At 49.6% G+C, this 55028-nt stretch carries 49 protein-coding genes; 22 read left to right on the plus strand and 27 right to left on the minus strand.

From position 1 onward, the window contains the following. From F566_RS0109625 to F566_RS0109645, 5 genes are all read right to left on the minus strand, one after another. On the minus strand, positions 1–206 hold a 206-nt coding region (locus F566_RS0109625), incomplete at its 3' end, for an IS5/IS1182 family transposase (protein WP_020406775.1). Between the two features lie 169 nt (positions 207–375). Further along, positions 376–696, minus strand: coding sequence for a DUF3301 domain-containing protein (locus F566_RS0109630; RefSeq protein ID WP_020406776.1), 321 nt, complete (start codon positions 694–696; stop codon positions 376–378). A 66-nt stretch (positions 697–762) separates the two neighbouring features. Continuing rightward, entirely contained in the window at positions 763–2328 is a 1566-nt protein-coding gene (locus F566_RS0109635) for a cryptochrome/photolyase family protein (RefSeq protein WP_020406777.1), read from the minus strand. A gap of 173 nt (positions 2329–2501) precedes the next feature. Continuing rightward, complete coding sequence (locus F566_RS0109640) at positions 2502–3065, minus strand: NADPH-dependent FMN reductase (RefSeq protein WP_020406778.1); 564 nt, start codon at positions 3063–3065, stop codon at positions 2502–2504. Positions 3066–3096: 31 nt separating this feature from the next. Continuing rightward, positions 3097–3519, minus strand: coding sequence for a VOC family protein (locus F566_RS0109645; protein WP_020406779.1), 423 nt, complete (start codon positions 3517–3519; stop codon positions 3097–3099). Between the two features lie 221 nt (positions 3520–3740). On the opposite strand from F566_RS0109645, the gene F566_RS0109650 reads away from it, so the two are divergent. Then, positions 3741–4373, plus strand: a complete 633-nt coding sequence (locus tag F566_RS0109650; RefSeq protein WP_026179893.1) for a helix-turn-helix transcriptional regulator — start codon at positions 3741–3743, stop codon at positions 4371–4373. A 5-nt stretch (positions 4374–4378) separates the two neighbouring features. Here F566_RS0109650 and F566_RS0109655 read toward each other — a convergent pair whose 3' ends face one another. After that, positions 4379–5926: a Na/Pi cotransporter family protein gene (locus F566_RS0109655; RefSeq protein ID WP_020406782.1), complete on the minus strand. Its 1548-nt coding sequence runs from the start codon at positions 5924–5926 to the stop codon at positions 4379–4381. Between the two features lie 275 nt (positions 5927–6201). On the opposite strand from F566_RS0109655, the gene F566_RS0109660 reads away from it, so the two are divergent. After that, positions 6202–6939 carry an AraC family transcriptional regulator gene (locus tag F566_RS0109660; protein WP_020406783.1) on the plus strand — a complete coding sequence of 246 codons (738 nt, stop codon included), beginning with the start codon at positions 6202–6204 and terminating at the stop codon, positions 6937–6939. A gap of 72 nt (positions 6940–7011) precedes the next feature. Further along, a complete protein-coding gene (gene yddG, locus F566_RS0109665; RefSeq protein ID WP_020406784.1) occupies positions 7012–7938 on the plus strand; it encodes an aromatic amino acid exporter YddG in 927 nt (308 codons plus the stop codon). Positions 7939–7962: 24 nt separating this feature from the next. Here yddG and F566_RS0109670 read toward each other — a convergent pair whose 3' ends face one another. From F566_RS0109670 to F566_RS0109695, 6 genes are all read right to left on the minus strand, one after another. Further along, complete coding sequence (locus F566_RS0109670) at positions 7963–8895, minus strand: phytanoyl-CoA dioxygenase family protein (RefSeq protein ID WP_020406785.1); 933 nt, start codon at positions 8893–8895, stop codon at positions 7963–7965. 74 nt (positions 8896–8969) lie between these two features. Next, positions 8970–9368, minus strand: a complete 399-nt coding sequence (locus tag F566_RS0109675) for an ectoine synthase (RefSeq protein ID WP_020406786.1) — start codon at positions 9366–9368, stop codon at positions 8970–8972. A gap of 70 nt (positions 9369–9438) precedes the next feature. Next, positions 9439–10713, minus strand: a complete 1275-nt coding sequence (ectB, locus tag F566_RS0109680; protein ID WP_020406787.1) for a diaminobutyrate--2-oxoglutarate transaminase — start codon at positions 10711–10713, stop codon at positions 9439–9441. An 80-nt stretch (positions 10714–10793) separates the two neighbouring features. After that, positions 10794–10931 (minus strand): hypothetical protein, encoded by a 138-nt coding sequence (locus tag F566_RS36865; protein WP_020406788.1) that lies wholly within the window; start codon positions 10929–10931, stop codon positions 10794–10796. 19 nt (positions 10932–10950) lie between these two features. Further along, positions 10951–11454 carry a diaminobutyrate acetyltransferase gene (ectA, locus tag F566_RS0109690; protein ID WP_020406789.1) on the minus strand — a complete coding sequence of 168 codons (504 nt, stop codon included), beginning with the start codon at positions 11452–11454 and terminating at the stop codon, positions 10951–10953. Between the two features lie 557 nt (positions 11455–12011). Beyond that, positions 12012–12959 (minus strand): LysR family transcriptional regulator, encoded by a 948-nt coding sequence (locus F566_RS0109695; RefSeq protein WP_020406790.1) that lies wholly within the window; start codon positions 12957–12959, stop codon positions 12012–12014. 285 nt (positions 12960–13244) lie between these two features. On the opposite strand from F566_RS0109695, the gene F566_RS0109700 reads away from it, so the two are divergent. The 3 genes from F566_RS0109700 (at position 13245) to F566_RS0109710 (ending at position 16410) form a co-directional block, all read left to right on the plus strand. Beyond that, a complete protein-coding gene (locus tag F566_RS0109700) occupies positions 13245–14636 on the plus strand; it encodes an amidohydrolase family protein (RefSeq protein ID WP_020406791.1) in 1392 nt (463 codons plus the stop codon). 144 nt (positions 14637–14780) lie between these two features. Further along, positions 14781–15179, plus strand: coding sequence for a thioredoxin (gene trxA / locus F566_RS0109705; protein WP_020406792.1), 399 nt, complete (start codon positions 14781–14783; stop codon positions 15177–15179). A gap of 244 nt (positions 15180–15423) precedes the next feature. After that, positions 15424–16410, plus strand: a complete 987-nt coding sequence (locus F566_RS0109710) for an ABC transporter substrate-binding protein (RefSeq protein WP_020406793.1) — start codon at positions 15424–15426, stop codon at positions 16408–16410. A gap of 25 nt (positions 16411–16435) precedes the next feature. Here F566_RS0109710 and F566_RS0109715 read toward each other — a convergent pair whose 3' ends face one another. Then, on the minus strand, positions 16436–17422 hold the full coding sequence (locus F566_RS0109715; RefSeq protein WP_020406794.1) for a LysR family transcriptional regulator: 987 nt from the start codon (positions 17420–17422) through the stop codon (positions 16436–16438). 263 nt (positions 17423–17685) lie between these two features. On the opposite strand from F566_RS0109715, the gene F566_RS0109720 reads away from it, so the two are divergent. The 6 genes from F566_RS0109720 (at position 17686) to F566_RS0109745 (ending at position 29294) form a co-directional block, all read left to right on the plus strand. Next, a complete protein-coding gene (locus F566_RS0109720; RefSeq protein ID WP_020406795.1) occupies positions 17686–19002 on the plus strand; it encodes an efflux RND transporter periplasmic adaptor subunit in 1317 nt (438 codons plus the stop codon). A gap of 23 nt (positions 19003–19025) precedes the next feature. After that, positions 19026–22178: an efflux RND transporter permease subunit gene (locus tag F566_RS0109725; RefSeq protein ID WP_020406796.1), complete on the plus strand. Its 3153-nt coding sequence runs from the start codon at positions 19026–19028 to the stop codon at positions 22176–22178. Then, positions 22171–23703 carry an efflux transporter outer membrane subunit gene (locus tag F566_RS32445; protein WP_020406797.1) on the plus strand — a complete coding sequence of 511 codons (1533 nt, stop codon included), beginning with the start codon at positions 22171–22173 and terminating at the stop codon, positions 23701–23703. The genes F566_RS0109725 and F566_RS32445 overlap by 8 nt, the downstream gene beginning before the upstream one ends. Before the next feature lie 355 nt (positions 23704–24058). After that, on the plus strand, positions 24059–25231 hold the full coding sequence (locus F566_RS32450; protein WP_245555213.1) for an efflux RND transporter periplasmic adaptor subunit: 1173 nt from the start codon (positions 24059–24061) through the stop codon (positions 25229–25231). Between the two features lie 6 nt (positions 25232–25237). Further along, positions 25238–28420, plus strand: coding sequence for an efflux RND transporter permease subunit (locus tag F566_RS0109740; RefSeq protein ID WP_020406799.1), 3183 nt, complete (start codon positions 25238–25240; stop codon positions 28418–28420). 10 nt (positions 28421–28430) lie between these two features. Next, complete coding sequence (locus F566_RS0109745) at positions 28431–29294, plus strand: pirin family protein (protein WP_020406800.1); 864 nt, start codon at positions 28431–28433, stop codon at positions 29292–29294. 47 nt (positions 29295–29341) lie between these two features. On the opposite strand, the gene F566_RS35365 is transcribed toward F566_RS0109745, so the two are convergent. Together F566_RS35365 and F566_RS32460 are read right to left on the minus strand one after the other, a co-directional pair. Beyond that, positions 29342–30418 (minus strand): sensor domain-containing diguanylate cyclase, encoded by a 1077-nt coding sequence (locus F566_RS35365; RefSeq protein ID WP_020406801.1) that lies wholly within the window; start codon positions 30416–30418, stop codon positions 29342–29344. A gap of 278 nt (positions 30419–30696) precedes the next feature. Beyond that, positions 30697–31566 carry a helix-turn-helix transcriptional regulator gene (locus F566_RS32460; protein ID WP_020406802.1) on the minus strand — a complete coding sequence of 290 codons (870 nt, stop codon included), beginning with the start codon at positions 31564–31566 and terminating at the stop codon, positions 30697–30699. Positions 31567–31734: 168 nt separating this feature from the next. Between F566_RS32460 and F566_RS0109760 the strand changes: the two genes are divergently transcribed. Both F566_RS0109760 and F566_RS0109765 read left to right on the plus strand, forming a co-directional pair. Further along, complete coding sequence (locus F566_RS0109760; protein ID WP_020406803.1) at positions 31735–32649, plus strand: DMT family transporter; 915 nt, start codon at positions 31735–31737, stop codon at positions 32647–32649. Between the two features lie 250 nt (positions 32650–32899). Beyond that, on the plus strand, positions 32900–34444 hold the full coding sequence (locus F566_RS0109765; RefSeq protein WP_020406804.1) for a long-chain-fatty-acid--CoA ligase: 1545 nt from the start codon (positions 32900–32902) through the stop codon (positions 34442–34444). Positions 34445–34522: 78 nt separating this feature from the next. On the opposite strand, the gene F566_RS0109770 is transcribed toward F566_RS0109765, so the two are convergent. The 8 genes from F566_RS0109770 to F566_RS0109805 form a co-directional block, all read right to left on the minus strand. Then, positions 34523–35956 (minus strand): hypothetical protein, encoded by a 1434-nt coding sequence (locus F566_RS0109770; protein WP_020406805.1) that lies wholly within the window; start codon positions 35954–35956, stop codon positions 34523–34525. A 167-nt stretch (positions 35957–36123) separates the two neighbouring features. After that, positions 36124–36678 carry a DUF4136 domain-containing protein gene (locus F566_RS0109775; protein WP_020406806.1) on the minus strand — a complete coding sequence of 185 codons (555 nt, stop codon included), beginning with the start codon at positions 36676–36678 and terminating at the stop codon, positions 36124–36126. Between the two features lie 46 nt (positions 36679–36724). Next, complete coding sequence (locus F566_RS0109780; protein ID WP_020406807.1) at positions 36725–37285, minus strand: DUF4136 domain-containing protein; 561 nt, start codon at positions 37283–37285, stop codon at positions 36725–36727. 73 nt (positions 37286–37358) lie between these two features. After that, on the minus strand, positions 37359–38291 hold the full coding sequence (locus F566_RS0109785) for a hypothetical protein (RefSeq protein ID WP_020406808.1): 933 nt from the start codon (positions 38289–38291) through the stop codon (positions 37359–37361). Positions 38292–38394: 103 nt separating this feature from the next. Beyond that, positions 38395–38784 carry a DUF2721 domain-containing protein gene (locus tag F566_RS0109790; protein ID WP_020406809.1) on the minus strand — a complete coding sequence of 130 codons (390 nt, stop codon included), beginning with the start codon at positions 38782–38784 and terminating at the stop codon, positions 38395–38397. 211 nt (positions 38785–38995) lie between these two features. Next, complete coding sequence (locus F566_RS0109795; protein ID WP_020406810.1) at positions 38996–40363, minus strand: sigma 54-interacting transcriptional regulator; 1368 nt, start codon at positions 40361–40363, stop codon at positions 38996–38998. Next, complete coding sequence (locus F566_RS0109800) at positions 40360–40887, minus strand: hypothetical protein (protein WP_020406811.1); 528 nt, start codon at positions 40885–40887, stop codon at positions 40360–40362. Before F566_RS0109800 ends, F566_RS0109795 begins: the two co-directional genes overlap by 4 nt. A 137-nt stretch (positions 40888–41024) precedes the next feature. Beyond that, the gene (locus tag F566_RS0109805) at positions 41025–42446 is read right to left on the minus strand and encodes a sensor histidine kinase (RefSeq protein ID WP_157496721.1); all 1422 of its coding nucleotides are present in this window, start codon (positions 42444–42446) and stop codon (positions 41025–41027) included. Positions 42447–42768: 322 nt separating this feature from the next. Between F566_RS0109805 and F566_RS36870 the strand changes: the two genes are divergently transcribed. The 5 genes from F566_RS36870 to F566_RS32475 all read left to right on the plus strand — a co-directional run bounded on the left by F566_RS36870 (position 42769) and on the right by F566_RS32475 (position 45910). After that, on the plus strand, positions 42769–42936 hold the full coding sequence (locus tag F566_RS36870) for a hypothetical protein (protein WP_157496722.1): 168 nt from the start codon (positions 42769–42771) through the stop codon (positions 42934–42936). 51 nt (positions 42937–42987) lie between these two features. Continuing rightward, positions 42988–43650, plus strand: a complete 663-nt coding sequence (locus tag F566_RS32465) for a BON domain-containing protein (protein ID WP_020406814.1) — start codon at positions 42988–42990, stop codon at positions 43648–43650. 54 nt (positions 43651–43704) lie between these two features. Continuing rightward, entirely contained in the window at positions 43705–44268 is a 564-nt protein-coding gene (locus F566_RS32470; RefSeq protein WP_020406815.1) for an OmpA family protein, read from the plus strand. A 207-nt stretch (positions 44269–44475) separates the two neighbouring features. Continuing rightward, a complete protein-coding gene (locus F566_RS0109825; protein ID WP_020406816.1) occupies positions 44476–44877 on the plus strand; it encodes a PA2779 family protein in 402 nt (133 codons plus the stop codon). Between the two features lie 49 nt (positions 44878–44926). After that, positions 44927–45910, plus strand: a complete 984-nt coding sequence (locus F566_RS32475) for a PA2778 family cysteine peptidase (protein ID WP_157496723.1) — start codon at positions 44927–44929, stop codon at positions 45908–45910. Between the two features lie 51 nt (positions 45911–45961). Here F566_RS32475 and F566_RS0109835 read toward each other — a convergent pair whose 3' ends face one another. After that, on the minus strand, positions 45962–46891 hold the full coding sequence (locus F566_RS0109835) for a LysR family transcriptional regulator (protein ID WP_020406818.1): 930 nt from the start codon (positions 46889–46891) through the stop codon (positions 45962–45964). Positions 46892–47044: 153 nt separating this feature from the next. On the opposite strand from F566_RS0109835, the gene F566_RS0109840 reads away from it, so the two are divergent. Further along, complete coding sequence (locus tag F566_RS0109840; protein ID WP_020406819.1) at positions 47045–47902, plus strand: DMT family transporter; 858 nt, start codon at positions 47045–47047, stop codon at positions 47900–47902. A gap of 111 nt (positions 47903–48013) precedes the next feature. Here F566_RS0109840 and F566_RS0109845 read toward each other — a convergent pair whose 3' ends face one another. Further along, positions 48014–50611: an autotransporter domain-containing protein gene (locus F566_RS0109845; RefSeq protein ID WP_020406820.1), complete on the minus strand. Its 2598-nt coding sequence runs from the start codon at positions 50609–50611 to the stop codon at positions 48014–48016. Between the two features lie 173 nt (positions 50612–50784). After that, positions 50785–51411 (minus strand): glycine-rich domain-containing protein, encoded by a 627-nt coding sequence (locus tag F566_RS0109850; protein ID WP_020406821.1) that lies wholly within the window; start codon positions 51409–51411, stop codon positions 50785–50787. A gap of 187 nt (positions 51412–51598) precedes the next feature. Here F566_RS0109850 and F566_RS0109855 point away from each other — a divergent pair, with 187 nt between their 5' ends. Further along, on the plus strand, positions 51599–52123 hold the full coding sequence (locus F566_RS0109855) for an aminoacyl-tRNA deacylase (protein WP_020406822.1): 525 nt from the start codon (positions 51599–51601) through the stop codon (positions 52121–52123). A gap of 56 nt (positions 52124–52179) precedes the next feature. Here F566_RS0109855 and F566_RS0109860 read toward each other — a convergent pair whose 3' ends face one another. Then, a complete protein-coding gene (locus F566_RS0109860; RefSeq protein WP_020406823.1) occupies positions 52180–53772 on the minus strand; it encodes an autotransporter outer membrane beta-barrel domain-containing protein in 1593 nt (530 codons plus the stop codon). Positions 53773–54227: 455 nt separating this feature from the next. On the opposite strand from F566_RS0109860, the gene F566_RS0109865 reads away from it, so the two are divergent. After that, on the plus strand, positions 54228–54968 hold the full coding sequence (locus F566_RS0109865; RefSeq protein WP_020406824.1) for a substrate-binding periplasmic protein: 741 nt from the start codon (positions 54228–54230) through the stop codon (positions 54966–54968). Positions 54969–55028 lie beyond the last annotated feature (60 nt).

Genomic DNA, 55028 nt, shown 5'->3' on the forward strand with positions numbered 1-55028 from the left:
TAAAATAGCTGCATGCAGTGGACACGAAGCATGGTGGATAACGGATACGGAGGGCGGCCGTTCTCGCCCTTGGGGTAATAGCGGGCGATCTTCTTTTCCATGCGTTTCCATGGGATCAGCTTATCCATTCGCTCCAGAAAGATTTCCCGGCGGGTCTTACGCTTCTTATTCTGGTATTCAGCTTCGGAGAAAGTCATCTGATCCATGGATAGTATTCCTGATGAGTGAAGTTGGCCGTATTATGACTGATTTGGGGAGTTATTCAGAGCCTCCCTAGTATTAAATTAATCGATGATAGCCACGTAGCCACGACAGCCACAGCATCTAACGTAATTAACCGGGATTGAGGAAATTTCTTCATAAATATCGGACGGACTAATGCAACCTGTGCGGCTCAATCATAATTTCCTCCACTTGCATACCAAGCAGAGTGATGTATCCACGGTAGCGCTCATCACCGGTCGATGAAAACTCGAAACCATACACCCGGCATATCCGGGCCTGGCCAGTGTCATTGCGTTTGATTTTGATAGACCGAAGGGCCACATTTTGATCCAGGAATTGCAGGTCCAGTTCCTGGCAGCGCTTGCGTACGGCAGACAGTGCCCGTTCCCTGACTTTAAAACCATGCCACCAGATCGCACCAATCGTTGCGACCACAGTAAGCCAGACCACATCCATTAAATCGATATTCATATTCCGCCGACGACTTCTACCACCTTCTTTTTGGCTGGCTACTGTAGCAGAATATCCACAGCCAGGTCATGCGAACCGTTTACGCAGGGAATCAGCCTGTTCTCGAATCGCCAACAGTTCCTCATCAGATTTGCGGACCAGATTGGCGTACTGAAATTTCATGCGATGATTGTGACCGATCGTTTCTTTATTTCGGTCCAGGAAATCCCAATACAATGTCGTGATGGGGCAGGCTTTTTCTCCCACGGCCTGCTTCGGATTGTAGCGACATTGCCGGCAATAGTTGCTCATCTTCTGTATATAGTTACCCGAGGCTGCATAGGGTTTGGTGGCAAGAAAACCACCGTCCGCGTACTGACTCATTCCCAACACATTCGGCACCGATACCCAATCCACCGCATCGGCATACATGGACATATGCCATTCATGCACTTTCCACGGATTTACACCCAACAGCAAAGAAAACAATCCCAATACCATCAACCGTTGAATGTGATGGGCATAGGCATGATCCACCAATTGCTGCAGGCAATCCTGCAGGCAACGCATATCTGTATTGGCTGTCCACATAAATCCAGGCATTTCCAGATTCGCATTCAAAGCATTCTGATGTTCATATTCCGGCATCTTCAGCCAATAAACGCCTCTGACATATTCACGCCAGCCCAGTATCTGACGAACAAATCCTTCAACAGAGTTTAGCGGCGCTTTCCCCGCATAATACGCCTCAACTGCCGCATCAATGGCTTCCCTGGGATCCAGCAGGTGCAGGTTCAACACACAGGTTAGTCGGCTGTGATAAAGATAGGGCTGCCCCGTCACCATCGCGTCCTGGTAACGGCCGAATTCGGATAAACGATGTTCGATGAAATCCTGCAAAGCTTCCAGGGCCTGTTCGCGAGTGACAGGATAATCGAAAAAGTCTAACTGGCCTGGGCTATCCGGATAACGCCTTTCAACAAGGTCCATGACTTTCCGGGTCAAGTTGTCGGGTGCAAATGATTTAACTTTGGGGACTTTCAGGGTTTCGTTATTCCCAAATGATTCACGATTATCCTTGTCATAATTCCAGTGACCACCCTCCGGTTCGTCCCCTTGCATCAGGACGCCATACCGACGCCTCATTTGCCGGTAAAAGCTCTCCAGTAACAGTGACTTTTGACCTTCAGCGAATCGTTGAAAGTCATGACGACTACATAAAAAATGTTGATCGGGCACAATGTCCAATGGAACTTCCAAACTGTTCATTACCACCTGCAGGCTATTCATTACCCGATAATCTCCAGGCTCAGCAGCAAGAACCTGTTCAGGTTTATAGTTCTGGACAAAACGCTTAATTTCACCGGCAAAAGAATGTGTATTTTCACCATCCTCCAGTTCTGTGTAAAAAACTCTGTATCCCTTTTTCTTTAGGGCTTCCCGAAAGTGGCGCATGGCAGAAAAAAACAGCACCAGCCGGATTTTATGCTGGGGTATGTAGGTTGCCTCATCATCCACCTCCATCATGAGAATGGCATCCTGTTGCTTATCCAGATGGGCAAGCTGTGCGGCGTCAATCGATAGTTGATCACCAAAAACGATTAACAGCTTACGGATGGAACCAGAGTCTGTTTCAGCTTGGGGTTGTTTCATTATCACTCCTGCGTCTGTGGTTGATAGATTACGCAGGCGTTTTGATAATGGTTTTTTCGGGCAGTTGCCGTTTGCAGAGAACCTGCCAATGGTGACTTGAGCAGGGAGGGAAGTTCCATACCAAGTCATGAACATCGGCAGATGATGGTTTCTCTACGGGGATTCAGAGAGCCCTAAAAGGGATAGGGTTCAACGGACCTCGACTCTTTTAAATGCCTTCCCCACCAGTTAATCTGAGTCAGCATACGTGTCATGGCACTCCTGGCCCGATCCGGATTCTTCAGTCTTCCCTCGTCATCAAATTGCTCCCAGGCTGAAGCAAAACTCACAGAATCCCGAACACTCAGGCCATGAAGCTCGGCAATCACTTGACGAAGGTGCTCAACGGCCCGCAATCCACCAGAAATGCCACCATAGCTGACGAATCCAACCGGCTTACCCTTCCATACACCATAGGCTTCATCGATCACCGTTTTGACCGCCGCCGGATAGCTGTGATTGTACTCGGGCACCACAATGATCATGGCATCCGCATGCCCGAGCTTCTGTTGAAATCGCTCCTTGGCTTGGGATGTTTCCGCTAGCGAAAGGCCTTCCTGTTCGCGCGGATCTACCACTCTCGGTGCTACTTTAAAGAATTTTTCCACTTCAGCTGCAGCCCAGGAGGCGACAGTGTCACAAAAACGGTGCTCCCTGGCACTGCCCATTATCATGGCAATATCTAAAGTCTGATCCATTACATTTCTCCTATCTAACATTCAGGTCAGACTAACTTGCCTGCTCTTCGTATAAGTTCCTTTCCTCTGGCCGAGTACTTAGATACTGAACAAACTCCCACTCAATTCCATTGGGGTCATAAAAATAAATACGTCTGCGAAACGGATGCCTGTCTGTTTCATACCCGGAGTACCCCCGCTCTTCGAGTCGACTTCTAACACCACTCACATCTTCTACCACCATTCCGACATGATTGATCCCATCATTTAGATACCTGGTACCCACATGACTGAGATGCTCATCACACTGCTGCAGCGCAAAGTAAAAATTGTCGTTTCCGAAATGGAACCATCTACCTGACTGATTTTGCAATTCTCCCTCTCCCCGCAAAGCAAAATCAGGGAAGGCAGTTTTAAGAAAATCCATCGTTTTTTCAGCGTTTTCTACGGTGATATTCGCATGTTCAAGATACATGACTATGTCCTCTTTAGTTTTTATAGTGCTCTGATAGATCCTGATTTGGAGTCATCCAATTAGTAAAGTGATTGCTTTACTAATTAAAACCATACTGCGAAACACCATAATTAGTAAAGCTATCGCTTTCTTAAATTTTTACTATCAGGCTATACTGGACGAACTGGAGACAAATGAAGTCAATGGAAATGAATTAGAGACCAATAAGAGAGGTAACGGTATTGAGTACTCAGGAGGACAGCGGCGAGCGCATTCTGTACATGATTAAATCCCGCGGGCCAACCAGTGCCAAGATACTGGGACAATGGCTGGGTATGACGACCATGGGCGCACGCCAGCATATTGCCCGCTTGGAAGAGGAGCAGTTGATTTATAGCCGGGAGGAGAAGCAGCCACGAGGTCGGCCTTTGGCAAAATGGCACCTGACAGAAAAAGCTCAGGCACGATTTCCGGACAGTCACGCAAACCTGACCGTTGAACTGATTGCATCAACCAGAGAAGTGTTTGGTGAAGAAGGTCTGGACAGACTCATCGAAGTACGTAACAAGAAGCAGCTGGAACACTACCTGTCAACTCTGGCAGACTTTCATGAAGTATTCGAAAGACTTCAAAAACTGGCAGAACTCCGCAGCGATGAAGGATACATGGCCGAAGCCAGGCAGGAAGGCGACCATTTCCTGCTAATTGAAAATCACTGCCCTATCTGTGTCGCGGCCCAGCAATGCCAGGGCCTGTGTCGCACCGAGCTGGAGAATTTCCAACGCTGTTTTGATGGCCTGGCCAAAGTTGAGCGCACAGACCATATCATCGCCGGTGCACGGCGGTGTTGCTACCTCATTGACCCTCTCCGATAAACAAACTAGCTGTCCAGGTCCATTGACAACCTAACAGCTTTGATTTGTTGTTCCTGCAGTCGCTTGTATTGACTCAGACGCTGCAGGAGCTGGTTCATTTTCGATAATCCAAACTTTCCTTCCATCGCGCTATCCAGCAGTTTTTGTTTCAGGCGTAGATAAGAGTTATCTGCATCACCGCTCTGTGCCAGCATTTCAGCAGGCTCAATTGCCGAAGGAAAGGCATTGTTGACCAACCAGTCATTTAACTGAGTGAGTAACTCTGCTTCAACAATCGGTTCTTTTTTCAATGAATCCATGGTTTCCAGCAGGTTATACGCATACTGTACAACCTGTAGCGTCCTCGGAATCTGATTGGCCATGGCAGGTGACAGCGGTTGCTGCAGCAGATTGCTGATGTATTGATTAATCTCATAAAGCAGTTCTCGAAGATCTCGTCGTGTCTCCACGGTCACTTTATCCAGGGGATTCAACAGAGAGGCGCGGATGTGCGCTGACAGAAGTCCTTGAAAACGCTCTAGCTCCATGCGAACCGCCCGAAACGCCACGTTTGGAACAATCGCCGCATTGCGATCAATATGTTTTAGGGCAAGGACTTTGCCGCCCCGCTGAAACCGGGTTTTCAGCCATCGGGTCATTGGCGGACCAATCACCCACATCAATGCCACTCCCAATACATTGAACAATGTGTGAAAAGCTGCCAGAAACACTGCTGGGTTATCCTCCATACGACTTCCACCGGGCAGCGACACCATCAGCCACATGAACATTGGCAGCATAAACAGAGCAACCAGACCGGTCACAAGGTTGAACAGCACATGCGCCACAGACAGACGCTTTGCACTGGGCGTGGCCCCAAATGAGGCCAGTATTGCGGTGGAGGTGGTCCCAATATTGGCACCAATAACCGCAGCTGCTCCCGCATCCATAGGTAACAGGTGGCCGGCAATGGCCGTCAGAATAATGGCGATAGCCGCACTGGAGGATTGCATCAGCACCGTCAACGTCATGCCGACCACCACCATCCAAAGCAGGTAGAAATTCCCGTCTGCCGTCAAACCACCACTAAAGTCATTACCCAATCCGGCAAAAGCGGTTTTCATGAATTCAATACCCAGAAATAACAAACCGAAGCCCGCAATTGCCGTCCCCAGAGCTCGATATCGGGGGGAGCTCATCATTAAATGTATAAAGGCCCCAGCCCCGATTAAGGGCATAGCATAGGCATCAATCTTGATACTGAATCCAAGAATGGCAACCAGCCAAGCGGTCAACGTGGTCCCGACATTACTGCCAAAAATGACCCAGACGGCATGTTCGAAAGCCAGTAAGCCGGCATTCACAAACCCCAAAGCCGCAACCGTCACAGCGCTGGATGACTGAACCAGGGCGGTAATGGAGATACCGCTCAATAATGCTCTGCTCCGGGTAGAGGTCCAGCGTCCCAGCATGATTTCCAGTGCGGGACCAGCCGCCAGTTTCAAGCCATCGGTAAGCAACGTCATTCCCAGCAGGAACAACCCGATACCACCAATAAAATAACCTATTGCCATATCACATCCGTCAAGTCTTTGATCATCCGCTGGCCAAATCAATTTCCATTGCGGCCGAAACAGGATGATCCCTTAAAGTTGGACCATAATTTATCCAGATCGTACAAAGAAACAACGAGTGTATGCATCATCCAAATCGATATCAGCGATTTGACCCGGAACTAAAGGTTCTTATTGATGGACCTGTATCCCAGGTAGTGAAGGTACATGATCAATAATCAGGCTGATTACTAAGCCTCTGTTCGTCAGGTATCACTGACCGCTATACTAACCGGATGAGTACTCATAATCCTGAACTGGATCTTCGCAGCTACGAGCGGGAAATCCACCGACATCAACACGAATACCATCAACTGGTCCTGCCCGTTACCGGTCAATTGGCCATGACAGTAGGGACTGCCGGCGGAGAAGTATCGGGCCATCAGGCTGCCTTTATTGCGGCTGGCGAAAGCCACAGCTTTTCCTCAGAAGAGGGAAACTGTTTCCTGGTAGCAGATGTTCCCGCTGCAATCACACCAAACATTGAACGTCTACCGGCTTTTCTGCTCCTTGATACAGCACTGTCACGATATATTGGTTTTCTGCACCAGCAGCTCCTGCATCAGTCATACAATGGCTACGCGGAGAGTCACCGCACGATGCTCCTCCTGCTTGTCCAACTGCTGATGGAGCGACACGGCTGCGAACCAAATATAGACAAACGAATCAATGCCGCCAGGGAATGGATGGATCAGCACTTCCGGCAAGATGTATCACTGGCCGGACTTGCAGAGGTAGCCCATCTCAGCCAGCGACAACTGGTCGATCTGTTCAAACAGTATTTTGGTCGAACCCCCCACCATTACCTGCTGGATTTGCGAATGCAGCATGCCCGAAAGCAGCTAGAGTTTACCGATAACAGCATCCAACAGATTGCTGAAGATTCAGGCTATTCCAACCTGTCCGCCTTCAGTCACCGGTTCCGCCAATACTTCGGATTATCCCCCCGGCACTTTCGCTATCGCACCAAATAGATTCGCTTTTTCAACAAAGTATATTGCATCTCTCCTGCTTACACTTCCCAGGGTAATCTGGGGGGAATACCTATGTCGCTACACCAATCACCGCAACACCGATCAGCCACCTGCATTGGTTTCATCTCGATATTCTTATGGGGAACTCTGGCTCTCTTTACCAAAATGACCGGCGGTAACATCCCACCATTCCAGTTAATGTCCATGTGTTTTGGACTGGCGTTTCTGTTAATGGCTTGCCGCTGGTGGAAACAAAGAACGACAGGTCTGCGCTATCTGCGTCAGCCTCCACTGGCATGGATACTTGGGGTCGGCGGATACTTTGGCTATCATCTGTGTTACTTCCTGGCGATGGGTCTTGCTCCGGCCGTGGAAGTCAGCCTTCTGGCGTATCTCTGGCCACTGCTTATCGTGTTGATGGCCTCTTTTCTACCCGGCGAAATTTTATTAGCTCGACATCTGGTGGGCGCTTTGCTGGCTCTGATCGGATGCTGGTTATTGATAGGCAAAGGCGCAACCGGATTTGCCTGGGAATACTTACCCGGATACCTGCTGGCCCTTGCCTGCGCAATCATCTGGTCCTCTTACTCCGTTGCCAGCCGATTGGTTAAGCAGGTCACCACAGATGCTGTTGGCTGGTTTTGTGCCGTTACAGCGATTCTGGCATTACTATGCCATCTGTTATGGGAAGCTACTGTGTGGCCGAATTCTGTCTGGGAATGGGCGGGCGTCGTCGGCCTCGGGCTCGGGCCGGTGGGTATTGCCTTCTTCACCTGGGACTACGGAATTAAACACGGCAATATCCAGCTACTGGGGGTGCTGGCTTACGCTGCGCCCTTAATTTCGACAATTCTACTGGTGACAACCAACCTGGCAGAGGCCAGTTGGTCACTGGTCCTGGCATGTCTGACAATTGTCGGGGGATCATTAATAGCAGGATGGAAAAGCCGACCCAAAGGCCGGCTTTCTATGGACAGTGCAGTCACCGCCAATCAATGAGCAGAAGTTTACACCGGTGGAGTGCTACGCCAGTGGTGAGCCAGGTTTTCTGGCCGCCACATACTCAGGACGCGGCTCACGCTCGCAATTCGGTGTCTCCAGCTGGTTAGACCAGGCGTTATAAGCAACAAACAGGTTGGCTCTCGGATCTGGAGTGATATTACCGTTATTCCCGTGCAGAGTATTGCAGTCCATGATCACGATAGACCCCGGCTTACCGCAGGCAGACTGAATGCCTCCTTCGTACATCAAAGTGCTGAGTACGGCGGTATCTGGCAAGCCATGCTCCTGTTGTTTAAGAGCCTGTTTGTAATGGTCTTTTGGTGTATCTCCATTACAACGGATATAAAACTCATGAGACCCCGGAATCATCATCAGCGGTCCATTGTGTTCATGACTTTCCGTCAGCGCAATTGAAATACTCAACGCCCTCATCCGTGGCATACCATCTTCCACATGCCAGGTCTCAAAGTCTGAATGCCAGAAAAATTTCTCCGACGTGAAACCGGGTTTGTAGCACAAACGGGACTGGTGGATGTAAATATCATCCGCCAGTATCTGCCGGGCAATAGATGTTAACCGAGTGTCCTTCGCCACATTCCCAAACAATGGATTGAGCTTATGCACACCAAAAACGGAGTGCAGTTCATCATCCACATAATTGAAACTTTCCGGACGACGACGCAGCAACGGATCTGTGCGCATCTGATTCAGTTCGCGACGCAGCGGACTGATCTCTTCCTCAGTAAATACATTATCCAGCATCAAAAAGCCGTTCTTACGATAGCTTTCCAGCTGTTCCGACGTCAGTGCCACATCCTGGTCTGCACTGGTGTCACTGTTCTCCTCAACAAACACGACCGGATCCTGACGTTTCTGTATCAGGGTCTCATCTCCAGTACGTGAAGCATAAGGTTTGTCGCCAGCAATCATGCTGATTTCGCTGACATGTTTCATAGTGTTCCTCCTTGTTTGATCGACAGAGGTGAATGAGCAGTTTTTAAGAAGCCGGAAGTGTTCCGGTCCCCTGCTCAGTCAGCCACTGCTTCGGCTTCCAGCGGATAAACGCCATTCTCATCATGCGTTTCCTTGCCGTTCAAAGGTGGATTGAATACACAAGCCATCGTCATGTCAGTAAACCCGCGCAGCAAGTGCTTATCGTTTTTGTCCAGGATATATACCGTGCCTGGTTTAATAGGATAAACCTTGCCGTCAGCGACGGTTTCCACTTCACCTTCACCGGAGATGCAATACACGGTTTCCAGATGGTTCTGGTAGTGGATCGGCGTTTCGGTGTTCGCGTAGATCGTTGTGATATGGAAGGAAAAACCCATTTGGTCATCCTTCAGCGACAGGCGCACACTCTCCCAGTTTTCTGCGCTTACCCGTCGGTCGGATTTTCTGGCTTCTTCCAGTGTTCTGACAATCATTCTCGTGCTCCAAAATTATATTCTGTGGTTGATTTCAATCATTTGTACAGCGGGCATCCGGGCAACGGGATTAGCCCGCCGCACGCCATTCTTCACTGGCAACCACTTCTTTAATGCTTTCTTCAATAATAGACAGGCCTTTATCCAGATCTTCCATGGAAATCACCAGAGGACACAGGCACTTCACCACTTCGGAATCAGCACCACTAGTCTCAACAATCAGGCCTTTTTCGAAACTCTTCTCACAAATGGCTGCTGCCAGTTCACCGTCCACACAGCTCAGGCCGCGCATCATTCCACGTCCTTTCACTTTGAACAGTGAATGCCCAAAACGATCAGCCATTTTGGAAAAACGCTTTTCAACCAGTTCCCCTTTTTCGCGAACTTCGGTAATGAATTGATCGTCTTTCCAGTAGTTTTCCAGTGCGGCGGAGGCAGTAACAAACGCATGGTTATTACCACGGAATGTGCCGTTGTGTTCGCCCGGCTTCCAGATGTCCATCTCCGGTTTGATCAGGGTCAGGGCAAACGGTAAACCGAATCCACTTAAAGATTTGGACAAAGTCACAATATCCGGCTTGATCCCCGATGCTTCAAAGCTGAAGAAACTACCGGTACGACCACAACCAGCCTGAATGTCATCAACAATCAGTACAATTTTGTGCTCACGGCAAATTTTCTCCAGGCGGCGCAACCAACGGTCACTGGCGACATTCAATCCACCTTCGCCCTGAACCACTTCTACAATTACTGCAGCGGGCAAATCCAATCCACTGCTGCCATCAAGAATCATTTTTTCCAGCAGCTTCGTGGTATCAAAATCTTTCCCCAGATAGCCATCGTAGGGCAGACGAGTGACATCATTCAGCGATACCCCAGCACCGTCACGGTGATGGCTGTTACCGGTCAGTGCCACTGACCCCAGAGTGCAACCATGGAAACCATTGGTGAATGCCACCACATTGGTACGACCAGTCACTTTCCGCGCTACCTTCAAAGCGGCTTCTACAGCATTGGTTCCTGTAGGGCCAGTGAACTGCAGTCGATACTGCAGATTTCTGGGCTTCAGAATCAATGACTGAAAGTTTTCCAGAAAGCGGGCTTTGGCATCAGTATGCATATCCAGCCCGTGAGCAATACCGTCTTCAGCGATATAGTCCAGTAACGGCTGTTTCAATTTCGGGTTGTTATGCCCATAGTTGAGCGTTCCCGCTCCTGCCAGGAAGTCGATATAGCTATTGCCATCGACATCCTCGATACGGGCACCCGAGGCACGCTTAAACACTTTGGGAAAAGAACGTGCATAACTCTGAACGGCGGATTCAACATTTTCAAAAATATTCATGACGTTACCTGTTTTCTTTCTTAATTCCGTAATTTTTTAAACTCTGACTTCGTGCGTTATTTACCTGACTGATACTGCGATTATTCTGCATCTGCTGCGCTAGCGGAGCCTGTACTGCCGGTATCATATTTTCCGGGATTGGCCAGTAGCTTCCTGCCACCCGAATTTTGGTTATACGTCACCACGTCCTGCACCTTGTTATGTTTTTGTGCAGGCATTCCCATCAATCCAAAACGCTTAAAAAGGGCCGATTGTCAGCATGATTTCGTCATCATGCCGGCCACCAAAATGAGTTTCCCGACCAAACAGACATTCCCGCTTGGTGGAAGCATTGAGTTCTGCTGCCAGACTTTCGAAAAGTGCCCAGGAAGCTTGATTATCCGGATTGATCGTCGTTTGCATGAAACGAATATCTTCACTCCCGGGCCTTCTGATCAATTCACGCAGCATCCGTCCCGCCAAACCCTTACCTCGGGCTTCTGCGTCCACGGCAACCTGCCAAACGAATAGATGATCAGGCTTATCAGGAACCCGGTAACCCGAGATAAATCCCATGACCTGGTTATCGATTTCGGCACAGACGCTGGTTCCGCTCCAATGGGAGCACTGCAGCAAGTTGCAATAGACGGAATTAGTGTCCAGAGGTGGGCATCTGCCGATCAGTTGATTGACGGTCAAGCCGTCTGTAGATGTAGGGTGGCGAAACTTAATGTCGGACTCATCCGACTTAGTTTTCGTCATTTTTTAATGCTCTCGTCGCTAAAGAGCGCATTATTCTATAACGATTCTTCATTAGAGTTCAAACCAATATAAGGTTAAATATTTATTAAACACAATTTAACTATATGATTTATATAGAAAATAAAATACTTTGAATTCTATTTTTAGATATTAACAGAAAGTAGTTTTCAAAAAATTTTCCACAAGCACTGAAGGCGGCGGTTCATAGAAGTTTCAAGGGATTTCACAGCCTGATCGGATACGTTCATAGCTGTTTCACATCATTAGAATTTATAACAAAAAATCACTTCATCAATCTGGATGATTACGAAAATTCCCGCCAGAGATCAACACCAGGTATTTGTTAGAAATGCAATGCAAGGTCACAGAGGACGGTCACAGGAATTAGGCGGTACGGTCGAGAGGTCGAGAGGTCGAGAGGTCGAGAGGTCGAGAGGTCGAGAGGTCGAGAGGTCGAGAGGTCGAGAGGCTGTATAGGATCGAGTGAACCGTCAAAGGGTTGAACCAGTTCACTGGAAATCACTTTCTTATTACCGGTTTATTTATACAAGCGCCCGTTACAAACCGACAACAGCACTACCTTTTCCTGTGCAATGTGCACAACCCTTCCATTTCATTTTGGTGATTTCCTCAACCATCTGACGCATCCAGATCAGTCCGGGATCACGGTCATGACGGGTATGCCAGATCAGGTAAATGCTGGTCGGGTCCATTTCAAAAGGCAACTCGGCAAACTGGATTCCGTCCTGGTAACCCGCACCACCAGTAGCGATTTTCGGTACGACGGCGATCATATCTGATTCTTTCAACAGTTGAGGAACCACGGCGAAGTGGTTAACTGTCACTGCGACACGACGTTTTAACCCGCGCTGGGATAAAGCAAGATCGATGATGCCGGTTGTATCTCCCGATAGGGACACCATCAAATGCTTTGCCTCCAGAAACTGTTCCATGGTAATGCCATTTTTGGCGAGGGGGTGGTCATTACGCATAGCCAGAGTATATTCGCTGTCAAACAGCCAAATACTACGCAAGCTGCTGTCGTGCCCTGTCAGCATACCAATGGCAAGATCGACATGGGCTTCTCTGAGTTGGTTGAAGGCCGTTGCCTGTGTATAGGGAACAGCATATAGATCAATGCCCGGCGCCGTGCGCTGCAGAGTGCAGGCCAGAGGCTGCCAGATCAGGTCCACCAGTACATCGGTCACGGCAATCCGAAACTTACGCTTGGATTCCTTCGGCTCAAACGCACTGGCATCCACAGCATTGGATAGTTCATGCATAGGCGCACGCACCTGATCCCAAAGGCTCAGTGCAAACGAGGTGGGTTCAATCGCCCTGCCCTTTTTAATAAATAAGGGATCTTTCCACACATGACGCATCCGGGACACCGCATTGGAAACAGCTGGCTGAGTCATAGCAAGCCGTTCCGCTGCGCGGGTGACAGAGCCCTCCGTCATAATTGCATCAAAAACATAGAGTAAAGTGAGTTCCTGGTTCTTCATTCGTGTCCCGCTTTTTGGATTTACATCACCTATGATGATGTTACTGCACTCAAATTTATTCCGTTTTTTATTAATCAGCAACTAAAATCTACAGCAACAGCCTTTCATGAGGGTTGACCAGACGGGATGTGCAGAAGATCCCACTTTGATCCAGCCCATCTGATAAAGTCTTACATCTGATTCGCCCTCCCTTTCCTTTTGGGCACCATCTACCAGCAGATAGATAAACCAGACCCAGGGTCCCTACTCATGACACAAATAATAAGAGTTTTTCTAAGCACTTTTATGATTCTGATATTCCTATCAGGTACAACCGGCTGCTTCCATTACGCTTCATTACCTCCCATGGTAAAGACAGATAACAAAGGCAGTCTGTTAATCACTAAAGCCCGGATCTTTGATGGCAATGCAGATCATCCAATTCAGGAAAATATGGATGTTCTTGTCACAGACGGGCAAATATCCCGTATCGCGCCGCATCCACTGGGCGTTAAGGCTGATACTGAAATTAACGCTGAAGGGATGTTGATTATGCCGGGATTGATCGATTTCCACACTCACGTAGGGGGTACTGATGCCCCTCCCTGGCGTAAGACATTTTATCCTCCCGAGAGAACTCTCTCCGCTTTTCTCGCCTTCGGAGTGACTTCCATTGTGGATCTCGGTGGTATTGCCGGTCAGTTGCAGGGCCTGCACGAGGAGCTGGAGTCCGGTGAGATTACCGGCCCCCGTCTGGCCTATGCTGGACCTCAGGTAACCGTCGCAGAAAGTCATCCCGGACCCTTAATCGAGGAAACGGTGAACTGGCCGGTTTCCAGCCTGGTAAAACACCTCATGATAGAAGAGATCGATGAAAATACTGATTTCGCAGAAATGGCACAAAATCGTATCGAAGAAGGAGCCTCACTGGTCAAAATCATGATTGACCGTATCCCCCTCGATACACCGTCCATGCCTCCGGAGCTGGCGAAACGAACTGTCGAGGCCGCCCATAAAGCGGGACTTCCTGTCGCAGCGCATATTGGCACCTCAAAAGATCTGGAAACCGCCCTGAACGCCGGCGTTGATCTGTTTGCCCACAGTGTCAACAGTTCTCAACTGAGTACCGCCAGTCTTGAAAGACTCAAAAGCTCCGGGACGCCTGTCATCAGTACGATGAGAATATTCCAGAACGTTGCCATGGTCAGTGAAGGCAAAAACCCGGTCACTGCAGCAGATGCTACAGTCATGGACAGCGGTGCATTTGAGGCTTTTAAAGAAAGCGCTGAAGTATCGCCCTCAATGCAGGAGTATGGAGAGAACATAGCCCGCCATACCAATGACAGGCTCGACGGATGCATCAAAATGCGAGAAGCAGACATTCCCATACTGATAGGAACCGATACGCCTTTACTGGGAGCTTCAGCAGGTGCATCGACTCATGAAGAGATCTTCCTTCTGGTCGAACGCTGTGGTTATTCCCCTGCAAAAACTCTGGCCATGGCCACCAGTCAACCTGGCGCTATTCTTGGTAACTGGTTGAATCTGCGAGGGCTGGGGACCATTTCAGAGGGCGCCCCGGCAGACCTTCTGATCATTGCCGGTGATCCGACAACAGACATCGGTGACTTGACTAAAATAGATCAGATCATCAGTCGCGGAAACCTGATTGAACCAGCTATCCCCGCCCAGGACTAGCCCACCTACACAACTTCCTCCCGGCGGTGATGAAATCAACAGGCTTCATCACCGCATCTTATTACACGATATATTGTTACATCATTTTATGTGATATTGACTATATCAACGCTCAATTAGTGTACAGCCTCATGCACAGGCAACATGACCTCAACAAAACATGTGGCTCAGGGCCATCCCCTCACAGCCGCAACAGATACAGAGTTGAGGTTTACCATGAGCGAATTTATCCAGCATATTTCCGAAGGCGAATTTGGCGACACCGTTATTAAGTCTGACAAACCTGTGTTAGTGGATTTCTGGGCGGACTGGTGTGGCCCCTGCCATGCCATTGCCCCGCTACTGGACGAGCTGGCAGAGGAAATGGCCGATGACATCAAGGTGGTCAAAGTCAATGTAGACGAGAACCGTGATATAGCTGGTGCTATGGGTATTCGCAGCATCCCGACACTGATTGTATTCAAAGACGGTAAAGCCGTTGCCAACCAAAGCGGTGTTTCCGGCTTTGCTCAACTGAAAAATTTTGTGGCTAAAGCGATCTAAAGCCCCCCGTTGGGAGCAGCACCCTGCTGCTCCATTTTTTTACCTGGAAAACTTTGCCATTTCATCTATTCGAGACGTTCAACAGATAGTTTCGGGGATATGCAGGTGTGGATGTAATCTCAGAAGCTATACTTCCTAACAGTGCCCCCGAATATTTATGGCAGAGAAGAATGCATAAAATATCACACGCATAGTTCTCAGCCACTTCATTTCATAAACCGGGCACCTGGAGTCGGTGGATGATATGAGATACGCGCTGCTAATTGTCATTCTGGTCAGTACATTCCATTCCGCCAAAGCATGGCCGGAACCAAAAGCGGTTTTGCTGGTCTCCAGCTACCACCAGGAATTCCCTTGGACCTATCAATGTGAGGTCGGTATCCGTGAATCCGTGTCTGCGATTGCCAATGTCGAGACGTTCTATATGGACACCAAAAGATTACCCGACAATGAGTTTCAGACCCGCGCAGATCTGGCATGGAAGAAAATCGAGGAATCAAACGCTGATCTTATTTTGCTCGGCGACGATAACGCGCTGAGATTTCTTGGCCCCAGGCTCGCCAGAAAAGATACCCCTGTTGTTTTTCTGGGGATCAATCACAACCCGAGAGTTTATTTTTCAGATGGTTTACTGCCACCTAACATGACTGGTGTTCTGGAAAGGACACCAATTTTCGGCACTATCAGATTTATCTCAAAGATTATGCCGGAGGCTAAGCGGGTGCTGGTCATTACAGGAGACAGTCAGACCTCCCGAGCAGAGTTGAAAAATACCCTGCTTGACCAAAAGACTCTCGCCACAACAGGCATCGTAGCTGATGTTAAAGTCGCGTCCAATTGGGCAGATTGGCTGCGGACACTCCACTCAGCCCATGAAACCTATGACGCTATAATTCCGATTGCTTACTTCAACATTAAGGACGAACACGGCAAATATCTGTCAGCCGAGGAAGCTATCACCGGTATGTCAGAAACCAGTCAGATTCCGATTTTCGCCAACCAGGATTATACCGTCAGTGATGCGGGCGCAATGGGAGCCCTGGTCATACATGGCCAGACACATGGCAAAAGAGCCGGCGCCATTGCTCTCAAAATTCTGGAGGGCACCTCCCCATTGGCCATTGCTCCAGAGATAGACCAATCAGGTGTTTTTTATTTCAACCGGAAACAGTTACAGCGATTCGATATTTCATTACCTGAACAAATAGAGAAAAAAGTCATTTTTAACTAGGGACTTCTGACCAACTCCTTCTTCATCAATGCAATTCCTTCCCCGATTTATCAGAATGCATTGCAGAGGCCTTACAAGCCAAGGTTTGCAAACAACAGGCCGGCCCATATTTCGCCCATTCCTGCCGCGCAAAATGGACGATATTTTCACGAAGCCAGTGCAGGCCGGCATCCCGGTCATGACGTGCGTGCCAGGAGACGGCCACCTGAGTGCTGGGGATTGCGACAGGAGGGACGGTGATATGTAGCTTTCCTGCCAGGGCTTCTTTCGCCACGACAGTATTGGCCACAACACCGATCAGGTCGGTTCCCAGCAGCATGGCCGGTACAGAAGCAAAGTGATTTACCGTCATCGCCACACGACGGGATTCACCCATCTGTTTCAATGCAGTATCAACAAATCCTTCCGGATCACCGGACAAAGACACCAATAAATGATCCGCCTGCAGGTATTTTTCCAGTGACAACTCCTGACCAGCCAATGGATGATCCTTCCGCATGGCACAGACATATTCTCCCTGAAATAACAGCTCTTTACGGTCTGAAGTACGCATATCCTCCAACACACCAATGACAAGATCAGCTTCAGCATTGGCCAGAATTGTCTGCGAATTCAGCCGTGAATAAGGCACCGCATGCAGATCAATATGTGGTGCTTCACGCTCAATCAGCCGACGCATGGGAAGCCACACCAGGTCCACCATAATATCGGCGCAGGCAACCCGGAAACGACGTTTTGCGGTCGCTGGGTCAAACTCCTGGGGATTCACCGCATCCTTGATCATTGTCAGGGGGCCGTTGGTTTGATTCCACAGACTCAGCGCAAAAGTAGTGGGTTTGATTCCCCTGCCATCTTTGATGAAAAGAGGGTCGTTCCACACCTGCCTCATTCGCGCCACAGCATTCGACACCGCCGGTTGTGTCATCGATAAGCGCTCAGCCGCCCCACTGATAGAACTTTCAGTCATCACAGCATCGAAGATCATCAGTAGGTTCAAGTCTATGTTTTTCATAAAATTTTCCAGATTGCGATCGACCATTCATTTTTATTTATGATGTGTTAAATACGAAATATAAATTAGACGATATACATACTCAAGTTCAAAATGGCACTTGTAATCGAACCGGTTTCTGACAGCCCTACTGACAGGTTGTTGTCAGTAGGTCAGTAGCACAATAGAGCTATCCATTTCGTTTTTTACCAGTGGTTAAAGTTATGCCGTCTCCTCCCATCCCCATTTCGGGGCACGATGACGGTCAATCCAAGGAGCTTGTAATGAAAACAGTCGAAGCTGATACCAGCCAGAGACTCAGTGGCAGATTCACCCTTGCCAGAAATACGTTTATTGGTCTGACAGGATTATTAATGCTATCCGCCTGCAGCGTTCCCGCAGAACCGCAGCAGACTTCACAGCCACCATTACCGGTCGTGGATGTGGCACCCGTCATCAACGAGACCATTACAGAATGGGATGAGTTCACCGGACGTCTGGAAGCCACCGAAACAGTCACCCTTCGCCCAAGAGTTTCCGGATATGTCGAGCATGTGGCTTTTGAAGAGGGTGCCTTGGTCAAGAAAGGCGATTTGTTGTTTGAAATTGACGCCCGTCCATATCAAGCAGAAGTTTCCCGCCTTCGTGCAGAACTGAAATCAGCACAATCGCGCCTGGCATTGGCCACGAATGATCTGGAAAGAGCCCAGTCGCTAGAAAGCCAGAATGCCATTTCCATCGAGCAGGTGGATAACCGAGCAGCAGACAAAGACCAGGCCGGTGCTCAAGTGGAAGCAACGGCTGCCGCTTTGGAATCAGCCCTGTTGAATCTCAGCTATACCAAGGTAAAAGCGCCCATCTCTGGCCGGGTTTCTCAGGCAGTAATCACAGAGGGCAACTATGTACAGGCAGGTCAGTCAGAACTGACCTCTCTGGTTTCCACTGACAAAGTACATGCCTACTTCGATGCTGACGAGCAGACCTATCTGGAATATCGCAGCATGCGTCAGGCACAGTCGGATTCCGGCGTAGAGACCAGTAAAACCCCGGTTTTCATGCGTCTTGCCAATGAAGATTCATATCCTCACCTGGGACATGTGGATTTCATCGATAACCAGATCAACCCCCAGACCGGCACTATTCGGGCACGAGCGGTTTTCGATAATACCGATAACCAATTCACCCCGGGTCTGTTTGTGAGGGTTAAGCTGGCCGCCAGTCCACAGTATGAAGCTGTGCTGATCAATGATCGTGCCGTTGGAACAGATCTTAATAACAAGTACGTTCTGGTGTTGACCGAAGATAACCGGGTGAACTACCGGGGCATTCAGTTAGGCCCGAAAATAGACGATATGAGAATCGTCCGTGCAGGCCTTAACGGCGATGAGAAAATCGTGGTAAACGGATTGCAACGGGTTCGCCCGGGAGCACAGGTTCAGACGGAAACCGTCTCCATGTTCTCTGATGAGTCACTGCAACACCTGTACAGCCAGCAAAAAATTATTGAGGCAAGCCTGCAACGACTGGATCCGCCTCTAACCGCTGAGCGTTCTCAGCCTGCTGATCAAACAGAAACGGATATCACTAAGCCGCGCGGTTAAGTGTCGATATCTGGAGATTTCGAATGAACTTTTCACAATACTTTATACAGCGCCCCATTTTAGCCGGAGTGCTGTCAATACTGATCTTTATTGCGGGTGCCATATCGGTATTTGAACTACCGATCACTGAATACCCAGAAGTAGTACCACCTACAGTTGTCGTTAGTGCGAATTATCCCGGGGCAAACCCCAAGGTTATCGCTCAGACGGTCGCCTCGCCACTTGAGCAGGCCATTAACGGAGTGGAGGATATGCTTTATATGTCCTCTCAATCCACTTCGGATGGCAGACTCAGTCTCACCGTCACGTTTGCCCTGGGCACGGATCTGGACAAAGCCCAGGTGCAGGTACAAAACCGCGTGGATCGTGCGTTGCCGCGTCTGCCTGAAGAAGTGCAGCGACTTGGTGTCGTGACCGAAAAGTCTTCACCTGACCTAACCATGGTGGTGCATATCACATCACCGGATAATCGCTACGACATGCTCTATCTGTCCAACTATGCCGTGCTGAACGTCAAAGATGAGCTGGCCAGGATCGAAGGAGTCGGAGATGTCAGGGTCTTTGGTGCGGGAGACTATTCTCTGCGTATTTGGCTTGATCCGGAAAAAGTTGCCAGCCTTAACCTGACAACGACCGATGTTATTCGGGCCATTCGTGAGCAGAACCGTCAGGCGGCTGCAGGTGCGATTGGTTCACCACCGGCAGCTGGTAACAGTGAATTTCAGCTACTGATCAACGTCAAAGGCCGACTACAGTCCGTAGATGAGTTTGCCAATATTATCGTCCGTGTCGGCGAGAAGGGTGAAATTACCCGACTGGAAGACATTGCCCGCATCGAGTTGGGTGCCAACTCATACGCCCTGCGTTCGCTGTTGAACAATCAACCGGCGGCGGCTCTTCCCATATTCCAGCGTCCGGGCTCCAATGCCATTGAGATCTCCGATAATGTCAGAGCCACCATGGCAGAGCTGAAAAAGACCTTCCCGGAAGGTGTCGATTACTCCATCGTTTATGACCCGACAGTGTTCGTCAAAGGTTCGATCAAGGCCGTTGTCAAAACGCTTCTGGAAGCAGTATTGCTAGTTGTGATTGTTGTGGTGTTGTTCCTTCAGACATGGCGTGCTTCGATCATTCCCCTGGTTGCCGTTCCGGTATCCCTGGTGGGCACCTTTGCTGTCATGCATCTATTCGGTTTCTCGCTCAACGCCCTGTCCCTGTTTGGTCTGGTACTGGCCATAGGAATCGTGGTGGATGACGCCATCGTGGTCGTGGAAAACGTTGAACGTAACATCGAGATGGGCAAGTCCCCGGTTGAAGCCACCAAGCAGGCCATGAAGGAGGTAACCGGCCCAATCATTGCCACATCGCTGGTTTTGAGCGCCGTATTCATTCCGACTGCATTTATCTCAGGCCTGACGGGACAGTTCTACAAACAGTTTGCCCTGACCATTGCCATTTCAACGATCATATCGACCTTTAACTCGTTGACACTGAGCCCTGCTCTGGCTGCGGTTCTGCTCAAAGGCCACAGCAGCAAGAAAGACCTGCTCACCCGGATCATCGATAAACTGTTCGGACGTTGGTTATTCGCACCTTTCAACCGCTTTTTCAATGGTCTTTCGAACACCTATACCATCGGTGTGAGACGTTTGATTCGCGGCAGTGCGATCGTGGTTGTGGTTTATGGAGGATTGCTGGCACTGACTTATGAACAGTTTTCCACCACTCCTACCGGTTTTGTTCCCGGACAGGACAAACAGTATCTGGTCTCTTTTGCCCAGTTACCGGATGCCGCCAACCTGGACAGAACGGAAGCGGTGATTCGCGAGATGTCACGCATCGCTATGGAGCACCCAGGGGTGGACTCTGCCGTTGCGTTTCCGGGTCTGTCTATTAACGGTTTCACCAACAGCCCGAATGCCGGTATCGTTTTTGTCACTCTGAAGCCATTCGAGGAGCGGCGGGACCCAAGTCTGTCAGCAGGCGCTATTGCAGGGCAGCTTAACCAGCAATTCGGCAGTATCAAGGAATCCTTTGTGGCAATATTCCCACCACCACCTGTACAGGGGCTTGGCACCATTGGAGGCTTTAAACTTCAAGTAGAGGATCGGGGTAGTCTCGGCTACGAAGAACTGTTTAGCCAGACCCAAAAGGTCATTCAAAAAGCCTGGGCAACGCCTGAACTAACCGGCATTTTCTCCAGCTTCCAGGTAAACGTGCCACAGATCGATGTGGATGTTGATCGGGAAAAAGCGAAAACCCATGGCATCCCGCTGAACGACATTTTTGACACCATGCAGGTATATCTGGGCTCGCTGTACGTTAACGACTTCAACATGTTCGGGCGGACCTATCAGGTCAACGTCCAGGCGGAACAGAACTTCCGCGAGGATGCCGATCAGATTGACAAGCTTAAAGTGCGTAACCAGTTTGGCGACATGGTGCCACTTGCATCATTTGTTGACGTCAGCCATACCGCAGGACCCGACAGGGTGATGCACTACAACGGTTATCCAACCGCGGAAATTAATGGTGCACCAGCTCCCGGATACAGTTCCGGTCAGGCCGAGGCTGCCATTACCAAAATACTGGAAAGTGAGTTGCCCAACGGAATGACCTTTGACTGGACAGACCTGACTTATCAGCAGATTCTGGCAGGAAATACCGCTGCCTACGTGGCCGCCCAGTACGAAAGCTGGTCGCTGCCGCTGGCCATTATCCTCATTGTGCCCATGACCCTGCTGTCAGCGATGACAGGCGTCATTCTCAAAGGAGGGGACAATAATATCTTTACCCAGATCGGGCTGATCGTTCTGGTGGGGCTTGCCACTAAAAACGCCATTCTGATTGTTGAGTTTGCCAAGGAGAAAGAAGACGAAGGTTTGCCTCTACTGGAAGCCATCATAGAGGCCAGTAAATTGCGTCTGAGACCGATCCTGATGACATCACTGGCCTTCATTATGGGAGTTGTGCCTTTGGTCGTGTCCACCGGTGCCGGTGCGGAAATGCGTCAGGCCATGGGGATCGCAGTATTCTCAGGTATGATCGGCGTCACTTTGTTCGGTCTGCTTCTGACGCCCGTATTTTACTATCTTGTGCGTCGTTTCCTGGCCAAGCGCAGTATGTCGCCCCAAACACCGTGGGAAAACATACAGGGGGAGGTCGTACATGGCTAGAAATAAATCGCTGAAAACAACCCAGACTTCAGGACGTATGAAGAACATCAAGTTAGCAATGACGTTTACTCTGGCCTCTACACTGGTTGGATGTATCACCGTGGGGCCTGACTATCAGGCTCCCTCAACCGGTGACCTGAGTATGGACGCTTCCCTGTTAACAACGGTGGACACGCAGCAACTGGAGGTAAACTGGTGGCGGCAGTTTAACGACCCGGACCTGGATAAACTGGTCCAGGCAGCACTGACCGGAAGCCCCAGCATCGCTGCCGCCCAGGCCAGAGTCACCGCCGCCAGAGCTGTCTTTGACGATACCCGGGACGATCTGTATCCAAAGGGGTCTGTGGGTTTGGGCTATGAAGCGGCCGAAGCTCCCGCTGCACCGGATTATGATCGCAGAGTAAAGTCAGATCACTTCAACACCGGCCTCAATGCGGGTTGGACACTGGATCTTTTTGGCCGTGTACAACGCTCTATTGAAGCGGCGGAAGCCAATGCCCAAAGCCAGGAAGCAGCGCTACGCAATGTTCAGGTGGAAATCGTTGCAGCAGTCGTGAAGTCCTATGGAGAGCTCAGAGCTGCTCAACATCGGGTACAGGTGGCTGAAGCTAATCTGGAAAACCTGCACGAAGTGCTCAAGCTGACCCAATTACGATTTGAAACCGGCGTAGGGTCTGAACTTGATGTGGCAAGAACCCAGGCAGAATATGCCGGTAACCAGGCCAGTATTCCGCCATTGCGTGCGCAGATCCAAAGAGCGATTCACCGTCTACAGGCATTAACCGGGCAAACTCCGCAACAACTCGATGGCTTGACCACGCCAAAACAGATTCCTGCCATTAATGTGGCATTACCGATTGGGAATCCCGCAGATCTGCTGCAGCGTCGCCCGGCTATCCAACAAGCAGAACGGGAACTGGCAAGTGCGACGGCGGAAATCGGTGTAGCCACTTCGGATCTGTTTCCTCAGGTGGAGGTGAGTGGCTTTCTGGGCTTTATCTCTGCTTCCGGTGCAGATCTGGGCACCTCGGCCTCCAAAGCCTGGTCAATCGCCCCTACCCTGAAATGGCAGGTACTCGATCTGGCTTCTCTCAAAGCCCGGGTACGGATATCGGAAGCCAGTGCCAAAGGCGCGCTGGCCAACTACCATCAGCAGGTTCTGACAGCATTAGAGGAAACCCGTAACGCACTGGTGACCTACGACCAGGACCAGCAGCGCTTCCGTTATCTACTGGCTAGAGAGAAAAGCAGCGCACGAGCCCAGGCATTGGCTCAGGCCCGATACAAAGCGGGCGTCATCGATCTGCTGGATGTGCTGGATACAGAACGGACACGACTGTCCGCTGAAGACGACGTTGCGCAGGCCGAGCTAAAAGTTTTCCAGGGAATAGCTGAAATATACCGTAGCCTGGGCGGAGGATGGAATCTCTCCCCGACTTTTGCCACTTTGGGAAATTCGGCAGTCAGCCGTTCTCACGCCCCTGAACAGGGGGCCAGTCCTACTGGAGCAGTCAATGAAAGCTAGATAGTGGTGTCATGATAGCCCTGCAGTCAACTCCTCGCCGACGTACCCATACAAGCTCCCGTTGGTGTCTGCAGAGTTGCAGGGCTATCACCCTTTTCCTAGCAGATTATACCGGGGGCTATTCCGGCTCCTCACCACCTGTTCAACAGGCTTTTCACCGGTATCAACACCACTTGGTTGCGCCACCTATTTCTGCCGTCATAGACCTATCTGCTAGCTCTTCCATGACAGATAAAATAGTAACTGTCACTGGTATCTATAGCCTGAGAGCCTTATCCTTAAAGCCCCCCGCAAATCCAAGCACAGTGATAGGTTTTTTATGTATAGCAAAGGATTGAAAGGAGCTTTGTTCCTCTTGGCTCTATCGTTGCTCACCGCTTGTAACGAATCAGTACCTCCCGCACAACAGCAGGGCGGACAAATGCCTGCGATGCCGGTCACCGTAGCCAAGGTTCTGCACGAACCCATCAGTGAATGGGACGAGTACACCGGGCGACTGGAAGCTCCCCAGACTGTGGAACTAAGACCCAGAGTTTCAGGCTACATCAACAAGGTTTTGTTCACTGAAGGCTCAATTGTGAAGCAGGGGGATCTGCTGTTTGAAATTGATGCTCGACAATATCAGGCTGAGGTCAATCGTTTGAAGGCAGACCTGAAAAGCGCTGAAGCCCGACTCAAACTGGCGAACAGCGATCTTAACCGCGCCCAGAGTCTGCGTAAGCAAAGTGCGATTGCCATTGAACAGGTAGAGTCCAGAAGTGCGGATCTGGATCAGGCACAGGCTAACGTCGAATCTATTAAGGCAGCCCTGGATGTGGCACAGCTTAATTTGAGTTTCACCCGTGTCACCGCGCCGATTAGCGGCAAGGTTTCCCGTGCCCAGGTGACCGCAGGAAACTATGTTTCTGACGGCGACACAGTATTGACCTCATTGGTTTCCATGGACAAGGTATACGCTTATTTCGACATCGATGAGCAGGCATATCTGCGCTTCCGAAGCCAGAACGGCAAAGCCAACCGCTCTGTCCAGATGCAGCTGACCAATGAACAGGGTTACCCTCATACAGGTACGCTCAACTTTGTAGACAATCAGGTCAATCCGCAAACCGGCACAATTCGGGTCCGGGCAGTATTCGATAACCCCGACAATCATTTTACGCCAGGATTATTCGCCCGGTTGAGGCTGGTCAGCAGCGAACAGTATCAGGCCATTCTGATCAATGATCGCGCCGTTGGAACCGACCTCAACAATAAATTCGTCCTGGTTCTTGGCGGCGACAATACCCTGGAATACAGAGCCATCCAGCTTGGTCCAAAAGTGAGTGGTTTGCGGGTGGTACGCTCAGGCCTTGCTCCTGAGGACAAAATTGTGATCAAGGGTCTGCAACGGGTGTATCCAGGCAGCCAGGTACAACCAGAGGAGGCGCCAATGGCAGAACCCGAAGTGCTAGAGGCTCTAAGGGCTGATAGTCATCTGGCCGAGTCTCCAGTGGCAGGACAGGGAACCGCAGAAGCAACCGAGAGTTAACGGATTATGAACTTCTCACAATTTTTTATCCAAAGGCCGATCTTTGCCAGCGTTTTATCATTCCTGATTCTGATCGCCGGTCTGATCTCCATGTTCCAACTACCCATCACCGAATATCCGGAGGTGGTACCACCAACTGTCGTGGTTCGTGCCAACTATCCCGGCGCCAGCCCTGAGGTCATTGCCGAGACGGTTGCCTCGCCACTGGAACAGGCGATCAATGGCGTTGAGAACATGCTCTATATGTCCTCGCAGTCGACCTCGGACGGTGCTTTGGGCATTACAGTGACCTTTGCTCTGGGCACAAACCTCGATGACGCCCAGGTATCCGTTCAGAACAGGGTCAGCCGCGCATTACCGCGACTTCCCGAGGAAGTACAGCGATTGGGAGTGGTGACCGAAAAGTCCTCACCCAACCTGTCAATGGTGGTCCACCTGTTGGCACCGGAAAATCGCTACGACATGCTCTACCTGTCCAACTATGCAGAACTTTACGTCAAGGATGAATTGGCCAGGGTCGAAGGAGTTGGTCAGGCTCGGGTATTCGGCGCCGGAGAGTACGCACTCCGTATCTGGCTTGACCCTGAAAAAGTCGCCGCTCTCAATCTGACAACAACAGATGTCATTTCGGCAATCCAGGAGCAGAACAGACAAGTAGCTGCAGGGACTATTGGTGCACCTCCCGCCACGACGGCCAGTGACTTTACACTGACGGTCAGCGTTAAAGGCAGGCTGGACAGCGTGGAGGAATTCGAGAATATCGTGATCCGAGTCAGCAATGACGGCGCGGTTACCCGCCTTAAGGATATCGCCCGCGTGGAACTGGGATCCAGCAGCTATGCGATGCGGTCACTACTGGATAACAAACCGGCGGCTGCCATTGCGATCTTCCAGAGCCCCGGCTCCAACGCCATCGAAATATCCGATAACATCCGGGCCAAGATGGAAGAACTGAAAGCCACCTTCCCTGAAGGAGTGGATTACAACATCGTCTATGACCCCACCATCTTCGTCCGGGGCTCAATTGAAGCCGTAGTGAAAACATTGCTGGAAGCGGTTCTGTTGGTGGTCATTGTCGTGGTCCTGTTCCTGCAGACCTGGCGCGCATCGATCATTCCTCTGGTCGCAGTACCCGTGTCATTGATCGGTACCTTTGCAGTCATGCAGCTATTCGGTTTTTCGCTGAACGCCTTATCATTATTCGGGCTTGTACTGGCAATCGGAATCGTCGTGGATGATGCCATCGTTGTAGTGGAGAACGTCGAACGAAATATCCAACTGGGCAAGCCGCCTATTGAGGCAACCAAACAGGCAATGCGGGAAGTTACCGGACCGATTATTGCGACTTCGCTGGTATTGAGTGCCGTGTTTATTCCCACCGCATTCATCTCTGGGCTAACAGGGCAATTCTATAAACAGTTCGCTCTGACCATTGCGATATCAACCATCATTTCAACGATCAATTCCTTAACGTTGAGCCCCGCACTGTCAGCTCTGCTTCTGAAACCACATGATTCGAAGAAGGACCTGCTGACCCGTGCACTCGATGGCCTGTTCGGATTCTGGCTGTTTCGTCCCTTTAACCGCTTTTTCAGCAAGCTTTCCCATGGCTACACCTGGTCTGTGCATAAGGTCATAAGGGGCAGCGCGATCATTCTGGTGATCTACGGTGGCTTGATCTACCTGGGTTATCATCAATTCACCACGACACCCACGGGCTTTGTGCCTCAGCAGGACAAGCAATATCTGATCTCCTTTGCCCAGTTGCCGGATGCCGCGACCCTCGACCGGACGGAAGAGGTCATCCGCCGAATGTCATCCACTATTCTGGAACATCCTGGCGTAGAATCTGCCGTCGCATTCCCCGGGCTGTCTATCAATGGCTTCGTTGCCGCCCCCAATGCAGGCATCGTGTTTGTCACACTGAAGCCATTCGATCAGCGTACCACCCCGGAACTATCCGCAGGGGCTATCGCGGGGGCTTTGAATCAACAGTTATTCGGAATACAGGAAGCCTTCGTTGCGATCTTCCCTCCTCCACCGGTGCTGGGCCTGGGAACCATTGGCGGATTCAAACTACAGATAGAAGATCGGGCAAACCAGGGTTATGAAGCCCTTTATGCTCAAACCCAGCGTGTGCTGCAGCGGGCCTGGCAAAGCCCGGAACTGGCTCAGGTATTTTCCGGGTATCAGGTGAAAGTCCCTCAGATTGAGGTCGATGTGGACCGGGAGAAAGCCAAGTCCCACGGGGTTTCACTAAATGATGCTTTTGCCACCATGCAGGTCTATCTTGGTTCCCTGTATGTTAATGACTTCAATGAATTCGGCCGGACCTATCAGGTAAAAATTCAGGCCGAAGCCCGCTTCCGGGAGGAAGCAGACCAGATCACCCGGCTGAAGGTGCGCAATGCTGATGGAGAAATGATTCCCCTGGGCAGCTTTGTCACCATTCGTTATACCGCCGGTCCCGACATGGTGCAGCACTATAACGGCTACACAGCTGCCGATATCAATGGCGGCCCGGCACCCGGCTACAGCTCCGGTCAGGCTGAAGCGGTTATTACCAAAATTCTGGATGAAGAATTGGGGAATGGCTTCGCCTTCGAGTGGACAGATCTGACTTATCAACAGATTCTGGCTGGCAATACCGCCATCTATATTTTCCCACTGGTGGTACTGCTGGTGTTCCTGGTCCTGGCCGCTCAATATGAAAGCTGGACATTGCCTCTGTCGATCATACTGATTGTACCGATGACTCTGATGTCAGCCATGACGGGTGTTATCCTGTGGGGCGGCGATAACAATATCTTTACTCAGATAGGGCTCATTGTTCTGGTCGGTTTGGCTACGAAGAACGCGATTCTGATCGTAGAGTTTGCCAAAGACAAAGAAGAGGAAGGCATGAGCCTGATTGAAGCGGTGAAGGAAGCCTGTCACCTCCGGCTACGCCCGATATTGATGACCTCTCTGGCCTTTATTATGGGCGTGGTTCCTCTGGTGTTATCCACAGGCGCAGGTGCGGAGATGCGTCAGGCTATGGGGATCGCGGTGTTCTCCGGTATGATCGGAGTCACTTTTTTCGGTCTGTTGCTGACACCGGTATTCTATTATCTGGTCCGTCACTTCATCGATCGTAAATCCACACGGCCGGAACCTCTAGAAGATGAGGTGCCCAGCCCTAACCTCTAAGGAGGCGAAAATGGCCACACGATTAAAAGCCAAAGAAGCTGATCTTGGTGAATTCTCGGTTCAACGAATATTGCCACATACTGAGAAAAAGATGGTGGGGCCGTTTATCTTTGTGGACTACATAGGTCCGGCGGACTTTCCCGCCGGCCATGGAGTGAACGTCAGACCGCATCCCCACATTGGTCTGGCGACCATCACCTACTTGTTTGAAGGGAGTATTCTGCACCGGGACAGCCTGGGTAACGTCCAGGAAATTTTTCCAGGTGATGTAAACTGGATGACTGCCGGTAAAGGGATTGTTCACTCCGAACGCGAAACACTGGAAGTTCGTGCCACCAACCACCAGCTTAACGGTCTACAATGCTGGGTCGCTCTGCCGGAAGACAAGACCGAGATTGAACCAAGCTTTACCCACATTAAAAAGGAAATCCTTCCCCATATCATTCGCGAAGGCCTTGTAATGAGGCTGATTGCAGGCAGTGCCTACGGCCAGAGTGCCCCGGTCAAAACCTATTCCAAAATGTTCTATTTGGATATTCTTGCTGACAAGGGATCTATATTTGAAATTCCAGACCCGGAGATGGAGACCGCTATCTATGTACAGCAGGGTGAAGTCAACATTGCAGGCGACTCATACTCTCCCGGAGATTTTATTCTGCTGGGGAATGAAACACGGGTTGAAGCTCTCAACTGCAGTCGCCTGATCATGTTAGGTGGGGAGAAGTTTGAAAGAACACCCTATATCCATTGGAATTTTGTCGCCTACAGCAGGGACGAAATCAATGATGCCAGACAACGCTGGGAAAACGGCGAATTTCCCGCGATTCCCGGAGATAACCTGGAATTCATCCCCTTGCCTTCACGCAAGCTGTAAACAGGATCTTCCGAGTCTTACGGGATAAAAAAGGAAACACCGAAGCTTCAGCTTTCCATCAATGTGTAGGTGTTGCGCCCTCGTTGCTTCGCCAGATAAAGATGTTGGTCTGCAAGATCGAGCAACTCCAGAGGCGATTCCAGGTGATGTGGATAACCGACAATGCCGCCGATACTGATCGTCACAACCGGATGATAAGCAGATTTGGCATGAGGGATCTTTTCTTTCTGAACCGCCGCCAGGCAACGTTTGGCGACCTCAGCCAGGTGGTCTTTTGTGTTGGGTAAGATTGCGACAAATTCTTCTCCGCCGAATCGTGCCAGAATATCCCCCGGACGACCTATCTGTTTGCTGAGAACATTGGCGACACGGCGCAAGCATTCATCACCAGCTGTATGGCCGAAGTTGTCGTTGAATAACTTGAACTGATCAACATCGATCAACAGGATAGCCAATGGTGATTTCTCTCTCCTGCACCGGCGCCATTCGATGTCGTATTGACGCTCAAAGAACCGACGATTTGCCACTTGAGTCAGGGCATCTGTAATCGCCATATCATTCAATTGTTCATTGATTGTTTTCAGCGCCTCGCTCTGCTTTTGTAGCATTTCCAAAGTGTCGCGCAGGCTACTGATCAGTGAATCGCGTTCCATTTCCCGCTGCTTCTGCTGAGTGATGTCCCGACACACGGCAAACACACCCTGGAAAACATTATGGGAATCAAATATCGGAATCTTCATGGAGTCCAGGAGGTACCTGCTCTGGCTCCTCCGTCTGGACAGCCAAACCTCAGAACGCACAGGTTTACCGGAGGAGAGAATTTCCTCGTCGCTTTCTTGAAAGCTTTGTGCTAAATCTGGCTCAAACAGCTCCGCTGCGGTCTTACCGATGACTTCCTGTCGAGGAATACCGGTTTTATCACAGAATGCCTGGTTCACCAGACGCATAGTAAAGTGCCTGTCTTTGATAAAGACCATATCTGGAATGTAATCCAGAGCAGTCTCCAGCGTCGTTTCCAAAGACGAAAGTGGAATGGCTAGCCCTGTTTTGCTTGCCGGTTGCAATAGTTCTATCAAGCTGTCTTTCACCATCGTTTGCAGGGTCTGATCATTTTCCCAACCCATTAACTTGCGGTGGAATGGCCCTGAAGGTTCTACAAGAAACTACATGAGCCCACATACTTAAATTAAGTAGTTCTTATTTTTTCCTTGCTTCAATCACTTAATGTGAAAGACCTTACATCAGCACCTTCTTTGAGTGCCTGTTTCAATAGGGGCAATTGAGCGATTTTATCACCTCCCTGGACAATAAAAATAACGATGTTGTCCTCTATGCCAAATAGCATAAGCCAATTAAGGATGAGAGGCCATGATCTATCGTGTTTTTTCTCGGGTATTGCCCACTATAGCTCGCGCATAAGCCGGGCTGGCGTGACTCCATACTCGCGTTTGAAATGGGCGGCAAAGTGACTCTGGTGGGAAAAACCGCAGGCGAGTGCGGTTTCAATCTGAGATGACCCTTCTTGAAGCATCCCCATCGCCTTACGTACCCGAATCTTGGTCACATATTGGTGTGGAGTCAGGCCGGTGCTTTGTTTAAACATGCGGGCAAAATGGAATGGGCTTAATCCGATGGCCTCGGCCAAACACTCCAGAGGAAGCTCCTGCCCGGCATGGACATCCACATAGTCCGCAATGATTTTCAGCTGGCGTCGACTCAATCCTCCTTTGGGGTAACCCGCTACTGAGCGACGACCGACAAACTCCTGAATCAGGCATCCCATTACGTCATAGAAAGCCTGCTGAAGTTGTAAACGCTCACTTACATCATGCCACGGGCTCTGGATGACAGAATGGCACAAGCGGGACAGCTCCGGATGATCAGCAAATGTCAGATCCGGCAAACTTACCAGACGGGAATCAATATCAAAGGATTCCAGTGCAAAAAACTTGAGGGCGGCATCAGAAATATAAAAGTGTATAAACTCCTGCGGTTCACCCACACCCCATTCAGAATCCTGAGTTGCAGGCATCAGACAGAGCTTGCCGGGACTGCCACAGCCGGCTGTGGGCAAATCCAGGCGCCGGGTATTGTGTCCACCGGAAAGGTACAAACTCAAAGTGTGATGGTCAACCTGGTGATATTTGACCCGGTCCTGTTGGTTCTTCCAGCGGGCCAGAGACAGGTCCTGGTTAAGGACGCAAAAATCCTGCTGAACGGCCTTGGATTCATTCAGGGTATCTCTGACGTTGGTGAAGTTGGATTTCCGCATGCCTCCAAAATATGTTGATTTATTACTTTACACAAGATCTGGCACTGTCCTGACAGGTAAAAAAGCGCAAGATTCTGCTATTTACCGCAATATTGTGCGCGCACTGTGCATAAATAACGGTATAGCATGATCAACTATTATTAGCTGTTACGGAGCGGTATACAGGTTATGAATCTTGCCTTATATGTTACGACTGTCCTGATCTGGGGGACGACCTGGCTGGCCATCCATCTGCAGATTGGAGATACCCCGGTGCTACTGTCGGTTTTTTATCGCTTTGCGCTGGCAGGTATGCTGTTTCTCCCCTTGCTGATGCTGCTGAAAAAAAGACAGGCCACGAATAGCCGGGATCACCTCTTCTTTGTGCTGCAGGGAGCTTGTCTGTTCTCTTTCAACTTTATCTGTTTTTACAACGCCAGCATATTTATCGTCAGCGGACTGATATCTGTGGTTTTCTCTCTGGCGACACTGTTCAATGCGTTCAACAGTCGTCTGATATGGAAACACTCGATTACCCCGGCCGTTATTGTGGCTACTCTGTTTGGATTGACCGGCCTGACCCTGTTGTTCTGGAACAATATTGTCGATAACGGTTTTAATGCTGAAACCCTCTACGGACTCGGTCTGTCCGCCCTGGGAACCTTTCTGTTTTCGATGGGGAATATGGTGTCTGTCCGCAACACCCGTCATGGAATCAAACCATGGACCAGTAACGCCTACGCCATGGTCTACGGCGCTATCATCCTATTCATCGGCATCCAGGTGACCGACACAACCTGGTCTATCAGCACCGATCCAGTATATCTGGGCAGCCTCCTGTACCTGGCAATCCCCGGTTCTATTATCGGCTTTACCACCTATCTGAGCCTGGTTGCACGCCTTGGCGCGAATCAGGCCGCCTACGCCACTGTAATGTTCCCGGTGGTGGCACTCACCATTTCAGCCTGGGTGGAGGATTATCAGTGGACTCTCATGAGCTTTCTGGGTCTGCTTCTGGTGCTGCTCGGTAACTCGATTGCATTAGGTGGCTGGCAATGGCTGCGGCGTTACCGCCTGCGCCTCACTGCCGCCAAAGCCAGCTAGCAATGTATAAGTCTAACCAAATTAGGTAAAAAAAGAAGGTTAAGAGGCAGATCATAAGAAAGACGAACAAAGGGAAATCAGCGGAAGGTGATATCCGCCAAACAATCGTGGTTTTTTGATTTTTCCTTTTCAAATCCAACCAAAACGAGTATTTGTAGCCATGATAGGCATCAGGGGCTGGTGAATACATGGAGCCCCCTTCAGTCCCTGAGCTATATCGTATAAAGATAATAATGAAAGGAGTCCAACGATGCTCAATCTGGCTACAATACTTGATGAAAGCGCCAAAAACCTTCCTGAAAAGGAAGCGGTTGTCTGCGGTGATATTCGCCTGACTTTTGCCCAGCTTCGTGACACCACCAATCAAATCGCCAATGGCTTGATTGCCGCCGGTATCCAACCCGGTGACCGAATTGCATTAAGCTGTCCCAACCTGCACTTTTTTCCCCTGGCATACTTCGGCATTGTGAAGGCCGGCGCAGTCGTCGTGCCTTTAAACATATTGCTCAGTTCCCAGGAAATTGCCTATCACCTGGCGGATTCTGAGGCGAAAGGCTTTATCTGTTTCGAAGGTAGCCAGGAGCTCCCTTTCGGCCCCAGAGGGTGGGAAGCCTTCAATAATTCCCCCCACTGCCAGCATTTCTGGCTGATCGACAGTGGCGCAGCTCTGGTCTCAGACACCACTGTTGAACACTTCTCGGGATTGCTTGAAAATCCTGCAACAACCACGGATGTTGCAACCCAGGCGGATGACACTGTGGTGGTTCTCTACACTTCCGGGACCACCGGAAAACCCAAGGGCGCGGAACTGACACACGCCAATATTTTCCTCAATGTAGTGCAGTTTGCCCGTCTCAGCCATGCACAGACAGAGGATAATCAATTGGTTGTCCTGCCTCTGTTCCACACTTTTGGCCAAACAGTACAGATGTGCGGCAGCCTCTATAACGGCAACAAAATGGTCTTGATCCCACGCTTCGAACCACAGGCGGTTGTAGACGCCATGCTGAAGGAAAAGATCACCGTATTCTGTGGCGTGCCCACGATGTATTGGGCTCTGCTACATAATGTAGATATCAGTGAAGATCAGGTAGAGCAAATACGCTCTACATTGCGTCTGTGTGGAGCCGGGGGATCGTCTCTGCCACTGGAAATCATCAAGGGATTCGAAGCCAAATTCCATGTGCCGATTCTGGAAGGTTATGGCCTGTCGGAAACGTCTCCGGTAGCGTCCTTTAATCTACTGGATAAACCACGTAAGCCAGGGTCTGTGGGAATGCCGATATGGGGTGTGGATATCAGAATCGTCGACACAGAAAACCAGGAATTACCGCGTGGTGAAAAAGGCGAGATTATTATACGCGGTCATAACGTTATGAAAGGTTATCTCAACCGCCCCGATGCGACCGCTGAGGCTATTCGAAATGGCTGGTTCCACAGTGGAGACATTGGTTATATGGATGAAGAGGGTTACATTTTCATCGTCGATCGCGTCAAAGATATGATCATTCGCGGAGGATATAACGTTTATCCAAGAGAGCTTGAAGAAACCATTCTGGAACATCCTGCCATTTCTCTTGCCGCTGTTGTCGGCATTCCTGATGATCAATACGGTGAAGAGGTCAAAGCCTTTGTCATTCTCAATGAAGGTTCGAACCTGACAGACGAGGAGTTGATCAGTTGGTGTAAAGAACGGATGGCGGCTTTTAAATACCCAAGACTTGTGGAAATCAGGGAATCACTTCCCATGACCGCCACCGGCAAAATTCTTAAACGCGAGTTAAAAAACCTATAGGCTCCACGCCTCTTAGAACTGACTCACATGCAATGGAAGGCTTTAATGCCTTCCTGTTCTACCACAGACGACCTGTGCTCATTCTTCAGGTACGGATGGCTGCCAGTCAAAATAATGCTCAAACAGTTCGGGATCGTCAAAATGGCGTCGGCTGGCAAAAGCAGTGGCGTGATGTCCCCACTGTCGCATGGAGCCGGCTGCCACCACCCCCATATTCCAGATAAACAATTGCTCCAGCCGCCCGGTGCCGGGAACAATACCGTCCGGACCAAATAGATAGTCCTCGCCAAGCGGCTTTTGCCGCAATTCATTATAGGAGGACAATTGGTAACTCTGTCCTGGTTTTATTTGCCCAGCTTTCTCAAACTCCAGGCCCACCACATAGTGCTGCTCACTATTTAAACGCACCACCGGTCGATATTCAGGACCCGGAGACAACACCGGCAAGACGGATAACGCCTCGCCCGTATTGGAGCTGCCTTCAAAGACGATGCCTTCCTGCGCCGGGAACCATTTGTTATAGCAGCCACATGGGTGCACTGAGTCGTAAAAAATCACATCTCCTTTCCAGTTCAGAGTCACACGCCACATCAGGCCATCCAGTTCACCACCCAGAATATCAAATGGATGCTTCTTCGGGCGACTGGCGTACCACCAGACATACACCAGTTGAGGTACCCATTCACCTTGCCACCGTGTCGTAGTCACCATGGTGAACAGTTCCGGCTGTTCATTGACACTCCAGTGACCATCCAGCCTGAAAGGCCTCCCTATCCGGTCATGCGGGTGGCCGTATTCCTGCTCTATCACCGGACTGTAATAGGCGAGAAGTTGATTCTCTTCAGGAATACTGAATTTTGGCAACCCCAACTCATCCTGATGAACACTTTCATCAAATAGTTTAATGATGTCGTCCCATTCAGGCCTTTGTGGAAATACATAGCGATGCCAGGTAGCACTATCATCTTTCTCATACTCCTGAAAAGTTGACGACACCTGTTCATTCAGAACATTCACTCTCCAGCTCACAATGGGCTGAAACAAAGGGTACAGCCCCACGCGTCTGCGAGCAGTCGAGTAAGCATCAGGCCGCGGATGTTGTCGAACGTAATTCCAGAAATCACGATTATCGATCAATGTAGGCAACACATGGCGAAGACAGGTCTCAAGAGACTCCAGTTCCATGGGCTGCTCAAGCTTTGCATTTTCAATTTCCCGAGCAAAGCGACCTCGTTCGTATGCTTGAAGGAGCCATCGATATTGTTGCTGAGAAGAGAGCCCCTGACGGGACAGGTAACTTGCGTTTCGGTCAACACGAAGAAAGGGATATTTGGGAAGTGGCCAGTCCTGCGCTTCAAACACACCCGCATCAATGACCTGAAGCTGAAACTCGCTCCATAGGTTGCTGCATTCGCTGGAAGCAACAAGTTCCGGATCCTGGTATCCCTGTCGCGCGCAGCCGGACAATACCAGGAGACACACAGTCAGAAGAGTACTGACCTTGATATTCATGATTAAACTCCTGCTGGGGTCTATTGACGTTTCATATGACACGCAGGAAGGCTAATCCAGATACAGCTACCTCAACATTTCCTGTTCATCTTACTATTCTGCCTGTCGCAGCAGGCAATGAATACTATACCAACTTACAATAGTAATAGTTTTTCATGTTTTCTGGTTTACTGTTTGTCCTGGCCGGGAGGAAAACGTTCAAATATTGCCTGAACGGATAATTTCACCATCTGATCCTTTTCTTCCGGGCTCATATAGCTGTCCACTCTCTCAACAGCTTCAGACTGCCAGATGACCCGATTACTGGCAGGCTCCACCATCTCCACGGAAAGAATGCCCACCTCGTAATCATGCGCCACGATTTCATGATCAAATGGATCGCGATGCCAAAATCCAAGAGAAGGATAACTACGATACTCAGTACGCTGTTCAATACGATAACGAGAAGACAGCAATATATCTGGATCAGGAGACTCCGTAATACCACGGGCGGCCATTTCACCAGTCACCGCTGCTTTGATTCTCTGGGTCTGCAACGGTACAGGTTGGGGGGTTAATCCCGCGACCGCGGAATCATTCCACTGATAGGTCTTCACTGTGGAAAAGTCATACCCCGGAGCATAGTCCTGTCGGACCTGAACGCCCGAACACGCAACTAATCCATAGCAAATCAGGCCAAAACAAATCACCTTGAGGGCACTTTGTTTTAATTGGTTCAACATCGCTATCTCCTTTTCCACATCATGTTTCTGTTCACCTCCCTCCCCCTCAGGAAGATGGTGGAAACTCTTGTAACATGTCGCCAACAATTCGCCGGATTTCTGCCTCTCTGGCGGAAGGAGTTTCATCCTCACTGAGTTGCTCTGTAGACTCGGCACTCCAGATAACTCTGGAGGTCACTGGATCCACCATTTCCAGCACCAGGCGCCCTCGTATCACCTCGGTTGCCGGTGGTTGGGTACGGAAAGAAATACCAATTCCGGTATGGCCGCTGGCAATTCCATATCCCAGACCATAGCTGATACCTTCCCGCCGAATTTCCTTATCCTGTTTGATATGCCAGCTGGCGAGTATTTCTGCATCAGCTGGCTCGACCAGGGAGTACCCCTTATTCCTCATAAACAACATGACGGCCTGCTTCACACGCTCATCCGTCAGGGACAGGGATTGAGACTCATCCGTGTCAATGCTCATGGCATATCGGTTCAACCCCTGGAAACTTGCCCCCGATTGATAATCCACCACGACCTTGGGACCGGCGCAACCTGTCATAACAGTAGATGTCGTGACGATGGCAGTCACCAGGAAAAAGCTTGTCAGTAACTTCATGAGACCTCCCATCGGCTTTTGGCAACAATTCATCCAGTTCGCCGTTGCGCTGGCACATCTTTATGCCACGTTATTAACGGAACTCCAGTGTTTTCAGCCTGACGTCAACTTCACCTACCACATCAATATCTCCGCGCATCAGGACGACCACTTGTCTGTCCGGATCAACAAATAACCTGACTGTTCCCTTGAACCCAAGGAAATCGAAGTTTTTTGCCTGGCCTTTTCCCTTCCACGGAGAGGCTTCCATCAGAATCTCCTGAGTGGTTGTACTCTCTTTGATACGTTGCGTTGAACTATCTGGTAACTTTTCTTCAAAATCTATATCGGTCTTCGTTGTTCCCAGGAATTTCAGGTTAAGCTCCACAATCCCATCAGGATCAAACAGGTAAAGCTTTTGTTCTTTTCCCGTTTTTGACCAGTCAACAACATTGAGGAAATAAAACAACCCTTCCGGCTCCATCAGAGTGTTCGATGGCAGATTGTCCGGAAGTGTATAAAAGTCTTCGCCGGTATCACTCCACTGTTCCCAGCTCTGACTTGATTCTCCGCTACTGGAAGGAAAACGTTTGATCGAGTAGACCTGATCCGGAAGATAACGATAACGTCGGTAACGCTCTTTATGACCGGTACGCAAAGAGCTCATTTGAAGTATCCCGCCATCCGGATTCATCCAGGTCTGAATGAGAGTATTTCTCCCCAGTACACTGCTTTCAATTTTCGTCAGAATCACTTGCTCTGCGGAAGGTAGCAGAGCTACCTGATCCGCAACAGGATAGAGCTGCAGACGTGCCTGGGTATGATCTGTGCTGGACAGCTGAACCCTGGTATTTGCCGTGATAAATAATTTTCTGGCCTGATACTGGAGATCAACCGGACGAAACGTTTCCGGTTGCAGAAGTGCGTCCCCGGCTGCATGTACCATGCCTGTCAGTGTCAACATCCACCCAAACAGCAACCATATGGCATATTTACCTGAAAGCAGCCTGTGACATAACTCTGACACGTTAAAATACCTCTGTTCCTGTCCATTTGCGGTTCCGAAAGCCCATTGATATACGTTATCAGCTTATCCATTCAACCTTAACCTGAGCTGAAGAGCGGCCATATCAAAACTCTTCCAGATTATTCAGTTGTATGCTCAATGCGGTTCCTGAAATATGGATTTCAATCAGACTGATAACCAAAGAGATAAACAACAGCAACAGACTGGCTCCCAACAACCAACCACCAATAATTTCCCACTCTAGCAGCAACACGCCCATACTCAGCGTACAGCTGATGAACGCCAGAACTCCCATGGACTGCATCCAGCGAATTAACCGTATGCGCTTACGCAGGTGAAGGATTTGCTCCTTCATATGATGTTCCTTGGTTTCATGCAGTTGTCGATAAAGGGTTCGAATCAATTGCGCCAAAACCAGAAAACGGTTGGTATATGCCAGCAATAACAGGGAAATAGCCGGAAACAATAACGCCGGCGTTGTGATCTTCATCATGGAATGCTGATATCTCCTATTCGTCCGAAAGGCAAAAAAGCTTCCTGCTAAGTTTACCAGAAGTAGTCAATTTGCCTGAAAACACCAAATCGTGGCGCCGTCTGGGGCAGCCACCTGTATGCACCTCTCAGGCCCTGCCTGACGCGGCTTTCGGCTGCGCAGGTAAATCCTGGGGATACCCACATGCCGAAATCATAGCCATATGAAAAGGTCAGGACACATCCGACTTGTTTTTGAAAAGCTCTGGATCAATACCGTGTTTTTTTACGATTTTGAAGAAATCCGAACGATTCCGATCCGCCAATCTCGCCGCTTCCGGAATGCTTCCCCCTGCTTGATTCAGCAAACGCTCAACATAGTCTTTTTCAAATCTGCGCTTGGCTTCCGACAGGCTGACCTGAGTATCCTGAACTTTCTGCTTCTGCGGTAAAGTCTGAGATACGAGTTCTCGGGAAATAATCTGACTGGCGGACAGGGCATGGCATTTTTCGCTGAAGTTCATCAGTTCGCGAACATTTCCCGGCCATTGATAGGCGAGCAGGTATTCCAGAGCCTCGGGTGCCACACGTTTGGCCGTCTGGCTATAGCGCTCCCCCAACTGATCCAGAAAGTGGTTCAGCAAAACAGGTAGATCCTCGCGCCGCTCCCGTAATGGAGGAAGTTCAAAATTAACCACATTTAACCGGTAATAAAGATCTTCCCTGAAATTATTCTCTTCGATCATCTCCAACAGGTTTTTATGGGTCGCGGATATGATGCGTATATTGACGTTAACATACTCTGTGGACCCTACCGGTTTGATCTGACGCTCCTGTAATACCCGTAACAACTTTACCTGCAGGTGCAGGGGCATATCACCGATTTCATCCAGGAACAGCGTTCCTCCTTCTGCTGCGAGAAACAGGCCTTTATGATCTCTGCTGGCACCGGTAAAGGCCCCTTTTACATGTCCAAACAGTTCTGATTCCAGCAGCTCCTCCGGTATGGCTCCGCAATTAATAGCTATAAACGGGTGGCTTCGACGGGCACTGGATTCATGTATGGCGTTAGCCAATACTTCTTTTCCGGTTCCGCTCTCGCCCTGAATCATCACGTTGACGTCACTCTGCGCCACCAACCTCGCCTGCTCAAGTATCTGGAACATTTTGCTGCTGCGGGTGATAAATCCGGGTAGTCCATTCACGCTGGTTTCCGCACCTTTTTGCGAAGCTGCCGCTTTTTCCAGCGTGGCACGTAATTCTTCCCGATCAACGGGTTTGGTCAGAAAAGCGAATGCGCCTTTCTGTGTGGCGACTACCGCATCTTTGATGGAGCCATGGGCTGTCAGCATGATGACCGGCAAGCCTGGGTGTTGCTTCTGGATCTGATCCAGTAATCCCAGGCCATCCATTTCCTCCATACGCAGATCGGAAATTACCACTGCAGGTGGTCGACGGCGAATTTCCACCAGGGCTTCCTCTCCACTGCCTACCTGACGGCTTTGATAACCCAGCGCCTTTAACCTCATGGACATTAACTGCAACAACCCTGAGTCATCGTCCACAACCAGAATATCAGCGTGTTGTGAAGTATCTGTCATGGCTTTACCTCCTCCTTACGTTGACTGATGCCCTCTTCGATATCACTGATGGCTTCGATGGTTTCGTCGAGTTTTTTCTGCAGCTTTGTCAATTCGTTCAAATGAATCTGCTGGCTTTGGGAAAACTCAGCAATCATGGCAACCACGCGCCTGACAGAAGGCTCTTCCGTCGATGACTGCAGCAGGCTCTTTACTGCTATGGCGAGCTTGCCGGGATACAACTCCGGCTCACAACTGGCAATAAGTAACTGCTCAAAACGAAACGCGAGTGACTCCTGATCAAAGTTTTCCATTGCCTGATGACGTTCCTCCTCGCTTACGACACACCATCTTTCGCGGTGGCTCAGGATGGTATCACTATCAGGACTTTCCTCTGCGCCCAGTAATGGCGTCTCACCGATTTCTATCTCCGCCCGTTCTTCGATAAGGCTGCAGGCGCTCATGTTCATCACCAAACCTGCAGCGAGCGTCACCATCAGGAGAGCCCGGTATCTACGCAGGTTATTCAATAATCTTTCTTTCATGTAACTATGTTCCGCATTGATCCCCACCCTTAAGCAAAATATGTAAAAGCAGGGAGAACTATACATCCATCGAGTTGCTTAAATTTTCAACACCTCAAAATGGCTCATTTTCACTAAACTCTGAGGATTATCTACTACTAAAAAGTAATCTTTATCCTTGTGCCTCTGGGTTGGTTGTCCTGAATTTCAATCACACCACTCAATTGACTGACACATTCGCCGACAATTGCCAGACCCAATCCGCTACCTTTTGTAGAGCCTTCACGCTTATTGGTTCCCTGGTAGAAAGGAACAAATACCTTATCCCGTTCAGGCTCCGGAATTCCGGGTCCCTGATCGGCCACTTCAAACCACCAGCCCTGCGGCTCCGATCCCCAACTAACAACGACCCGGCTTCCGGTAGGTGAAAAATGCAGGGCATTGCTCAACAGGTTGGCAGCCACCATCTGCAATAGCATGGTGTCTGACTCCACATCCATATCCCCACCTTCCAGAGTGACTTCCAACTGCCTGGATCTGATCAGGCTGTCATAGTTTTCCCTGACCTGCTGCAACATAGGTCGCAGGGCGACTATTTCAGCGTTACTTCCTGCGGCCAGTCTGACACTGTTGAAATTCAGTAATTGATGGATCATTTCCTGAAGGCGGGCGGCATTATCCGACAAGATCGCGACCACACTGCGTTGTTCCGCCGTTAGAGGTCCGGGCACTTCCTCCTGCAACAGAGCGCTGGCTTCAAACATCGCAGCCAATGGAGTCTTCAGCTCATGGGTGACATGGCGAAGAAAAGTATTTTTCTGATTTTCAATGGTTTTCAGGGTTACCCGTAGCCAGTTCAATCTCTCCCCAAGCACTTTTAACTCCTGAGGACCTTCCAGTGCCGTAGACTGCTCCAAATCACCACGACCGATCAAACCAATGATGGTGGATAGGCGATTCATGGGTTTTGCCACCATATAGGTCCACCAGAATTGAAATCCAATCGACGCAGGAAGAGCCATAAATCCGAGGAAAGCCAGATACCACTGCGTGTTTTCAAACGCATCTTTCTGTTTTTGCAGCCCCTCACTGACCAGTGTATGAGTCAGGTCACTGATTCTGGATAAAATATCGGTGGCCTGGTTAAAGGTCTCCGTCAACTGACCTAAAGCCTTTGCCTGAGACGGTTCATTGGTTAAAGGCTCCAATGTGGCAGCACGCAACAATCGTAATAACCGGTCCAGACTCTGCTCCAGTTGAGCGGAGGCTGCAGCGCTTTTAAACGTCAGAACCAGTTGGCTCAGGCTGTCATATTTTTCCTGGTAGATCGTACCAAACCGCTCGTCCCGCAGAACCGCATACTGCCTGGCAGATCGTTCCAATTCTTTGACTTGGTCTTGTAATCCTACCAATTGACGATTCACCACAACCGCTGTTTCCACAAGCTCCTGTTGCTTACGGTTATGTTGCTCCATTGACCATATCGCATAAGCCACTGCCGCGATCAGTGGCAAGCTGGCCAGCAAAGTTCCCAAAGCCCACTGGCGGGCAAGGGGCATAGAGTTAAGAACGGACTTCATTGAAAACCTGATGATTCATTAACTGTTAAAAAACGTTCTTCACCTTACCCATTTCGGGTTCTCTCTACCATGGTTTCATTTTTGCAACACCATAACGTCATGATTATTAAAGAAATTTAAAATTGAGCATTTTTCACCCTGTTGCATAGTTGCAACAAACTACCAGACAGAACGATCAGACAGAAATCACGAAATTGATATAAATCATTGTTTATTAACAACTTAATCTAATTGGCACAAGAATTGATAGCTATTACTTCAGCGAAGCACGAAACACTCAATGAATTATGGATATGTCTTCGTTAAAAACGGGAGAACCCTTATGAAACCGACTCTCAGCTTCCTGCTCACAATACTGTCCTTGTTCGCTCTTGCACTGATTGCGACCCGCTCAGCGAAAAGACCGGGAATCAGCCGCAGCCCAATCCAAATTGGGAAAAAGCAGCATGACGTTATGCCAGGCAACAGGCAGCTGGAAGGTTTTCGTTAGGCGCATTACGAATGCCAATAACGAATTAGGTTATGGATACGGAGGATTACTATGAAAGCTGCCAATAGAAATCGCCATTTTAACTGGGTCCTGACAACGATTTTAATTGCTACGACCAGCATTGCCTGGCCAACCCGTGCAGACGACGGGAGTCAAAACAACCAGGCGTCAATGGAGCAGGCCGATTTAACAGCTTCAGCCAATAGCGATGACGACAATATTGAGGATCATTTCGTTGAGGGTTGGCGGGAAGGCGTGATTGAAACCCGCTATCTAATGTCCGAGTCCCTGTCAGCCATGGAGATTGAGGTTGTCGTGGATGGGGGCAAAGCCACATTGAGTGGAACGGTATCAAGCGAAATAGAAAAGCAGCTGGCGCAAGAAGTAGCTCTGTCCGTTTCCGGTATAGAAGAAGTAGATAACCAACTGACAGTGTCCCCTGATGAAGAAACGGAAAGTGCCGGATCAATAGATTCAGAGGCGGGGCATCAAGTGAATGACGCCATGATCACCGCAACGATTAAAGCACGTTATCTGGCAAGTCCACATCTGAACCCACTGGATATCAGCGTCACCACCGACAAGGGTGTCGTGGAGTTGGTCGGTGAGGTTGCTTCGGAAGCGGAAAGGGATCTTGCCTACTACATCGCTGAGAACACTAAAAACGTCAGAGAAGTCAATAACCGGGTTCAGCTTAACGCATCATCCAGCTAGCCCTTCATAAACACTAAAAACGAACAAAACAGTGAACTCCAAGGAGAAATAATCATGTTAACTTTGACACGTAACGTCGCAGTGCTGGCTTCCGTCATTCTGGTTTCCGCCTGTGCATCCAACCAGAATCCAGAGCCAGTTCCGGTTGAGCAAACCCCAGAGCCAGTCGTAACAGCACCAGTTGAACCGGAACCTGTTGTAGAAGAGGCGGAAGTATTCACTCCACCACCTGCACCTAACGCCAATATTGAGTTCGCTTTTGATTCCGCTGAGCTGACACCAGCCGAGAAAGCGGATCTGCAAGCCTGGGCTGACTACCTGAACGACCTCATGATTAATCGCGTTGAAATCCATGGCCATGCGGATGCGGTCGGAACAGAATCCTACAACCGTGACCTTTCTGCAAAACGTGCTTATGCCGCTTCTGAAGCTCTGAAAAGCATGGTAGATCACCCTATCGATATCTCTGAAGTGGCTCATGGTGAAACCGCTCCTGCGGCTGACAATGATACTGAGCAAGGGCGCCAGGTAAATCGTCGCGTTGAAGTTGTCATCCCGGAAGATAACAACAGTGTAGGCCTGTCAACCACACCAGAAACTGAAAATACTGAAAGCTAAGCAGCCTTCTTTACCTCAGTTTTCTGCTAGGCTTTATCAGGGAGTTATGTCTCCCTGAATCGCACCGGTCAAAATAGGCTTCAACGGTATTGCTGAAGCGGAGAGACACCCAAGGAGTCTGTTGACGTCTCATATGAAACGTCAACAGATTCCTGATCATGGAGCGAACACAAATCTTAAAATGTCATTTATAAAGAGGTAACTATCATGGAATTTACTCACAGATTGAAACGTCCAGTTTCAGTGGTTCTGGCCATATTCATTATGTTGCTGGGTTTACAGACGTCCGTCGTCCGGGCCGCCATGATCAGTACCGAATCCGAAATCCAAAGTGCACAGCACCAATATGACAGAGATCAGCTACTCCAGTTAACACAGTCAGACGAAGCACGGGATATTCTGTTATCCATGGGTGTGGCCCCAGAAGATGTAGAAGACCGGGTTAACAACATGACATCGGAGGAACTGGCCGAATTTAACCAACAGATTGACGAAATGCCGGCAGGTGCAGGTGTTTTAGGTCTCGTAGTTCTGATTTTTGTCATATTGATAGTGCTGGACCTGCTGGGAACCACCAACATCTTTCCAGTAATCAAACCCATTAACTAGCCGATATCCTGTTAATAACCCGATGCGTTACCCCGGAATTCTGCGGCTTGTGTCAATACTCACAATGTTGTGGGTTTCCGGGTGTGCTTTATATCCGCAATCCCGTGCCCTTTTGAGTAGCCCACCTTCAGACCTGCCAACAACCCACGAAATTACAGATATACCGTTTTTTCCTCAGGCCGAATATCAGTGTGGCCCCGCCGCATTGGCCATGATGCTGAATCATAGTGGTATCAGCATTCAGCCTGATTCCCTGACCAATCGCGTTTACGTACCGGGAAGAAAAGGAAGCTTCCAGCTTGAAATGACGGCAACCGCACGCAGCTTTGGGCGCGCAGTGTATCCTTTGAGACCGGATATAAAGAACATCTTGCTCGAAGTTGCACAAGGGCATCCGGTACTGGTTCTACAAAATCTGGGTCTATCCTGGGCACCAGTCTGGCACTACGCTGTTATTGTGGGTTACGACCTGAACGAGGCTGAAATATGGTTGCACTCAGGCACGGATGCGTATGTCCGTATGAACTTGGGTACGTTTGAGCGAAGCTGGCGTTATTCGTCTCCCTGGGCTGTCACCGTGCTGTCCCCAACACAATTACCTGCTACGGCCAGTGCGCTTGAATATGTAAAGAGCCTGCAGGATCTGGTAAAAACAGGACAGCTTACAGCGGCCAACAAAGGCTATCATGCTGCTGTCACACGTTGGCCGGATAGCGCACTGGTGAGATTCGGCCTCGGTAATCTGGCATACCAGCAGAAGGAATATGATCAGGCTGCTGCTGCATTTATTGATCTGGTAAAACAGCATCCGGATTACACCAGAGGCTGGAACAATCTTTCCTATGCGTTAGCCAGCATGGGTTGCAATCAGGCATTGGCCGCGGTTTCCTGTACGTTGAACCTGGCCAACAGAGCTAAAGAGAATAACGAGACTTCAGAACAGTTCCAGACGACTTCTCAGGATGTGCATTCCATACTCTCTGAAAGAAACATCACTTCAGCAATTTGCCCACAACTCCCAACCTGTCCCTGATGACCAGGCAACACTATTTTTTAAGCCATACCTCAACGTAGCTTCACCCGTTTATGACTTTACTGATTCAAAGCAATCTCTGAATCGCGGGGCATGAGTCACTTCCTGGAGGGTATCGGAAATAATATCGGCGAAGCGGCTGATTTGCGGAGCAGACACATGTACCAAATAAAAATCCGTCATTAACGCATGATAGCGTTCTTCCAAAACAGGCATTACCACACCATCCTGAAGCTCTGGAATCAGAACAAATTCCGGGAGTATTGCCAAACCCAATCCCTGCCTCACTCCTTCCGCCAGAGCAAAAGTATTTCCCAAACTGGTCTTATGCTCAATATCCTCCAGGGTCAGCTTTGACTGACCCAACAGTTGCTGCCAGCTGAACGATGTGTGTCTTCCCCTGACCAGTATTCGATGATTGGTCAGTTCTTCTATCGTGGCGGGGACGCCAAACTGATCCAGATATGATTGACTTGCAACAAGCTGCTTCCGTGACCTCAACAATCGTCGGTGACCGACCCCCTGCGGACCCGCCTGACTGCGAATGGCCAGATCAAACTGATTGGATACCAAATCCACCACATCATCACTGACATGCAAATTGATCCTCAGTAGAGGGGCCGTTTCCCCCAGACGAGCCATCACTGCTGGCATAACGACACTGCCAAAATCCACAGGAACGGTCATGTTCAATGTTCCCTTGAGTTCTTCACTGCCAAGACTTTCCAGCGTCAGCAGCAGCCTTTTTTCACACTCCAGGTATTCATCCACCAGCGCTTGTCCCGCTGCAGTGAGGTAAATGCGACTACCTGACTGACGAACCACCAGCAACAGATTGAGCTTCTGTTCCAGTTGCCGAATCTGATAGCTGACAGCAGCCTGAGATACATGAAGCCTTTCTGCAGCATGCGTGAAACTCCGGCAACGTGCCACTGCTGCCAGAAATGGTAAATGGCTGAACAGATGATGAGGTAAATTCATAAAATAATTTTATTTATTAAACGAAATAAACTCGTTTCACAAATGATGATGCTTTCAGCAATATAATCACGTCAACCTGTTTTCCCAAGACCTAACCACTAGCGTCAGAATCGAGAAGAACGGTCCTTTATAACTTATGAACGGAAACCAACTATGCGTGCGGTAATACTGGCCTTGGCCGGTTTTTTCAGTTTTACTCTCATGGACCTTTCCATCAAATGGCTATTGCAGGATTACTCCCTGGCTCAAGTCATTTTTTTCAATGGCCTTTTCGCACTCATTGGGCTGACATTCTGGATTCTTCCGCGTCCCAAAGTACTTCTAACAAGCCAACCGGCACTTCATCTGAGAAGAGCATTTCTGCTTTTACTGATCGATGCCCTGGCATTTTACAGCTATGGCCAGGTTCCGCTTGCTGAGGCTTACACGCTTATTCTGACCATGCCTTTGTTTACCGCCGCCCTGGCCATGATACTTCGTTACGAAGCATTTGACCTTCACCGTCTGAGCTTGGCAATACTCGGGTTTGCCGGTGTATGTGTTGTACTGTCGCCGGTATTCGGCAGTTTCCAGATTGCGCTTCTGGCGGCACTGGCCAGTGCCATCATTGAAGCCTTCACTTTTCTCATGGTCGTCAAACACAAGGAGCGGGAACATCCCCTCGCGTTTGCATTTTACGGCATGGCATTCATGGTCCTGGTCACAGGATTATGGCCCGGCTGGTCACTGGCGGGTTTTACCCTGGAGGCGTACCTGATTAGCGCGGGTGGCGGGCTATGCTACGCATTGGCAACGGCCTTTGTACTGTCCGCATTTCACTCCGGTTCGCCAAGTACAGTCAGCAGCATGCAGTATTCCCAACTGGTATGGGGAATACTGCTGGGTTTGTTGATATGGAATGAATGGCCGGCTGTAACCGCCGCTGTTGGCGGGTGCTTAATCGTATTCAGTGGCCTCCTGTTGATCAGGCGAGAGCATAAAACCAACCGGGAACTGGTAGATAATCTCTAATGAAGCAGGATAACCGGCGACCTGATACCTCTATACCTTTACAACTCTATATCTCTAACAGAGGACTATGTAGAGATATCAGGCTACCGGACTTATTTGGCAGACAACGAATCAGAAATGGTATGCCACTCCGACACTTAACACCGGCCAGTATTTGATATCCTCAAGGTCTTCCCGATTGATACGTTCCTCTTCCACCGCTATTTCTGAATCCAGTTGGGCTCTCAATGCAGGATTTGAATCAGCAACAGGACTATCCGCATCTAAAGATACGGTAGGGTTGTCCGTGAACATTACCCCCAAATCGGCACTGAACGACCAAGTTGAATCAGGCTTGACCGCGTTCCCCCAGCCGATGCCCACGTATGGAGCAAAGCTGCGGCTGTAGTCCAGCTCAGCATTCAAAGTGCCTACTTCCTCGGGGGTAAATGTCGAGTTACCAATCTCAACGTCCTCCGTCGGTTTTGCCGAGCCGCTGATATCATGCTGTAAGGAAAAGAAACCGCCACTGACCCGGAATCCACCATCCATAGGATGCCAATCCAGCAGAAATCCAAGTGACATCAGATCAAGGTCGATATCGTACTCTACGTCATCAAGCTTTTTATCGGTGTCATAGGGCAGCACAGAAGCCAACGTCCGGAAATTCAACCGCTCATTCCTGAGAGGAAAGGTAAGTGCCACACCTACACCGGTGGTCCCAACAAATGCCCCTGCTCCTACCCCTTGATTTTCCATGGTCTGGAACAGATTAAGTTCCTGGGAAGGCCCGCCAAACTCCATCCTGGCACCAAGTTGCCAGGTATCAAAGGAAACATCATCCTTCGACAGCATGGTGCCATAGCGAACAAAACCGGAAGTACCGTTTTTGAATACGCCAGTCACGGACAACCCTGCATTCACATAGGTGTCATCAGGTTCTTCGTTGATCAGCGTAAATGTCCCTGCTTGAGGCAAGAGCGCCAATTCGGCTTCGATAATGGGCGCCTCATTCTTGAAATCCTTGACCAGTTCCAGCTCAAACTGGGGTATCAATACACCAAAATCCAGACTGATCGCGTTGCTGGCACGACCACCAAATCTTCCCGTAAACGTATCTGTTGAGGTTTCATAGATATTCAGATCGAGTCCGGCATCATTACTTTCCCGATAACCATCGACAGTTCCTGAGCGATACTCAAAGTTGGTATATGCATCAAAAGTCCAGGACTGGTAGGCATGGGTATAACCGGTACCAAGCGCACCACTCAGACTATCGCCATCGGTGTCACCACTGGCATTCGTAGAAATGCCGCCAAAGCTGATGGTACGACGGGTATCGATGGACGACTGTCCATAGCCCAGTAACCAGTCGATATACCAATTCTGATTTGGGTAATAGTTTCCATAAAACGACAGGTTCCAACCATCAACATCCAACTCGGTCCCACCGCCATCTTCCTTGGTTTCAGAAGTGTTGTAACCCAGGGCAGTACCCATGACCAATTTATTGGTAAACCGATAATCGACCCCGGCCAGTATCTCCTGCCCATCCACATCAAAGCTGTTTTCTCGATTGCGAGACTCACCGTCGCCGTAGCTCAGGGTTCCTGTGATAAAGCCTCCCAGTCTTCCGGGGCTTCCCTCCTCACCTGCACTGCCTCCCTGTAGATAACCGTTTACCAGGTCACCAAGATGGACATTTTCGCCATTAATCTGAGCCTGTAATCCAGACAGACTGACACCGGGAATGCCTGTTCGCAATTCCTGCAGGCGAGCCCCGATAGTTTTGATCTGGCCGGCAGCAATTCCTTTCATTGAGTTGGCCTGCGCTCCAATCTGACGCAACAGGATTTCTTCAAGTGCAGCGTCCAGCTCTGATCCGCTAAGCCCTCTCAAAATACTGCAAGTCTGACTGAGTTCCGAATTTGTGGATCCGAAACTGGCATTATCATTTGCATCACAGGCCGACTGGAGAACTCCGGCCAGACTGTCTTGTGCGCTGTCATCACCTCCATTACCGATGGGATCAAGTGATGGTTCCAGCTGAATCGTGACGGTTGCGGAACCGCTCGTAGAGCCGCCATCCTGTACCAGACGGTAGTCAAAACTAGTAGTCCCCCCACCGCTAATATCCGCTGGCGGGGTATAGGTATACAGTCCTGTCACACCCGCTTCAGACAGCGTCCCCGAGTCCGGTTGGGAAAGAATTTCAATATTGACCCCGGAACTGGGACGAATGTCATTCTCCGCCGGAAACAGACTGATGGCGTCGCCACCGGTCACATAAGTGTCATCCACCGCTTCGAGGGTCGATGTACTGGAGACAATATTCAACGTCACAGTGGTGTCGTCACTGGTTCCCCTGATATCCCGGACCCTGTAGGTAAAAGTCACGACTCCGGAATATCCCGCACTAGGATTTACATTGATAGAGAATGAATCATCCGGATCTGCCTGTACAGTACCGGCACTGGAATCAGACAAACTACTAACGGACACAATACTGACATAGTCGATCGCCTCCTGGGTCGAAACCTCAAGACGGTCATTGGCCGTCACCACAATCGTTTCCGAGCCTTCAGTTGAATCAATCGTATATTTGTCCGGCACACCGGTAGCCGCCAGAGTTTCCGGCGATATCATGAATGAGAAGGCAACCAATAAAACAGCTGCCAGCAGAAAGGAATCCCGAAACTTCCTTGGGGAGCATGAGGTTTGTTGCATCATTTTTAGTCCGCCTTGTTGTTACAGAGAGTCACCGACGACTTACCAGGCTGGTACTGATAACAATGACGAATCGAGATTATTGTCAGAATAATGCTGTATAGATGTTCCAATTAGTGTAGAAAAGCTTTGCCGGATCGGAAAGAAATTAGCCGGTTTGATTCATATTTCGCAGTTTAATCTCCCCCACAACCACCTCCGCAGCCACTGTCACCACCGCAGCTGCTATCTCCTCCACAGCCGGAAGAACAGCCGATATGGCCAGCACAATACCCGCTACTGCCGGGTTGGCTGCAATTGAGTTCGTATTTAAATCCGTCAGCGATAGCGAGCTCAGAATCGATAGCAAACAGCAACGGAAGTCTGGAGGGCGACCTGCGGTCAATTTTCTCCCTGGCACAGGAAAGCCGCCAGGTCCGCTTAATTCCTTCCTGGGCCAGAATTGGAGAGGTCATGGCCTCAGCAGGAGTGTGGTGTAGAAACCGGCCCAAATAGCGACGACAAAACGTCTCATAAGCCCGGGTAAAAAGTATGAATTCATGCCAAGCCACATCCACTGCTTGAGAAGGCATACTCACCATGCGCCTTCCAGACTGGTTGCAAAGATGAAAATACTCTCTCAATCCTTCTATGACCTGATGACTCTGGTCTTCAGTAAGATGTGGATATTTTTGTCTGACTTTGCGGGACAGCACTTCCGGGAATTGAAATCGATCCAGCCTTAGCGCCCGATGTCTGCGGCGCAACATCTGCACAACGGCCATCAGGACAAGTACTGCAACAATGCCAATAAACCATTCCATCGTCTGATCTCTCGTACTCCAACTTCAAAAACAAATCGTTTATATGCTCCACCCACCCATATTGGATGCACGCTTATGCCCGGAAAGTATCATCAACTCCTGGCTGGATGGCTATAATAATAGAGCCATAGACTTAACCCTGCTTTGGCAGTTCAAGGGTTGATACCAGAGCCCGGAGGTGAACATCATGACTATTGCCTACCACGTCCGCACCTTTCTGAATGAACTTAATATCCGTTATGACATTGTCCACCATCCATACAGTGAAGGAGCAATACAGACAGCTATTTCTGCACAAATTCCGTTGGCCAACATGGCCAAAGCCATTATTCTCCAGGATCACGATGGCCATTGTCTGATGGCAGTGATTCCTTCCAATCACAAGTTAAAGGTCAGAGCACTGGAAAAACTGACCCAACGAGGACTTCACCTCGCGTCAGAGAGTCTGTTGTTTGATATCTTCGACGATTGCGAACCAGGTGCGATACCGGCCATAGGCCCCGCATACCGAATGGAAACCTATCTTGATGAGGAACTTCTGTCACATCCGGATATTTATCTGGAATGTGGGGACCATCAAAATGTGATGCACCTGGGAAAAGAGCAGTTTTCCCAGTTGATGGTCAATGCCAAAAAAGGTCAGATCAGTGCCTCCATGCAACCCGATTCTCCCTATCACGGCACTGATCCACGCTTTATCTGGACTCACTAGTTTTACTGAGCTCGCATTAAAGGCCTTAGACCTATCCTGAGTGACAGGGATGTCAGTTACAGCTCGTAGCGAACCCCCAGGTTGATCTGGTAAGCAGTGGTATTTTCATATCCCAGTATCTGGCTATAATCACCAAACAGTGACCAGCCTTGTGCGAGCACTGCAGAGCTCCCGACTCTTACCTGATAAAAGAGGTTTTCCTCACCTTCAGATCCCAGATCAAAAGTCTGTTGTGTCGGATCCTCAATGAAGACAAAGGAAACAGATCCGTAATTGTTACTTGTCTCATTGACTGCACTCACACCGGCATAGGGCACCAGTACCCCCCAGTCACGACTGATTGCATAGGAAGCATCAAGACCTACTTTAAACGTGTACTGCTTAAGGGTCTGTTTATCCACAGCCAGTTCATAACCCTGCCCTCCGGTTTCTTCAAAAGCATCGATATCCATACTGACGTAGTCTGCACGCACATAAGGCGTCAGGCTCAGTGCATCAATTGAGATCGGATAATCCGCCTGCAGACTGGTAAAATACTGGGTTGCATCGGTGTTTCCGTTGATATTGGCGTTAAAGGTTCCACCGGATTCCTGGTAGCGGATATTACGCTGTGTATCAAAGGAACCACGTTCGGTTCCTACCTGGACATCCAGGTTCAGACCACGCCAGTTGGTGGTGGAAAACAGGGTGACCGAATATAGGTCAGAGTTGGCAGAACCAGCAGCATCCAGGTAATCCAGATCATGTTTGGTCCAGCCGACGGCAATCCCTGCTACCAACGCTGGCGTAAAGCGGCGATCCACCCCCATGGTGACACCAGTGGCGGTATACTCGTATCCCGCCTCCAGGGAGGTGGCATCGCGCTCTACATCGGAATAGTGGGCACTGGCAAACACGCCATATTCCGGAAACGTGCTGTCGCCGGCTGCTCCACCATTAAAAGGCAATTCATATCCATTCAGGGAAAAGGCAACGGCTGATCCACCCGCTTTACGCTGCTGCATACGCTGGCCAATCTTGTCCATCTGCATACGTGTGGACTCAGAGGTTACCCTTTTCAACGCCAGCATTTCCTCCGGCGCTATCATGGTCATAATGTCATTGATCTGCTCCGGAGAGCTGTCTGCTATTTCCGCCAGAGCATTACAGCGGTCATTCAGACTGTTTGAAGAACCACCTAAAGCCAGTTCGTTACAGGCATTATCCAGGTTGGAGGCAACAGTCTTATTGGTCGTACCAGTAACTTCTGTTTCCAGGTCAGTCTCTTCTTCCACTGGAGTCTCATCCACCAGGGCATTTACGGTCACAGTCACTGTCGCAGTATCGGTCTCTCTTGCTTCAGTAAAACTGTCAACGGAGAAAATCGTATAGGTAAACGTATCCGTTCCACTAAAGCCCACATCAGGTTCGTAGGTCACTGTGGACGACTCACCGTCCCAGGTCACGGTACCGTTACCGGCATTTGATACGGAATCAACAAATATATCGTCGTTTTCCACGTCTGTATCATTGGCGACCAGATCAATAATGACGGCAGTATCTTCATCAGTTGCGACATTGTCATCCACGGCAACCGGCGCAGTTGCTCCAGCAACGGCGCTGAACATAATGATAGGCAGAATTGGGGAGACTCTTTTGAGTTTTTCCATCGTGATTCCTGTCTTCAATCCAATAACTTCATGAAATGAGCAACGACAACCATTGCTTCGACGATTTTTCAATTTCCGGCAATGCGTGTAGAGGGTCTGCTGATGTGTTCTGGCAACTGGGCTAGAGACTGCTGCCTAACTTCCCGACTCGATAAGACAGGTTTATACTTCAACAACGTTATCTACTGAACGAAATTTACGGACAAAAACAAATAATTTCAGCCTGCTAAACACCTGCGGCTGAACTTTCTAAACAACTTATCAGGCATAGCGCTGTTTTGGTCATTTACCCATCATCTACGGAGCGTGATTGTCCCTGCTTTTGCTTATCAGTTTCTCTCTCACCTGACTTTCGGGCACAAAAGGCTGATTGATATTTGATCAATATTTGCTATACCTAAGATCTAGAAGGTTCCGATCAATAGTACCTTAAATCCATCACAAAAGGTATCGTTATGCTGAGGATTTTAAACAAGGGACTAATCATCATAGGGATTCAATTTCTTTCCATACTTCTCATTAACCCTGCTGCAGCCAACCCGGTTAAAGTCTGTGACGACGGTGCAGAATGGCCTCCCTACATCTACTACGAACGGGAAAACAACCAGGTCAACAAGGACCAGTTAACAGGTGCCACCAAGGACCTGATGGACCGTATATTTTCTATTGCCGGCCTCGATTATTCCGTTGAGCTGATTCCCTGGAATCGGTGCCTGAATGAGGTGAAAAGCGGAACTCGCTATGAAATGTTGAGTAACGCCGGATCTAACCCTGAACGTATGGTCAACTACCACCGAAGCCTACCAATCTATTCGACAACTCCTGGCGTATTCTTCTCTAAAGCCAAGTTCCCCCAGGGGGTGAAGCTTTCTGGAGCCGGCGACCTCAACCAATATAAGTTATGCGGTATAAGGGGTTACAACTACGAAATGTATTTAAAAGCCGGCGTCAAGGATGAAATCGATATGGGTACGGACAGTGCACAGGCAACATTCTCCGAAGTTCTCAGTGGCCGTTGTGATATTTTCCTGAGCATTATTGAACCCATCTTTGGTGCCGTTGCTATTGGCCAGTATACATTGGACAGTGATCTTTCCCACGAGGCTGTGCCGGGCATTGAGCCAACTAAGTTTTACCTTTGGGTTTCCAGAAACTCACCTAGGGAGGCTCTGAATAACTCCCCAAATCAGTCATAATACGGCCAACTTCACTCATCAGGAATACTATCCATGGATCAGATGACTTTCTCCGAAGCT

This window comes from Hahella ganghwensis DSM 17046 (assembly GCF_000376785.1).
GTDB lineage: Bacteria > Pseudomonadota > Gammaproteobacteria > Pseudomonadales > Oleiphilaceae > Hahella > Hahella ganghwensis.

Bases quoted from the DNA above. Each gene is read 5' to 3' on its own strand.
- F566_RS0109630 (WP_020406776.1), bottom strand. From the start codon at position 696: ATGAATATCGATTTAATGGATGTGGTCTGGCTTACTGTGGTCGCAACG.
- F566_RS0109635 (WP_020406777.1), bottom strand. From the start codon at position 2,328: ATGAAACAACCCCAAGCTGAAACAGACTCTGGTTCCATCCGTAAGCTG.
- F566_RS0109640 (WP_020406778.1), bottom strand. From the start codon at position 3,065: ATGGATCAGACTTTAGATATTGCCATGATAATGGGCAGTGCCAGGGAG.
- F566_RS0109645 (WP_020406779.1), bottom strand. From the start codon at position 3,519: ATGTATCTTGAACATGCGAATATCACCGTAGAAAACGCTGAAAAAACG.
- F566_RS0109655 (WP_020406782.1), bottom strand. From the start codon at position 5,926: ATGGCAATAGGTTATTTTATTGGTGGTATCGGGTTGTTCCTGCTGGGA.
- F566_RS0109660 (WP_020406783.1), top strand. From the start codon at position 6,202: ATGAGTACTCATAATCCTGAACTGGATCTTCGCAGCTACGAGCGGGAA.
- yddG (WP_020406784.1), top strand. From the start codon at position 7,012: ATGTCGCTACACCAATCACCGCAACACCGATCAGCCACCTGCATTGGT.
- F566_RS0109670 (WP_020406785.1), bottom strand. From the start codon at position 8,895: ATGAAACATGTCAGCGAAATCAGCATGATTGCTGGCGACAAACCTTAT.
- F566_RS0109675 (WP_020406786.1), bottom strand. From the start codon at position 9,368: ATGATTGTCAGAACACTGGAAGAAGCCAGAAAATCCGACCGACGGGTA.
- ectB (WP_020406787.1), bottom strand. From the start codon at position 10,713: ATGAATATTTTTGAAAATGTTGAATCCGCCGTTCAGAGTTATGCACGT.
- F566_RS36865 (WP_020406788.1), bottom strand. From the start codon at position 10,931: ATGCCTGCACAAAAACATAACAAGGTGCAGGACGTGGTGACGTATAAC.
- ectA (WP_020406789.1), bottom strand. From the start codon at position 11,454: ATGACGAAAACTAAGTCGGATGAGTCCGACATTAAGTTTCGCCACCCT.
- F566_RS0109695 (WP_020406790.1), bottom strand. From the start codon at position 12,959: ATGAAGAACCAGGAACTCACTTTACTCTATGTTTTTGATGCAATTATG.
- F566_RS0109700 (WP_020406791.1), top strand. From the start codon at position 13,245: ATGATTCTGATATTCCTATCAGGTACAACCGGCTGCTTCCATTACGCT.
- trxA (WP_020406792.1), top strand. From the start codon at position 14,781: ATGACCTCAACAAAACATGTGGCTCAGGGCCATCCCCTCACAGCCGCA.
- F566_RS0109710 (WP_020406793.1), top strand. From the start codon at position 15,424: ATGAGATACGCGCTGCTAATTGTCATTCTGGTCAGTACATTCCATTCC.
- F566_RS0109715 (WP_020406794.1), bottom strand. From the start codon at position 17,422: ATGAAAAACATAGACTTGAACCTACTGATGATCTTCGATGCTGTGATG.
- F566_RS0109720 (WP_020406795.1), top strand. From the start codon at position 17,686: ATGAAAACAGTCGAAGCTGATACCAGCCAGAGACTCAGTGGCAGATTC.
- F566_RS0109725 (WP_020406796.1), top strand. From the start codon at position 19,026: ATGAACTTTTCACAATACTTTATACAGCGCCCCATTTTAGCCGGAGTG.
- F566_RS32445 (WP_020406797.1), top strand. From the start codon at position 22,171: ATGGCTAGAAATAAATCGCTGAAAACAACCCAGACTTCAGGACGTATG.
- F566_RS0109740 (WP_020406799.1), top strand. From the start codon at position 25,238: ATGAACTTCTCACAATTTTTTATCCAAAGGCCGATCTTTGCCAGCGTT.
- F566_RS0109745 (WP_020406800.1), top strand. From the start codon at position 28,431: ATGGCCACACGATTAAAAGCCAAAGAAGCTGATCTTGGTGAATTCTCG.
- F566_RS35365 (WP_020406801.1), bottom strand. From the start codon at position 30,418: ATGGGTTGGGAAAATGATCAGACCCTGCAAACGATGGTGAAAGACAGC.
- F566_RS32460 (WP_020406802.1), bottom strand. From the start codon at position 31,566: ATGCGGAAATCCAACTTCACCAACGTCAGAGATACCCTGAATGAATCC.
- F566_RS0109760 (WP_020406803.1), top strand. From the start codon at position 31,735: ATGAATCTTGCCTTATATGTTACGACTGTCCTGATCTGGGGGACGACC.
- F566_RS0109765 (WP_020406804.1), top strand. From the start codon at position 32,900: ATGCTCAATCTGGCTACAATACTTGATGAAAGCGCCAAAAACCTTCCT.
- F566_RS0109770 (WP_020406805.1), bottom strand. From the start codon at position 35,956: ATGAATATCAAGGTCAGTACTCTTCTGACTGTGTGTCTCCTGGTATTG.
- F566_RS0109775 (WP_020406806.1), bottom strand. From the start codon at position 36,678: ATGTTGAACCAATTAAAACAAAGTGCCCTCAAGGTGATTTGTTTTGGC.
- F566_RS0109780 (WP_020406807.1), bottom strand. From the start codon at position 37,285: ATGAAGTTACTGACAAGCTTTTTCCTGGTGACTGCCATCGTCACGACA.
- F566_RS0109790 (WP_020406809.1), bottom strand. From the start codon at position 38,784: ATGATGAAGATCACAACGCCGGCGTTATTGTTTCCGGCTATTTCCCTG.
- F566_RS0109795 (WP_020406810.1), bottom strand. From the start codon at position 40,363: ATGACAGATACTTCACAACACGCTGATATTCTGGTTGTGGACGATGAC.
- F566_RS0109800 (WP_020406811.1), bottom strand. From the start codon at position 40,887: ATGAAAGAAAGATTATTGAATAACCTGCGTAGATACCGGGCTCTCCTG.
- F566_RS0109805 (WP_157496721.1), bottom strand. From the start codon at position 42,446: ATGAAGTCCGTTCTTAACTCTATGCCCCTTGCCCGCCAGTGGGCTTTG.
- F566_RS36870 (WP_157496722.1), top strand. From the start codon at position 42,769: ATGAAACCGACTCTCAGCTTCCTGCTCACAATACTGTCCTTGTTCGCT.
- F566_RS32465 (WP_020406814.1), top strand. From the start codon at position 42,988: ATGAAAGCTGCCAATAGAAATCGCCATTTTAACTGGGTCCTGACAACG.
- F566_RS32470 (WP_020406815.1), top strand. From the start codon at position 43,705: ATGTTAACTTTGACACGTAACGTCGCAGTGCTGGCTTCCGTCATTCTG.
- F566_RS0109825 (WP_020406816.1), top strand. From the start codon at position 44,476: ATGGAATTTACTCACAGATTGAAACGTCCAGTTTCAGTGGTTCTGGCC.
- F566_RS0109835 (WP_020406818.1), bottom strand. From the start codon at position 46,891: ATGAATTTACCTCATCATCTGTTCAGCCATTTACCATTTCTGGCAGCA.
- F566_RS0109840 (WP_020406819.1), top strand. From the start codon at position 47,045: ATGCGTGCGGTAATACTGGCCTTGGCCGGTTTTTTCAGTTTTACTCTC.
- F566_RS0109845 (WP_020406820.1), bottom strand. From the start codon at position 50,611: ATGATGCAACAAACCTCATGCTCCCCAAGGAAGTTTCGGGATTCCTTT.
- F566_RS0109850 (WP_020406821.1), bottom strand. From the start codon at position 51,411: ATGGAATGGTTTATTGGCATTGTTGCAGTACTTGTCCTGATGGCCGTT.
- F566_RS0109855 (WP_020406822.1), top strand. From the start codon at position 51,599: ATGACTATTGCCTACCACGTCCGCACCTTTCTGAATGAACTTAATATC.
- F566_RS0109860 (WP_020406823.1), bottom strand. From the start codon at position 53,772: ATGGAAAAACTCAAAAGAGTCTCCCCAATTCTGCCTATCATTATGTTC.
- F566_RS0109865 (WP_020406824.1), top strand. From the start codon at position 54,228: ATGCTGAGGATTTTAAACAAGGGACTAATCATCATAGGGATTCAATTT.